We start from the raw sequence: 54559 nt of genomic DNA, 5'->3' as shown, positions 1-54559 counted from the left end.
GGTCTTCGTTGGGGTCTAGTCAACCAAAAGGCTGACCATCTGCAGGATCAGGATCAGCAAAAAGACGCCAAAGACAGACGCAAAGACCGCTGCCAACAGGACGATGCGTTGTTTCTTACCCACAGCTCCCTCGGGAAGGCATAGCTCCCCCACGATCACGAACGTCAGTCCTGCCTATCGCTCGGCTACCGTCCCAAGTCCTCAAGATCTGCCTGCGGCTTGGGCGGAGGAGTAATGACGAGTTGCTTCACGCGCGAAATGAACCGCTGGCCAAGGTGCTCGCTTAGGGGGACGGCTGCATCATTCATCCGACCCATGTCACGGCCAAATGACCACCTTGCTGCTGGGGCTTAACCATTTCAGCCGCAAGGCGTGCCATCGCCCCACTCCAGCTACTTTACCCGTGGCAAGGGTGATCGAAGTTCGGCTAGCCTTGGCGACGCGAAGCCGCTCATTGACCCACCATCAAACAGCGGTGAACTGCGCGGAGGAATTCGATGAGCTATCTGGACGAGCTGTTCTCAGTCGCCGGCAAGACGGCGCTGGTCACCGGCGCCGCCACCGGCATCGGCCGCATGGCGGCGACCGCTCTGGTCAGGGCCGGCGCCTCGGTGATGATTGCCTCGCGCAAGGGCGAGGATTGCGCCAAGGTAGCGGACGAGCTGAACGGGCTTGGGGCATCCGGCCGGGCCGAGGGTTTCGCCGGCGACGTCTCCAGCGAGGCCGGCATTGCAGCGCTTGTCGCCGAGGTCAGGGCGCGGACCGAACGGCTGCATATCCTGGTCAACAATGCCGGCATCTCCTGGGGCGCGCCGCTGGAAAGCTTTCCCTATCATGCCTGGGCCAAGGTGTTCGGCGTCAACGTCACTGCGGTCTTCTATGTGACGCGCGAATTGCTGCCTCTGCTCGAGGCTGCTGCCAGCGAGGCCGACCCGGCCCGGGTGATCAATCTCGGATCGGTGATGGGCACGCAGCCTTTGGCCGAAGACGCTTACTCCTACTCGGCCTCGAAGGCTGCGGTTCACCACCTGACACGCATCCTGGCGATCGAGTTGGCCGCCCGACGCATCACCGTCAACGCCTTTGCGCCCGGCCCTTTCCAGAGCCGGATGACGGCCTTCGCCACCGGCACCGAAGACCAGGCAAGACATGTCGGCAACCACGTTCCGATCGGCCGCATCGGCGCGCCGGATGACATTGCCGGCGCAACGCTCTATTTGTGCAGCCGTGCCGGCAGCTATGTCACCGGCGCCATCCTGCCGATCGATGGCGGGCAGTCGGTGCAACACGGGCTGACATTGTTCAAGGAATGAGACGCACGCCATCCGGCGAGTGAAATGCCGGGGGTGAAGATGGAGGACATCAGCGTGGAACCGATCAGTCTCGATGTGCTTCTGGCCAACGTCGGCAAGGAAGTCGGCGTGTCGCCATGGCGGGTGGTCACGCAGCGCATGATCGACCAGTTCGCCGATGCCACCGACGACCATCAGTTCATCCATTGCGATCCGGAGCGCGCCAGGCGCGAGACGCCGTTCGGCGGCACCATCGCGCACGGCTTCCTGTCGCTTTCGCTGTTGTCGGCAATGACCTTCGAAACCATGCCGCCGCTGGAAAACAGCAAGATGGGCGTCAATCACGGCTTCGATTCGCTGCGCTTCCTGGCGCCGGTGAAAACCGGCTCGCGCATCCGCACCCGCTTCGTGCTGGCCGATGTCAAGGTCAGGCCGTCGGGCTGGGTGCAGACTGCGCACGACGTGACGATCGAGATCGAGGGCTCGAAAAAACCGGCGCTGACCGCGCGCTGGCTGACGCTGACGCTGATCGAACGCCAGCCGGAAGCGGTTTGACTGGCATCCGGGCCTGGGAACCTAAATCTATTTGGCTTCGGCCGCGACGTACTTCATGTGGCGGCTCACCTGCAGCGCAATGTAGACGACCAATGAGCAACCGATTGGGAACACGATCTCGTTGAGGCCGGTTGCGATAGCCTGTGGCAGTGCCAGAGCAGCGTCGTTCGCCGCGGCCGTCTCAATCGTCAGCACCGTGATGCCGCCACCGAATACCGCGCCTATCAGGGCGCCTGCCAGCGCGAAATGAAGCGGTCGGGGTTCTTCCTTCGATGCCAGCGACGCCAGTATCCAGCCGAGCAGCCCGTATTCGATCGCCCGCAGGACGCCCAGCGTCGTGAGCGACAGGATGGCCGGCTTTGCCGCCGCGTCGAGCGCGCTGACCATGACCTTTTGCGTCCCCTTGGCGATGCCCATGGCCAGCGGTGCCGAGATCGCGGCGATCAGGCCGCCGAGCGAGGCTCGCACTTTGGCGAGCGCCGTGCCGAGGCTGACGCCGGCGCAGACGAAGAACGACCAGGTCACGCCTTGCGCCAGTTCGATCAGGATCAGCGTCGTCGCCGGGTAGGAACCTGCCGCAAATCTGACGGTCAGAATGAGAGCCTCCATGGCGAAGCCGAGCGCGATCGCCAGCCATGCGACCATGACGACGCGCCTGAGCGCCATCCTGGCGCGATGGGAAAGCGGGTTCACGTCCGGCACGCCGGACGAAAGCTCAGTCAGGGCCATGTTGGCCTCCCAGATCACAATTCTTGCAGAGCCGCGAATTAGCGTTTGTCTGTAACAGTCCGATGTTGCCGGCTTTATTGCCGGGTTACATCGTTTTGTGACGTCAAGCTTCTGCTTCGTGCCACCCTTGCCCGACGTCGTACAGCGTATATATGCTGCATCCAGCCATCAGTTATTAAAGGCAGTCGAACAATTGCAGCTAAGCGTCCAGGAGCGCCGCGAAAAACAAAAGGCCGAACTGCGTTCCGAACTTGTCGACGCCGCGCACAAGCTTGTCCAGGAAGAAGGCTATGACGGCCTCACCATCCGCAAGCTCGCCAAGCGCGTCGGCTATGCGCCGATGTCGGTCTATTCCTATTTCGCCGACAAGCAGGACATCCTGTTCGCGTTGGCCGAAAACGCCTTCGAGACCCTGGCCAGGCACATCGAAAATCATACGGCCGACGACCCGATCGAGGCGCTCAAGGCGGTGCTGGTCGAATATGCCGCCTTCGGGCTCGAGAATCCCAACGAATACCGCACCGTCTTCATGACCGAAAAAGTCAGGCCGCCGGCCGGCAAGACGTTCGCCGAAATGCAGAGCGGCAACCCGGCGATGAAAGTGCTGATCGAGAGGGTCGAGGCCTGCGTTGCCGCCGGCAGGCTCAAGGGCGATCCGCGCGCCATCGCCACCATGCTGTGGGCGGTCGGCCACGGCGCCATCTCGCTGCTGATCACCTTCCCGTTCTACCCGTTCGGCGACCAGACGACGTTCATCACACGGATCGGCAACATCATGCTCGAAGCGATCGCCGCGCACGAGATTGCGCCCCTCGGCCCGCCGGTCAACTGCTGAGGAGCGGCGCTCCTCCCGATCTGTAAAATCTTTCTCCGAACGATCCGCGCTCCGGTGCCGAGCGTCCGGCAATTCCTGCGCCTAATTTCTCCGTACGTGTACGATTTTTGCTTGAACTCCCTCAGCCTTGGGCGTATCTGTACGCAATACCGTACATGTACGAATTCACTAGCTGGAACCGGAGACCGATCATGAAGAAGGCAATTCTCACGCTCGCCGCCCTGCTGGCGCTCTCTGGCGCCGCAATTGCCGGCAGCAATCAGACAGGCAAGCAAGAAGCGGCCTGCATCGACACCAAGACCGATGTGAAGCTCGATTGCGCGCCGACCGGATCGCTTGAAAATGCCGATACCGAGACCCACAAGGCCGGCAGCAAGGGCCCGAGGCTCGGCATCGGCATCGACCCGTGGATCGTGCCCAGCAGCTTCTGAGCCGACCGGCGATAATATGCGGCGATGAACCGAAAGGGCGGCAGCAATTTCCGGCCGCCTATCTTGCCGGCCTCAGCCCTGCTTTATCGCGCCGTGCAGATCACTTCTTACGCTTCTGTCCCGCCACCCTCTTCGCCTTGCCGGGTCTTGCCGGCGCGCCGGGAATGGCCGTTCCGGTGATCGACACCGGATCGCTGGCCGGAAACGTATCCTCGAGGCCTTCCTCGAGTTCCTCTTCGACATCCGCCTCAGTGCGCTGCTCGTGTTCGAAAGAGCGCACGGCCGGCGTCTTGGCCGGCAACTTCGGCGCGGAGTTCGACGGCATTTGCATTCTCCCTCGGCTCGCTGTCGCAGAACTGCTGGGCGCGGCGAACATTGCTATGCTGCCGCGTCGCGCGCTGCCTCCGACAGAAAAGTAAAGACATAGTCGGAGAAGGAACGCCAGCATTCGACGCGGAACGCGTCGGCCGCCGTGCGCAACAGCACGATTTCGACCTTGCCGAGAATGGTGCGCGATGCCGCCCCGATCGGAAAGGCGTCGAGCGACAAATCCTGCGGGCAGCCGGCATTGATCGTCGTCGCGGCAGCCGGTCCGGTGACCGATACGGCGACGTTGCGGTGCGAGATGCCGACCGCCGAATGCAGCGCGGAAATCTTGGCGCAATCGGCGAGTGGATCTTTGCCGCTTTCATCGATGACCAGCCATTCGTCCGGCCCGAGCCACAAGGCGGTCCGTCCAGCCTTTGCCGCCGAGGTTTTCGGCCTTAGCGGCAGGGCGATGCCAAGTGCTTTCGAAAGTGCCGCGATCGAGGCGTCCGGCGCGCGCAGCGATATGCGTTCGGCCGGCGGCAGCACGACAAGTGTGACGCCGGTGGCGGAAAGCGACTGGCCGGCGACAGCCGGACGGCGTTCGACCGACGGCCCGGCGACGGCGGTTTTCACAGCGGCCTTAGCCATTGAGGCGCTCCCCCTTCTCGTCGAAGAACACCATACCGGTGACCTCCACCTCAATCACCCCGTTCGGCATCGGTACATAGAGCGTCTCGCCCATGCGATCGCGGCCGCCGGCGACCAGCCCCAGTGCGATCGAGCGGCCGCAATTTTGCGACCAATAGCTCGACGTGACATGGCCGATCATCTTCATCGGGATTGCCTGCTTCGGGTCCGCGACGATCTGCGCTCCCTCCTCCAGCACCACCTTGGGATCCCTGGTCTTCAGGCCGACAAGCTGCTTGCGGCCCTTGGCGACCAGATCCGGCCGCGCCATGCCGCGAATGCCGACGAAGTCGGCCTTCTTCTTGCCGACCGCCCAGTCGAGCCCGGCGTCGTTCGGCGTCACTGTGCCGTCGGTATCCTGGCCGACGATGATGTAGCCCTTTTCGGCGCGCAGCACATGCATCGACTCGGTGCCGTAGGCACAGGCGCCATGCTTCTGGCCCTCGGCCCATAGCGCTTCCCAGACCGCCTCGCCGTAATCGGCCGGCACATTGACCTCGAAGCCGCGCTCGCCGCTGAACGACATGCGAAACAGCCTGGTCGGTACGCCGCAGATCCGGCCTTCGCGCACCGACATATGCGGCAGCGCCTCATCCGACATGTCGATGCCCTCGACCAGCGGTGCGATGATGTCGCGAGACTTCGGCCCCTGCACGGCAATGACCGCCCACTGCTCGGTGATCGAGGTCAGCCAGACGTTGAGATGCGGGAACTCGGTCTGGAGATAGTCCTCCATATGGTTCATGACGCGCGGCGCGCCGCCGGTCGTCGTCGTCACATGGAAACGGTCGGGTGCAAGCCTGCCAACGACACCGTCGTCATATATGAGACCGTCCTCGCGCAGCATGATGCCGTAGCGGCAGCGGCCGGGCTCGAGCTTCTCCCATGGATTGGTGTAGAGCAGTTCCATGAATTTGGCCGCATCCGGCCCGACCACCTCGATCTTGCCCAGCGTCGAGGCGTCGAACAGGCCGGCCGTCTTGCGCACCGTGACGCATTCGCGGTCGACGGCCGCATGTATGTCCTCGCCCGGCTTCGGGAAATACCAGGCGCGCTTCCACTGGCCGACATCCTCGAACATCGCGCCTTGACGCTCTGCCCAGGGATGGATCGCCGTCTTGCGGGTCGGGTCGAACAGGGGACCCCGCGCATGCCCGACGATCGAGCCGAACGTCACCGGCGTATAGGGCGCACGGAACGTCGTCAGCCCGACCTGCGGGATCGGCTTGCCCAACGTCTCGGCGGCAATCGCCAGGCCGTGCATGTTGGAGGTCTTGCCCTGGTCGGTCGCCATGCCGTTGGTGGTGAAGCGCTTGACGTGCTCGATCGAGCGCATGCCCTCATGCACCGCCTGGCGGATGTCCTTGGCGGTGACGTCGTTCTGGAAGTCGACGAACGCCTTTACCGTCGTTTCTGCCCCGGCGCCGGGCGCCGCACCCAGCATGCCGCGCGACCAGCTCTCGCTGGCATCGACTTTCGGCTTGGTTCCCTTGGCTGGCTTGCTGCCGGCGTCCTTGGCGCCCGCTGCATAAGCCTCGTCGATCGTCGCCGACAGCCCGTCGGTGCCGTTGCAGGCGCCGACCGATACGCAGTCCTGCGCATAAATTCCGGGCACGAAGCGCTTGGTCTCGTCGTTGAAGGCGACCTTGCCGCGCGATTGCGAGAACAGATGCACCGATGGCGTCCAGCCGGCCGACATCAGAATCGCGTCAACCGGGATGGTGCGTTCGCCGCCGCCATTCTTCGGCTGCACAGTCATTGACGACACCCGCAGCTTGCCGCCGGCGCGGATCACCGCGCGACCGAAATTAACCTCGATGCCAAGCGCCCTCGCCTCGTCGATCGCCGGCCCGGTCGGATTGTCGCGCAGATCGACGATCGCCGCCACGTTGATGCCGGCCTTCTTCAGGTCGATCGCCGCCGCATAGGCGGAATCGTTCGCCGTATAGACGCCGATATTCCTGCCGACCGCGACGCCGTAATGGTTGAGATAGGTGCGCGCCGCCGACGCCAGCATGACGCCGGGACGGTCGTTGTCGGCAAACACCATGTGGCGCTCGATGGCGCCGGTCGCCAACACCACGCGTTTGGCGCGAACCTGCCACAGCCGCTCGCGCGGCAGGTCGCGGCCGGGGCTCTGCAGATGGTCGCTGACGCGCTCAACCAGTCCGACGAAATTCTGCGCGTAATAGCCGAAGGCCGTGGTGCGCGGCAGTACGCGGACATTGTCCATCGCGCTCAACTTGGCGAGAGCGGATTGCGCCCAGGAAAAGCCGTCCTGGCCTTCGATCTTCGCCCCGCTCTCGAAGCGAAGGCTGCCGCCGAATTCCGCCTGCTCGTCGGCAAGGATGACGCGCACGCCGGTTTCGGCGGCAGCCAATGCCGCGGCAATACCCGCCGCACCACCGCCAAGCACCAGCACCTCGCAATGGGCGAAGCGCGCCGAATAATGGTCGGGATCCGGCTGGTCGGGGGCGACGCCGAGACCGGCCGCGGCCCGGATCTTAGGCTCGTAGAGGTTCTTCCACGCAGCCTTCGGCCACATGAAGGTCTTGTAGTAGAAGCCGGCCGAAAGCATCGGCGAGGCGATGCTGCTGACCGCACCGATGTCGAAGGCGAGCGACGGCCAGCGGTTCTGCGACTGTGCCGTCAGCCCGTCATAGAGTTCCTGTACCGTGGCGCGGACGTTCGGCGTCTTGCGTGCCGCGTCGCGCTTGATCTCGACCAGCGCGTTCGGCTCTTCGGCGCCGGCCGACAGGAAGCCGCGCGGCCGGTGGTATTTGAACGAGCGGCCGACGAGATGGACGCCATTGGCAAGCAGCGCCGAGGCCAGCGTGTCGCCCTCGATGCCGGTATAGGGGCGGCCGTCGAAGCTGAAGCCAGCTATCTTTGCCTGCTTGAGCCGCCCGGCGCCGGCAATGCGGAACGTCGCGCTCATTTGGCGGCTCCCGGCAGCTTCGCCGGCTTTGGCTCGCCGGCCTTGTAGGTCATCAGGAACCTGTCGCTGACGGTGTCGCGCACGGCGTTGAAGAACCGCGCGCAGCCATGCATGTGCCGCCACCGCTCATAGATGATCCCCTTGGGATTGGAGCGGATGAAGAAGAACTTTTCGAAGTCGTCGTCGCTCTCGCCGGCGATGTTTGGGGAACGCGCAATATGCGCCTCACCGGCGTTGCGGAATTCGAGCTCGGGACGCTCTTCCTCGCAATAGGGGCAGCGGATGAGAAGCATGGTTGGTCCTACAGTTCGCCGTGGCCGACGCGAGCGCCGGCAGGTTGGTCGCAAAGCCTCTGACCCATCGTGACGAAAGGCGCGACGAGCCGGATGCGCTCCTCGATGCTTGCCGCAGGGCGAAACAGAGCGCGATTGGCCATGTTGCCGATGGTCAGTTGGATTGGATCGGTGGTGACGATGACGCCGCGCGGCTGGAAAGGCTCGTCCGGATCCAGATCGGAAGGACGGGCCTCGAAGAAGAGGACGATCTTTCGCCCGCCGCTCCAGACGCAGGTCAGCATGCCGTCATCGATGGAAAACGGCCAGTCGGCCTCGTTCCCGGCGCGACTGATCGGCTGCGTGCGCACCTCGTCCGGTGACGGAAAATGAAACAGGCCTTGCTCGCCGGCGAGCATCAGCGGCATGGCGACGGCCATCTCGGTCATCATCAGTGCGCCACCGCCGCCGCCGCCGCCTCGTCGATGAGGCGGCCGGTGCGGAAGCGCTCGATGGTGAAGGGTGCGTTGATCGGGTGCGGATCGTCCCTGGCGATCGTATGGGCAAAGACGTGGCCCGAACCCGGCGTCGCCTTGAAGCCGCCCGTGCCCCAGCCGCAATTGACGTAGAGGCCGGGCACCGGCGTCTTGGCCAGGATCGGCGAACGGTCCGGCGTCACGTCGACAATGCCGCCCCATGAGCGCAGCATCTTCATGCGGGTGAAGATTGGGAACATCTCGCAGATCGCGTCGAGCGTGTGCTGCAGGATGTGCAGCCCGCCGGTCTGCGAATAGGAGACATATTGGTCGGTGCCGGCGCCGATGACCAGCTCGCCCTTGTCGGATTGCGAGATATAGGCATGCACCGTGTTCGACATCACCACGCAAGGCACCACCGGCTTGACCGGCTCCGACACCAGCGCCTGCAGCGGATAGCTTTCCAGCGGCATGCGCACGCCGGCCATGTTCATGATCACCGAGGAGTGGCCGGCGGCGACCACGCCGACCTTCCTGGCGCCAATGAAGCCGCGCGTCGTCTCGACACCGGCAACCGCGCCGTTCGGCGCGCGTTTGATGCCCGTGACCTCGCAATTCTGGATGATGTGGACGCCGCGCGCCGAGGCGCCGCGCGCATAGCCCCAGGCGACCGCATCGTGGCGCGCCGTGCCGCCACGGCGCTGCAGGGCAGCCCCCATCACGGGATAGCGCGCATCGCGCGAAATGTTGAGTGGCGGACAGAATTCCTTAGCCTGCTCCGGCGTCAGCCATTCATTGTCGATGCCGTTCAGACGGTTAGCATGGACGTGGCGCTTCAGGACCTGAATGTCGTGGATGTTATGGGCGAGCATCATGACGCCGCGCGGCGAATACATGACGTTGTAGTTGAGTTCCTGGCTGAGCCCGTCCCACAGCTTCAGCGCATGGTCGTAGATGCCGGCGCTCTCGTCATAGAGATAGTTCGAGCGGATGATGGTGGTATTGCGGCCGGCATTGCCGCCGCCGAGCCAGCCTTTTTCCAATACCGCGACGTTGGTGATGCCATGCACGGTGGCGAGGTAATAGGCTGTGGCCAGGCCGTGGCCGCCGGCGCCGACGATGACGACGTCATACTCCTTCTTCGGCTCCGGCGAGGACCACTGTTCCTCCCAGCCCTTGTGGCCGCGCATGGCCTCGCGGGCGATAGCGAATACCGAGTATTTCTTCAACGTTGCAGGCCTCGCAAATGGCGGCCGGGCAGATCAGCCAACCCCGGCGCGCGAGCTGTATCACTAGCGAAACCGCACTGCCAGCCTTGCACTGTTTGCGACGGCGCTTGCCGTTTTGCGCCGTGACGAAAAAGAGGTATGCGACGTGACGGGCGATCAAACCAAATCCGAAGCACCTCGCGGGTATCGGGTGGCCCGCGCCGCCTCGATCTGCGACCAAGCATCCCGATTGCCGGCAAGGGCTGGCGCGAAGAAAAGGATGCAGAAAATGTTCGCACTTACCGACAAAGTCGCCATCGTCACCGGCGCCAGCTCCGGCATCGGCCGCGCCACGGCCAAGGTGTTTGCGGAGGAAGGCGCCAAGGTGGTCGTCGCAGCCCGCCGCCAGGCGGAGCTCGATGCGCTGGTTGCCGAAATCGAAGACGCCGACGGCACCGCCGTCGCTCTTGCCGGCGATGTCCGCGACGAAGCCTACGCAAAAGCCCTCGTCGACCTGGCGGTCGGGAAATTCGGCGGGCTCGACATCGCCTTCAACAATGCCGGCTCGGTCGGTAGGATGGGGCCGGTTTCGGAGCTGTCGCTGGAGGGCTGGCGCGAGACGCTCGATACCAATCTGACCAGCGCCTTTCTCGGCGCGAAATACCAGGTGCCGGCGATGATCGATCGCGGCGGCGGCTCGCTGATCTTCACCTCCACCTTCGTCGGCCACACCGTCGGCATGCCGGGCATGACCAGCTATGCCGCAAGCAAGGCCGGACTGATCGGGTTGACGCAGGTGCTGGCCGCCGAATATGGCGCCAAGGGCATTCGAGTCAACGCGCTGCTGCCGGGCGGCACCGACACGCCTTCGGCGACGTTCAAGACACCTGAATCGCGAGCCTTCGTCGAAAACCTGCATGCCTTGAAGCGCGTCGCCGAGCCTGAGGAGATCGCCCGCTCGGCGCTCTACCTGGCGTCCGACGCATCGAGCTTCACCACCGGCGCGGCGCTGTTCGCCGACGGCGGCGTCTCGATCACCCGGACGTGAGGGTTCGGAGGGCGCAACGCATGCCCGCCAGCCGAAATGTCGCGAACCGGCCCTTGATTTTTTCGGCGATTTGACGATTCCGTCTTCTCCTCGAAGACGGGTTGGAAACATGTTGCTGATCAGGACCTATATCGCTGCAAGCGCAATCGAAGGCGTCGGCGTGTTCGCCGCCGAGCCGGTCCGGAAAGGCGCGCAGATCTGGCGTCTCGATCCGGACTTCGACCGGCTGATCCCGATGGAAAAATACGAGACGGCGCCGCCGCACCTCAAGGAATTGCTCGACAGATATGCCTATCCCAGCCAGGACCGGCCGGGCTTCATGGTCTATGAGGTCGACAATGGCCGCTTCATGAACCATGCCGACAAGCCGAACACCGATTTTTCGCAATATGGCGGGGCCACGGCGATCCGCGATATCGCCGCCGGCGAGGAGATAACCTGCGACTACGGCGAGTTCTTCGAGGGTTTCGAGCAGCTCCACCTGGCCACGGCCCTGGCCACGGCATAGCGGCGTCTATCTGGCCCAAGGCGAATTTTGTTCTTGCTTTGTGCCGGCAGCTATGCTACTAAACTGCGTATGGTGCTGATTCACACCAGAGACCCGCCGCCGAGGCGGGTTTTTCGTTTCGTGATCGGCACCGCCTCTCAATCGGCTGTGGACAGCGCCCCTTGATTCTGCTATCAGCCGCCCCAATTCGTGGTGTAACGCGCCGCGGAGGCTTGTGGCTATGGCCGCTTGCCTGTTGATTTCAAACCGAAAGACAGGATTGCACGTGCAGGTACTCGTCCGCGACAACAATGTTGATCAGGCGCTTCGCGCGCTCAAGAAAAAGATGCAGCGCGAAGGCATCTTCCGCGAAATGAAGATGCGCGGACATTACGAGAAGCCTTCCGAGAAGCGCGCCCGTGAAAAGGCGGAAGCCGTGCGCCGCGCCCGCAAGCTGGCCCGCAAGCGCGCCCAGCGCGAAGGCCTGCTGCCGATGACGCCACGTCCGGTCGCAGCCGGTGCTGCCGGTGCCGGTGCTCCGCGTCCGCCGCGGTTCTGACGTCAATTTTTCGTCCTTTTCCAAGGATATCCAAGGTGGCGCGATGCGGAATCGCCGCCACCTTTTTGTTGTGATTTCGATCCGGTCCGAGAGGACCGGTTGGGAGAGATGCCGGTTCGGAGGGGGAACGGACCAGACGGCGCAGTAAGGACAGGGCAGACATGGACGCAATCACCGTAAAGCGCAGAACCGCGTGGCGCGGCCTCGCCCTGACGGCAGCCCTGCTCTCCGGGTTGGCGCTTGCCGGCTGCCAGAGCGTTCCGACCGGCGAGTTCAACAACATCGACAAGGCGCAAGCCTCGACCGAGAACATCTCCTCGCTGTCGGCGGTGATCCAGCGCAACCCCCAGGATCCGGAAGCCTACAATGTGCGCGGCTCGGCCTATGGCCGCGGCGGCCAGTACCAGGCGGCGCTGAAGGACTTCAACACCGCCATCCAGCTCAATCCGAATTTCTACCAGGCCTATTCCAACCGGGCGCTCATCCAGCGCTTCCTCGGTGATCAGGCAAGCGCGCTTGCCGACTACAACCGCTCGATCCAGATCAATTCCAATTATGACGCCGCCTATATCGGCCGCGGCAATCTCTACCGCAAGGCAGGCCGGGTCCAGGAGGCGTTCAACGATTTCCAGAAAGCGATCCAGCTCGACACGACCGACGCGCGCGCCTATCACAATCGCGGCCTGATCTACCAGAGCCAGGGCCAGCACGCCTTTGCCATCGAGGATTTCTCGACCGCCATTTCGCTGGCGCCGGATGCTTCCGAGCCTTACAACGGACGCGGCCTCTCCTACCTTGCCATGAACGACGAGGACAATGCCTTCGCCGACTTCAACATGGCCATCAAGCTCGACGGCAAGAACGCCGAGGCCTGGTCCAACCAGGCGCTGATCTACGAGCGGCGCGGCGACAAGGTCAGGGCCGCGAAATCCTACCGCGAGGCAGTGCACCTCAATCCGACCTACCAACCCGCCAAGGACGGTCTGGCCCGCACCAGCGCCGCCTGACCGGGCCGGTTTTATCGGGCCTCCGTTCCGCACTCCGACAACCCTGCGTTTAGTCTGCCTTGCTGGCGCCAAGTTTTCGGCGGAACGCTCGGCGTGCTCAGCCGTTGTTCAAAGCCATTTGGAAAGGACCCTCCCATGATCAAGCAACTTGCCTGTGCCGCCGCACTCGCCACAACCGTCGTTGCCGCTCCCGCCAGCGCCGGCAAGCTCCAGCTCGGCGTGCTCGACTGCACCATCGACGGCGGCACGGCCTATCTGGTCACCTCCAACAAGGGTGTTTCCTGTGTCTTTCGTCCGCATCGTGGCGGCCCACCCGAAGTCTATACCGGGGTAATTTCCAAGCTCGGCGTCGACGTCGGCCGGACGCATCAGGGCCAACTGGCATGGGCGGTTCTGGCAGCAACCCGCAACCACGATGAAGGCGATCTTGCCGGCAGCTACTATGGCGTGAATGCCGAGGCGAGCGTGGTCACCGGTGGCGGCGCCAATCTTCTGGTCGGCGGCCTTGGCAGCGCCTTCTCGCTGCAGCCGCTCAGTGTCCAGGCGCAGACCGGCGTCAATCTGGCGGTCGCCGTCACTTCGCTGGACTTGATCCATTCCTTCAAATAGCGGCGTAGCATGGCTCCCCGAGCAGCCGGGCAGCGTAGGTGTCGGCCTGCGAATAGCTGCCGAAAGCTCATGGATTCCGGCAGGCCCGCTCCGCAGAGGATGGGCCGCCCTGATGTTCAAAGTTGCAGCGCTCGAAGATCACGGCATGGATCCTAGGATCCATGCCGTTACCGTGACCGAAGATTGCGGCGATCCAATATTGCTTACATCTTCGGCCTGACCAGGATCTCGACATCTCGTGACTGTCTCGCGCCGCATGATCTTTGGCATCCGCCGCGCTAACGGCGATCAAAAAACCGCTTGAGCTCAACCGCGGTTGAGGTTTTACAAACCGCACGCGAACAAGGCGCGCGTCGCGCCTGAAGTGGCAAAGATGCTCTGGCTCGGCAGGAATTCGGGGGTGGACTTGACCAAAACAAGCACAAACAGGGTCGATTGGCGCGCGCTGTGGGCGAGCGGCGATCTGGCGCGCTTCTGCTTCATCAGCCTCGGCATCCTGTTGCACGCCACCAACGAAACGATGGTGGCAACGGTCATGCCGGCCATGGTCGGCGAGCTCGCCGGCGTGCAGCTGGTCGGCTGGTCGCTGGCGATCTACGAGCTCGGCGCCATCGTTGCCGGTGCGGCCGCCGGACGGCTGGTGAGCTATGTCGCGCTGCGCACCAACATGACGGCCGCCGCCCTGCTCTATGCCGCCGGCGCGCTGGTCTGCGCCACCGCGCCTTCGATGCCGCTGTTCCTCTCCGGCCGCCTGATCGAAGGGCTTGGCGGTGGCGCGCTGGTGTCGCTGGCCTTCGTCTCGGTCGAGCGGCTGTTTGCCCGCGCGATCTGGTCGCAGCTTTTCGGCGTTATGTCGGCGATCTGGGGCGTCGCCGCCTTCAGCGGGCCGGTGCTCGGCGCGGTCGTGACCGAATTGCTGTCCTGGCGCTGGGCCTTCGGCGTCTTCACCCTCGGCGGCACGGCCATGGCGCTGGCAAGCTTCCTCGTGCTCGATACACCTAAAGCAACAAGGCCGCAGGCGACCGGCGGGTCGGCGCCGCCCTTCCCGTTTGCGGCACTTGGCTGTCTTGCCGTCAGCGTCGTGCTGATCGCCACCGCCGGCGTCGACATCGCCCTGCTGCGCTCGTCGCTGCTGCTCACCCTCGGCATGATCGGCCTGGCGCTGTTCGTCTATATCGACGCGCTGAAGCCGCGCTCGCGGCTGTTCCCGTCGCGGCTGTTTTCATGGCGCTCGCCGGTCGGCGCGGGCATGACCATGGTCGCGGCGTTTTCGGTGGCGACCTGCTCGTTTGCGGTCTACGGGCCACTGCTCCTGACCAGCCTGCACGACATTCCGATCCTCACCACCGGCTACATCATCGCCGCCGAATCGATCGCCTGGTCGATCCTGTCGATCCTCGTCGCCAATGCCCCGCCGGAGCGCGAGCGGCTGATCATCGTCGGCGGGGCGCTGATGATCGCCACGGGCGTCGCGGGTTTCGCCTATACGGTGCCGGCGGGCTCGATCCCGTTGATCCTGCTTTGTGCCTTGCTGCAAGGCGGCGGTTTCGGCATCGCCTGGCCGTTTGTCACGCGTGTCATCGTGGCATCGGCCAAGGAAGGCGAGCAGACGATCGCCTCGGCCGCCGTGCCGACCATGCAGCGCATCGGCTATGCCGTGGGTGCGGCACTGACCGGCATCGTCGCCAACGCCAGCGGCTTTTCCGAAGGCCTGAACCGCGAGGCCGCGGCAAATGTCGCCGCCTGGCTGTTCCTCGCCTTCATCCCGCTCGGCATCCTGGGATGCCTTGCCGCCTTGCGGATTTCGGGCGCGAGCGACGACGCGCGGCTGGCGAAGCTGCCAATCTCCCCCACGAGAGGTGAGATCGGCTAAACACCCGAGGGGAGATCGCTAAACCACGACCGTCTTCAGCCGGCCGGCGATCAGTGCCGCGAGCCGCGTCGCCACCTCTTCCTTGCTCATCTCCGGCCATTCCTCGACGCCGGCCTTCGAGACGATCCGCACCTTGTTGCGGTCGCCGCCCATCACGCCCGGGGAACCATCTTCATGCGAGACATCATTGGCGACGATAAGATCGGCACCCTTTTTCGCAAGCTTGGCCTCGGCATTCCTGACCAGGTCCTGCGTCTCCGCGGCGAAACCGACCACCAGCATCGGCCGCTTTTTGTGATGCCCGACGCCGGCAAGAATATCGGGATTTTCCACCATCTGCAGCGCCGGCGGCCCCTCGCCCGCCACCTTCTTGATCTTTTCCCCGGCCGAACTTTGAGTGCGCCAGTCGGCGACAGCCGCGACGAACACTGCCGCGTCGGCCGGCAGCAGCTGTTCGACCGCATCCTTCATCTCGACGGCCGTTTCGACATGCATCGTGGCGACGCCGGCCGGATCCGCAATGCCGACCGGACCGGAGACGAGACGCACGTCGGCGCCGAGCCTGGCCAGCGCCGCCGCGATGGCATGGCCCTGCTTGCCCGACGAACGGTTGGCGATGTAGCGCACCGGGTCGATCGGTTCATGCGTCGGCCCGGAAGTGACAATGATCTTCCTGCCCGCCAGCGGCTTTGGCCGACTGTCGAGCAGCGCCTCGATCGCGGCGACGATCTCCAGCGGCTCGGCCATGCGGCCCTCGCCCGCCTCGTTGCTTTCGGCCATCTCGCCCTTCGCCGGGCCGACGAATGCGACGCCGTCCTTACCCAGCATCGAGCGGTTGCGCCGGACCGCCGAGTGCGTCCACATTTTCGGGTTCATAGCCGGAGCCATCAAAACCTGCTTGTCGGTGGCGATGAGCACCGTCGAGGCAAGGTCGTTGGCGTGGCCGTTGGCGAGCTTTGCCATCAGGTCGGCGGTGGCCGGCGCCACGACCACAAGGTCGGCCTCGCGCGACAGCCTGATGTGGCCGATGTCGTGCTCGTCCTGCCGGTCGAACAGCTCGGTGAAGACATGATCGGCGGACAGTGCTCCGGCCGACAGCATGGTGACGAATTCCTGCGCCGCGGCGGTCATCACCACGCGCACCGAAGCACCGCGCTCGCGCAGCCGGCGGATCAGGTCGAGCGCCTTGTAGGCGGCGATACCGCCGCCGATGATCAGCAGGATGCACTTGCCGGAGAGGGTCATGCCCGAGGCCAGTTCTTGTCCAATGTCATGCCGGCTTCAGCGCCGATTCGATGTCGGTATGGATGAAATCGTCACCCTTGAAAAGTAGCGGCAGGTTTCGGGTCTTGGCCAGGGCATAGGCGAAACAGTCGCCCATGTTGAGGTCAGCACGATGGCGGGATCCGCGACCGTACCGAGAGTAGGCAAGTCGTGCGACCTCGAGCTGCGCCAGATCAAAAGGAACGACCGTCAGTTCGAGGCGGTCGATGAGCACCTGAAGTTCGGCGGGGTTGATGCCACCGCTGGACCGGTTCGCCACACAATGTGCCTCCAGAAGTGTTGCAGTGCTTATCAGTACAGCAGATGAGGTGCCGAAAACATCGACGAATGCAGCCGCATCCGGCTCTGCGGCGATGATTGCGATTAACGCAGACGTATCAACTGCAACGGTCACAGAAGTCCCTCATCCCACATGTGATCAGTAAGCGCCTTGAGGTTAATGGGGTGTTCTGATTTCCGTCCGAGCGCCAAGATCTCGTCACGTGACGCTTTCAGCCGCCACTCCCCGTTCTGGAGCTTGCTCTCGGGGATCGTCACTTTGCGCAAGGCATCCCGCGCTTCCTGCTCCATCGAAACGCCGCGCGCGGCAGCGCGTTCGCGCAGCACCTGCTTCACTTCGTCATCAAGATTACGGATTGTGATAGTGCTCATAGCGTAGCTCCTCGCCGTTAACATAAGCGACAAGCAGCGTGCTTGCAATGACAGCACTGCTGTCATTGCAATCAGAGCAGCTTCCAGGCGATGTACACCAGCGTCAATGCGATTACCCACAGCGCGAGCCGGCCGGAGCGGGTGTAGCGCGCCTCGGCCTTGCCGATCGCGTGCGCGGTCCTTTCGTCGAAGCGCAGGCCGTGTTCGGCCATCAGGTCGATCTCGCGCGACAGCCGCTCGGTGCGGGCGGCGAGGTCCGGCGCCTGGCGGGCCAGCGCCAGCAGCGCGTTGGCGCCGTCGCGCGCATCGGCCAGCAAAGCGCGCGGGCCGAGATTGCGGGCAATCCAGCCGCTGACCACAGGTTCCGACGTCTTCCACATGTTGAAGGCCGGGTCGAGGGTGCGGGCGACGCCCTCGACAACGACCATGGTCTTCTGCAGCAGCACCAGCTCGGATCGCGTCGCCATGTCGAAGAGCTCGGTCACCTCGAACAGCAGCGTCAGCAGCTTGGCCATCGAGATGGTCTCGGCCGGCTGGCCGTGGATCGGTTCGCCGATCGCCCGGATCGCCTGGGCGAAAGCTGCGACATTGTGCTGGCGCGGCACGTAGCCAGCCTCGAAATGCACCTCGGCGACGCGCTGGTAATCGCGCGTGATGAAGCCGTAGAGGATTTCGGCGAGGAAGCGGCGCTCCTTCCTGCCGAGCCGGCCGGCAATGCCGAGATCGACGGCGACGATGGTGCCATCGGCCTCGACGAAGAGGTTGCCCGGATGCATGTCGGCATGGAAGAAACCGTCACGCAGCGTATGGCGCAGGAACGACTGGACCAGGTTGGCGGCAATCGCCTTCAGGTCGTGGCCGGCGGCGGCGAGGCCGGCAATATCGTTCAACTTGATGCCGTCGACCCATTCCATGGTCAGCACGTCGCGGCCGGTGCGCTCCCAGTCGACCGACGGCACGCGAAAGCCGGGATCGTCCTTGGTGTTCTCGCCGAGTTCCGAAAAAGCCGCCGCCTCCAGCCTCAAATCCATTTCGATCTTGGTGGTCTGGGCCAGCGTCTCCGTCACCTCGACCGGCCGCAGCCGGCGCGACGACGGGATATATTTTTCCTGCAGCCGGGCGGCGAGGAAATAGCTCTCGAGATCGCGAAAGAAGCGGCGGCGCACGCCCGGCCGGATGACCTTCACCGCCACCCGGGTAACGACGCCGTCCTGCAGGGTTTCGGCGGTATGGACCTGGGCGATCGAGGCGGCGGCGACGGCCTCGCCAAAACTGGCATAGAGCTCGCCGACCTTGCGTCCGAGCGAGGCCTCTATTGCCGCTATGGCTTCGGCTTTCGGAAATGTCTGCATCTTGTCCTGCAGCATGGCGAGATCGAGCGCTATGTCGTTGCCGACGACGTCCGGCCGCGTCGCCAGGAACTGGCCGAGCTTGACGTAGGATGGGCCGAGCCGCACGACCGCCTTGGCCAGCCGGTCGCCGCGCTCGTAGGCAAGCGCGCGGCGACGGGTGAACAGCCGGGCCATGCGCCAGCCGAATTTCGGCAGGCCGAAGAGTTCGTCGCCGGGCAACGCCGCGATGACACCCTCGCGGACCAGCACCCAGCCGGCCCGCACGAGCCTGAAACCAGCGCCTATGCTGCTCATGGCTGGCTTTGCCTTGCCGGTTTCCTGAACTGGCGAAAGGCACGTCGGGCTATGAAAATGCGGGCCAGCCTCAAAGCTTCCAGCCCGAATGAAGCGCGGCGATGCCGCCGGAATAGTTGCGGAATGAGGCGCGCTCGAAGCCCGCGCGCGAGATCATCGCCGCGAAATTCTGCTGATTGGGAAATTTGCGGATCGATTCGACCAGATAGGAGTAGGGCTCGCCGTCGCCGGTCACCGCCTTGCCGATCCGCGGGATGGCGTTGAACGACCATGCCTCATAGACCTTGTCGAGCAGCGGCATCTCGACCTCGGAAAATTCAAGGCAGAGAAAGCGCCCGCCAGGCTTCAGCACGCGATAGGCTTCGGCAAGCGCCACATCGATACGCGGCACGTTGCGGATGCCGAAAGCAATGGTGTAGGCATCGAAAGTAGCGTCGGCAAAAGGCAGTTCCTCGGCATTGGCCTCGACGAAATCGGTATTTGCCGACAGGCCCTTTTTCTCGGCTCGGTCGCGGCCGACGGCGAGCATCGAGCCGTTGATGTCGAGAACCGTTGCATGGGCATGCCTGCCGCTCGCCCCGACGATGCGGAAGGCGACGTCGCCGGTGCCGCCGGCAACGTCGAGAACGCGCCAGCCCGGCCGCTTCGGTGGATTGAGCCAGGCGACCATGGCGTCCTTCCACAACCGATGCAACCCGGCCGACATCAGGTCGTTCATCAGGTCGTAGCGGTTCGCCACCTTGTGGAAAACATCATTGACCAGGGGCTGCTTGTCGCCTGGCCCTACCCGCTTGAAACCATAGGAGGTTTCCATGCCGCCCGCAGCCGTGGTTCTTTCAACCGACATCGTTTTGATCCGCCATAAAATCGGCGGGACCATAGCCGATCGATGGTGCGGGCGCTATTGTTTAAGGCGCGGTGTTCGGCCGCGCTTCGAAGCAGGTTCCGGAAAAGCGTCGCACGGTTTTCCGACAAGAACCTGCGTCATAAGAAAAAGCCTGACGGGATAATTGAATGCCTTTGAAAGCAGAACTGCACTGCCACATCGAAGGGGCAGCGGCGCCTGAACTCGTCCTCCGCCAGGCCGAGAAATACGGCAGGGATGCCTCGCCCTACATCCGGGACGGCTCCTTCGCCTGGCACGATTTCACCTCCTTCCTCGCCGCCTACGACTTCTCCTCCGACCTGTTCCGCACCGAAGAAGATTATGCGCGGCTGGCCGATCACTACCTGACCAGCCTCGCCCGCGACGGCGCCATCTATTCCGAGGTTTTCACCTCGCCGGACCATGCCAGCAAGGCCGGGCTGTCGCCGAAGGCCTATACCGACGCGCTCGGCGAAGGCATGGCCCGCGCCAAGGCGAAGACCGGCATCGAAGGCCGCATGATCGTCACCGGCGTGCGCAATTTCGGTGTCGAATCGATCGAGCGGGCTGCGCGTTTCGCCGCCCGCAGCGGGCATCCGCTGGTCACCGGCTTCGGCGTCGCCGGCGACGAGCGGATTGGCGATCTGGAAGATTATGTCAGGGCCTTCGAGATCGCCCGCGAGGCCGGCCTCGGCATTACCGTGCATGCCGGCGAATTGATGGGCTGGGAGAGCGTCGAGGCGGCACTCGACCATATCCGCCCGTCTCGCATCGGCCACGGCGTGCGCGCCATCGAGAACCCCGATCTCGTGCGGCGCATCGCCGACGAAGGCGTCGTGCTCGAATGCTGCCCTGGCTCCAACATCGCGCTCAAGGTCTTCGACAGTTTCGCCGACCACCCATTTCCCGCATTAAGGGCAGCGGGCTGCAAGGTGACGCTCAACTCCGACGACCCACCCTATTTCTGGACCTCGCTGAAGCGCGAATACGACATCGCCGCCGAGCATTTTGCGATGGACGACAAGGCGCTCACCGCCGTCACCAGGACGGCCATCGAGGCAGCTTTCGTCGACAGGAAGACCAGGGCGGCGCTGCTGGGCAGGCTCGGCGCCAAGGGCAGGTGAATGCTGAATTGCGAACCTGGCGCTTCGGTCGGTCAACCGCGAGTTCTTCCGCGCAACCAAGGACTCGCAAACCAGTTCACTATTCACTATTCACCATTCACCATTCACCATTCACTATTCACCTGCGCAGTTCGGAGAACACCATGAAGGGCGTCACCGTCGTCGACCATCCGCTTGTCCAGCACAAGCTGACCATCATGCGCAAGAAGGAAACCTCGACGGCCGGCTTCCGGCGGCTGTTGCGCGAGATCTCGCTGCTGCTCGGCTACGAGGTCACCCGCAACCTGGAACTGACCACGACGACGATCGAGACGCCGATCGAGACGATGGAGGCGCCGACGCTGGAGGGCAAGAAACTGGTCTTCGCCTCGGTGCTGCGCGCCGGCAACGGCTTGCTCGAAGGCCTGCTCGATCTGGTGCCGGCGGCGCGTGTCGCCCATATCGGCCTCTATCGCGACCATGAGACGCTGGAAGCGGTCGAATATTTCTTCAAGGCGCCGGGCGACCTCGCCGACAGGCTGGTGATCGTCGTCGACCCGATGCTGGCGACCGCTAATTCGGCGATCGCGGCGATCGACAAGCTGAAAGGCCGCGGTGCCACCAACATCCGCTTCCTCTGCCTGTTGGCGGCACCAGAGGGCCTCGAGCGTTTTACCAAGGCGCATCCCGATGTTCCGGTCTTCACCGCTTCCATCGACCGCCAACTCAACGAGAAGGGCTACATCATGCCCGGCCTCGGCGATGCCGGCGACCGCATGTACGGCACCAAATAGGTCCGTTTACCGATTGTTTACGCAAACGGCTGGTTTCCGCATTCGTTAAAGCGGCAAACACCATGTCGGACTAAGGATCGGCAACCACAAAGGCCGGTCCATGCTGCGCAAGCTTCTCATCCTTGGCGTGTTTGCCGGAACGTCGGCATCGCTGCCGATCATCTATCAGTCGAATCCACAGACGATCGAGCGGCTATTGAAATCCGCCATCGGAGCCAAGCCGGCCGACACCCAAACCGACCTGAACCTCGCCGCCGTTCCGGACAGGCCGGCGACGCCGCAGCCGCTCGGCCGCAAGGTCGTCGTCACCGCGGACGCGCGCGGCCATTTCATGTCGGTCTTCAAGCTGAACGGCCGCCAGATCGACGGCATGATCGACACCGGTGCGACGCTCGTCGCCATCAACAACTCGACCGCGCGCAGGATCGGCATCTCGCTCAATTCGACGGACTTCAGCCATCAGGTCAACACCGCCAACGGTGCGATCAAGGCCGCCGTGGTGACGATCGACCGCCTGCAGATCGGCAAGATCATCGTCGAGGGCGTCGAGGCCGTCGTGCTCGACGACAGGGCGCTGCACACCAACCTGATCGGCATGAGCTTTCTGCAGCGGCTCGAAAAATACCAGGTCGAAGACGGCACGCTGCTGCTGGTTCAGTGACTATCAGCGCGGCAGGATCCGCCGGATGACGGTTTTCTCCGCGGCCGGTTTGGAAGTCCCGATCGTATAGGCCGAAAGCACGGCGGCCGCGGCCGCCTCGGCATCCCCGGCATTGCGGGCATGGACCAGCGCCAGCGCCTCGCCGGTCCGCACTTCAGCGCCGACCGGCAGCAGCCTGGTGATGCCGACGGCGTGATCGATCCTGTCGTCCGGCCGCGTCCGCCCGCCGCCAAGCCCGACCACCGCAAGCCCGATCTCGCGGGTTGCGATGCCGGTGACAAAGCCGTTCGCGCTCGCCTTGACGACGAATTCCGTTGCCGCTTTCGGCAGATATTTTTCCGGATTCTCGATGAAATCGGCGGGACCGCCAAGTGCCGCCACCATGCGCGCGAAGATGGCAGCGGCGCGACCGCCGGCCAGCGTCTCGACGGCGCGGCGTAGGCCGTCCTGGTTGGACGACACCAAGCCTGCCGATTGCAGCATCTCGGCGGCCAGCGCCAGCGTCACATCCTCCAGCCGCCGGTCGCGAAAGCGGCCGGTGAGAAAATCGACGGCATTGCGCACCTCGACCGCATTGCCGGCGGCGGATGCCAGCGGCTCGTTCATGCCGGTTACCAGCGCCGAGGCTTTCAGGCCGGCGCCATTGGCGACGTCGACCACGCTGTTGGCCAGCGTGGTTGCGTCGCGCGATTTCTCCATGAACGCGCCGTTGCCGACCTTGACGTCGAGCACCAGCGAATGGAGGCCGGCCGCCAGTTTCTTCGACAGAATCGAGGCGGTGATCAGCGGCACCGATTCCACCGTTCCCGTCACATCGCGGATGGCGTAGAGCCTGGCGTCGCCGGGTGCGAGATCGGCGGTCTGGCCGATGATGGCGCAGCCGGTTTCGAGCACGGTTTTGCGCAAGCGCGCAACATCCGGCTGGCTGATATAGCCGGGGATGGCATCCATCTTGTCCAGCGTGCCGCCGGTATGGCCGAGGCCCCTGCCGGAAATCATCGGCACATAGGCGCCGCAGGCAGCGACGATCGGTGCCAGCATCAAGGAGACATTGTCGCCGACGCCGCCCGTCGAATGCTTGTCGGTGACCGGGCCGGGCAGATCCGACCAGTCGAGCACATCGCCGGAATCGCGCATCGCCATAGTCAGCGCCACCACCTCGTCGCGGCTCATGCCGTTGAAGAACACCGCCATGGCGAAGGCGCCGACCTGCGCGTCGGTAACGGTGCGGGCGGTCAGGCCCTCGATGAAAGCCGATATCTCCTCAGCCGAGAGTTTTTGACCGTCGCGCTTGCGGCGGATGATTTCCTGGGGAAGCATCAGGCGTCTACCCTGTGCTCCGGAAGCCCGTCCTGAAAAACACGCTGCAGAATGGTCGCCAGCCGCGCGCCGCCGACCGGCGCCATGTCCTTGGTCTCCTGGTGCGACAGCTCGGCTCCGGTCATGCCGGCGGCAAGGTTGGTGACGACCGAACAGGCTGCGACGCGCAGCCCGAGGAAGCGGGCGAGAATGACCTCCGGCACCGTCGACATGCCGACCGCGTTGGCGCCCATGATGCGAGCCATGCGGATCTCGGCCGGCGTCTCGAAGCATGGGCCGGAGAACCACATGTAGACGCCCTTGTGCAGCCTGGTACCGGTGGCCTTCGCGGCTTGCTCGATGGCGGAGCGGAGACCGGCGTCGTATGCTTCGGTCAGGCCGACGAAGCGGCGGTCGCTCGGCTCGCCGATCAGCGGGTTGGAGCCTGAGAAATTGATGTGGTCGGTGATCAGCATCACCGAGCCCGGGCCCATCCCGGGATCGACCGAACCGGCGGCGTTGGTGAGGATCAGCCTGGAGATGCCGAGGCCGGCGAGCACCTCGAGTGCCGGCCGCATCGCCGCCGCGTTGCCGTGCTCGTAATAGTGTGCGCGACCGGACAGCATCAGCACCGGCGTGCCGGCAAAGAGCCCCGCCACCACCTCGCCGGCATGGCCGCTGACGCCGCTTCTGGGGAAGCCCTGCAAGTCGGCATAGGAAATGCGCACCGCATCCTCGACCTTGTCGACAAGCCCGCCAAGCCCCGATCCCAGCACCAGCGCAGTGGTCGGCGCCAGCCCGTCCAGCCTTTCGACGAGGTGATCGAGTGCTTCCTTCATTTCAACACATCGCCCTGGAAGCCGTATGGCAGCAACTCGCCCATGGTCACGGTCTCGACCACGCCGCTATCATCGCAGAGATAGAACTTCGTTTCCGGCCGGCAGAATTCAGCCAGCCGCTGCCGGCAGCCGCCGCAGGGCGAGCATTTTGCCACGCGTTCGGCGATCACGGCGATTTCCGTAATCTTGCCGCCGCCACCCATGATGTAGTGGCCGAGCGCGGTGGTTTCGGCGCACCAGCCCTCCGGATAGGACGCGATCTCGACATTGGCGCCGGTGAAGACACGGCCGTCCTCGGTGCGCAACGCCGCGCCGACCGGAAATTTCGAATAGGGCGCATAGGCCTTGGCCATGGCGGCTTTCGCCGCTTCGAACAGATCACGAGCCATGATAAATCAGCGTTCCTTGACATAAGGCACGCCGCCGGCACGCGGCGGGATTGCCTTGCCGATGAAGCCTGCAAGCAGGATGACGGTCAGCACATAGGGCAGCGCCTGCATGAATTGCACCGGCACCTTGCCGATCAGCGGCAGCGGCGTGCCTTGCAGGCGGATCGACGCCGCGTCGAGGAAGCCGAACAGCAGGCAGGCGAACATGGCGTTGACCGGTTTCCATTTGGCGAAGATCAGCGCGGCCAGCGCGATGTAGCCCTTGCCGGCGGTCATGTCCTTCACGAAGCCGCCATTCTGCACCATCGACAGATAGGCGCCGGCAATGCCGGTGAGCACGCCGGTGCAGATCAGCGCCCGGTAGCGCAGCCAGGCGACGGATATTCCGGCGGTATCGACCGCGGCCGGGTTCTCGCCGACGGCGCGCAGGCGCAAGCCGAAGCGGGTGCGAAACAGCACCCACCAGGTGAACGGCACGGCCAGGAAGGCGAGATAGACCAGCACGGAGTGGCCGGAGATGAGTTCCGAATAGATCGGCCCGAGGATCGGAACGCTCCTGAGCGCATCCGCGCCCGGCCAGATGATTGCCTCGAAGCGCTCGCCGGCGGCCAGCGCTGGCGTGCGCCCGCCTTGCTGGAACCAGGCCTGGCCGAGCATGATCGTCGATCCGGCCGCAATGAAATTGATCGCGACGCCGGAGACGATCTGGTTGCCGCGATGGGTGATCGAGGCAAAGCCGTGGATCAGCGCGAAGGCAACCGAGATGAGGATGGCCATGCCGAGCCCGAGATAGGCCGAGTGGAAGACCGAGGCGGCGGCGGCACCGGCGAAGGCGCCGACAAGCATCTTGCCCTCGAGCCCGATGTCGAAGACGCCGGCGCGCTCCGAATAGAGGCCGGCGAGGCAGGCGAGCAGCAAGGGAACCGACAGGCGGATGGTCGAGTCCAGGACCTGCACGATGGCATTGAAGAAATCCATCTCAGGCACCCTTCCCCTTGACCGCTTCCATACCAACCGATCTCGGGCTGAGCGAGGCGAACAGCGCCTGGACGTAGGGCCGGAACATATGCTCGAGCGCGCCGGCGAACAGGATGACGAGGCCCTGGATGATGACGATCATGTCGCGGCTGATCGCCGGCATCTCGAAGGCGAGCTCGGCGCCGCCCTGGTAGAGCATGCCGAACAGTATTGCGGCAAGCACGATGCCGACCGGGTGCAGGCGGCCCATCAACGCCACTGCGATGCCGACGAAACCGGCGCCCGAAACGAATTCGAGCGCGACATTATGCTGGTCGCCCATCGTCGGATTGAGCGCCATCATGCCGGCCAGTGCGCCCGAGATCATCATCGCGATGATGATGATGCGGATCTCCGAAATGCCGGCATAGCGCGCCGCTTTCGGGCTATGGCCATAGGTGCGCATCTCGTAGCCCAGCTTGGTGCGCCAGATCAGCACCCACACGAGAAAGGCCATGGCCAGCGCCAGCAGCGAGCTGACGTTGAACGGCGCCGAACGGATTTTGGCGCCGAACAATTCGATGATCCAGTTGAGCTTCGGCAATTGTGCGCCTTCGAGGAAGGTGCGCGTCTGCGGCGCCATCGAGCCGGGCGGCTTCAGCATGCCCACCAGCGCATAGACCATGACGCTGGCGGCGATGAAATTGAACATGATGGTGGTGATGACGATGTGCGAGCCGCGCTTGGCCTGCAGATAGGCCGGGATCAGCGCCCACAGCGCGCCCATCGCCGCTGCGGCGACAATGGCAATCGGGAAGGTCAGCCACCAGGGCAGCACGCTGTCGAAGGCCAGGCAAACGATGCCGATGCCGAGACCGGCGATATAGCCCTGGCCCTCGCCACCGATGTTGAACAGGCCGCAATGCGCCGCAACCGCCACCGAAAGCCCGCTGAAGATGAAGGTGGTGGCATAGAAAAGCGTGAACGCGATGCCTTGGCCGCGACCGAAGGCGCCCTCGACCAGGACGACGGCTGCGCGCAGCGGGTTCTCGCCAACCAATATGACGACGAAGCCGGCAACGACGAAGGCGACGAACAGATTGATCAGCGGGATCAGCACGTAATCGGCCCAGGCCGGCAGCTTGGCATAGGGAGTGCTCACTCGGCCGCCTCCCGGTGCTCGACGCCGGCCATCAGCAGACCGAGTTCGCCCTCGGTCGCGTCGGGGCCGCGCTCGCCGACGATGCGGCCGGCAAACATCACCAGAATGCGGTCGGAAAGCGAACGGATCTCGTCGAGCTCGACCGAAACCACCAGCACCGCTTTGCCCTGGTCGCGCATCGCGATGAGGCGCTTGTGGATGAATTCGATGGCGCCGACATCGACGCCGCGCGTCGGCTGGCCGACGATCAACACGCCGGGATCCTGCTCCATTTCCCGCGCGAGCACGATCTTCTGCTGGTTGCCGCCGGAGAAATTGGCGGTCTTGAGGCGGCAGTCGGCCGGGCGGATGTCGTATTTGACGATCTTGTCCCTGGCATCGTTACGGATGGCGTCGATGTCGAGGAACGGCCCCTTCAGATAGCGCTCGTCGTCCTGGTAGCCGAGGATCGAATTCTCGTTCTCCTCGAAGGCCAACACCAAGCCGACATGGTGGCGGTCCTCCGGCACATGGGCAAGGCCGCGCTCGCGCAGCTCGCCAGGGTCGGCGGCGCCGGTCAGGTCGATCGGCTTTCCGTCCAGCATAACCGAGCCCGACACGGCATGCCTGATGCCGGAAATCGCCTCGAGCAGTTCGGATTGCCCGTTGCCGGCGACGCCGGCAATGCCGACGATCTCGCCGGCGTGGACGTCGAAGGAGACGTCGTCGACCATGGTGACGCCGCGGGAATCCTTCACCGTCAGATTCTTGACCGCGAGCTTGACGCCGCCGGCCTTCGCCTCGCCCTTTTCGACGCGCAGCAGCACGCGCCGGCCGACCATCAGCTCGGCCAACTCCTCGACCGTGGTCTTCCTGGTTTCGCGTGTCGCCACCATCGTGCCCTGGCGCATCACCGAGACCGTGTCGGTGATCGCCATGATCTCGCGCAGCTTGTGGGTAATCAGCACGATCGTCTTGCCCTGCTCCTTCAGCTGCCTGAGGATGCGGAACAGATGGTCGGCCTCGGCCGGCGTCAGCACGCCCGTCGGCTCGTCGAGAATCAGGATCTCGGCGCCGCGATAGAGCGCCTTGAGGATTTCGACGCGTTGCTGCAGGCCGACCGGCAATTCCTCGATGATCGCGTCGGGATCGACTTCGAGCCCGTATTCGCGCTCGAGCCGCTCCAGCTCGGAACGCGCCTTGGCGATGCTCTTCTTCAGCAGCGCATCGCTTTCGGCGCCGAGAATGACGTTTTCCAGGACCGAGAAATTGTCGACCAGCATGAAATGCTGATGCACCATGCCGATGCCGAGCGCGATCGCATCGTTCGGCGTCTTGATCGATGCCGGCTGGCCGCCGACACGGATTTCGCCGGCATCGGCCTGGTAGAAACCATAGAGGATCGACATCAGCGTCGACTTGCCGGCGCCGTTTTCGCCGACGATGCCATGGATGGTGCCGCGCATGATCTCCAGATTGATGTCACGGTTGGCGCGCACGGCGCCAAAGCTCTTGTCGATGCCGATCAGCTCGATTGCGGCTTGCGCCATGCAGCCTGTTCCCACTGTTATTTTTTTACCGCTTGGTCAAACGCCTAGCATGACGCCCAGTCTGTGCCAATTGGGTCTGCGCCAATTGGCCGGAGCAGCGTTCACTCTCGACAAATCCCGCCATGCTTGTCAATTTCCAACGTGGCCGCAGCCTGCACAATCGCCTGATCGAGGATTTCAAATGACCATGCCCGAGGACCGGCTGACGACGTTGGAAATCCGCGCCGCCGAGCAGGAGAAGACCATTGAGGAACTGTCCGGCCAGATCGCCGAACAGTGGAAGGTGATCGAGCGCATGCAGCGCAAGCTCGACGCGCTGGCCGAGCGCTTCCTGGCGCTGGAGGAACAGGCCGCACCCGACGTGCCGGTAACCAAGCCGCCGCACTGGTGAGCGGCTGACAATGCAAAACCGCCGGGCTTTCACCCGGCGGCTCGTCAGTTCAGCAGTGCCAGTCGATCAATAAGGGCAATCGATCAATACGGGCAGGCATTGTCCGACATGTAGTCGTGCACCTTGATGGTGCCGGCAATGATGTCGGCCTTGGCTTTTTCGACCGCCGCCTTCATCGCATCGTCGACAAGTGCCTTGTTGTTGTCGTCCATGGCGTAGTCGACGCCGCCTTCCTTGAGGCCGAGATCGTTGATGCCGGCCGTGAACTTGCCGTCCTTGGCATCCATGAAGGTGTTGTAGACGGCAACGTCGACGCGCTTGACCATGGAGGTCAGCACCTTGCCGGGCTGCAGGCCGTTCTGGTTGGAATCGACGCCGATGCCGAGCTTGCCGGCGTCGGCCGCTGCCTGCAGCACACCGACACCGGTGCCGCCTGCCGCTGCGTAGACCACGTCGGCGCCCTGGTCGATCTGCGTCTTGGCGATCTCGCCGCCCTTGGCCGGATCGTTCCAGGCTGCCGGCGTATCGCCGGTCATGTTCTGGATAACGTCGGTGGCGCCGGCCGCCTTGGCGCCGCCGACATAGCCGCAGCCAAACCTGCGGATCAGCGGAATGTCCATGCCGCCGACGAAGCCGACCTTCTTGGTCTTGGAAGCCATCGCCGCCATCACGCCGACGAGGTACGAGCCTTCCTGCTCCTTATAGACCAGGGAGCGGACATTGGGCTTGTCCACGACCATGTCGATGATGGCGAATTTGGTGTCGGGGAACTCGGTGGCAATCTTGTCAAGCGCATCCGACCAGGAGAAGCCCGCCATGACGATCGGATTGCGGCCGTCCTCGGCGAAACGGCGCAGCGCCTGCTCGCGCTGGGTGGCGTTGCTGACCTCGAATTCCACATAGGGGATGCCGGTCTCGGTCTTGAACTTTTCGGCGCCGTGGAAGGACGCCTCGTTGAACGACTTGTCGAACTTGCCGCCGAGATCATAGAGAAGCGCGGGTTGAATGTCGGCGGCGAAGGCCGGAAGAACCATTGCAGCTGCGGCCATAAGGCCGAGAACGATACGTTTCATGTGATCCACACCCCTGTCGGTTATTTGTCCATTATGCACCGCATGCCGGCCCGGTTCTCCGGCAGGCACGCGGCGTCAGGCAGGAGTGTCGTCCTCCCGCTTCGGGCCAATCTGGCACGGCCCGAAACAAAATTCACGTGGAATTTTGACCCTTTGGAAAAGCGTGGCGCCGCATCGCGGCGTCACAGCATATTCCTTGCGTCAGGGTCATAAAATCAGGCGGATACGGCGGCCGGAATGGCGCAGGAGACGCCGGTTCCCTGCAGGCCGCAATAGCCGTAGGGGTTCTTCGCCAGATATTGCTGGTGGTCTTCCTCGGCGAAATAGAATTCCGGCGCCGGCGCGATCTCGGTGGTGATCTTGCCGCGTCCGGCACCGCGCAGCGAAGCCTCGTAGGCGTCGCGCGAGGCGATCGCAGCCTGGTGTTGCGCGTCGTTGAACGTATAGATCGCCGAGCGGTAAGTGGTGCCGACATCATTGCCCTGGCGCATGCCTTGCGTCGGGTCGTGGCTTTCCCAGAACAGCTTCAAGAGCTCGGCATAAGACACGATCTTGGGGTCGTAGACGACGAGCACGACTTCGGCATGGCCGGTGAGCCCGGTGCAGGTTTCCTGGTAGGTCGGGTTGGGCGTGACGCCGCCGGCATAGCCGGCCGCCGTGACCCAGACGCCCTCGACCTGCCAGAACAGGCGCTCGGCGCCCCAGAAACAGCCCAGGCCGAACATCGCCGTCTCCAGCCCTTCGGGATAGGGACCCTTGAGCGGCCTGTTCGAGACAAAGTGCTTCGATGCCGTCGGGATCGGCCGGTCGCGGCCGGGCAGCGCCTCGGAGGGCTTCGGCAGGTTGAGCTTCTTGTTCAGCATGTCGCTGAGAAACATAGTGCGGTTTCCTTTTCTTCTTGGTTGAGCCTCCCCGCTACGGGAACACCGGGTCAGGCTGGAATTTCAGGTCGCGGCGAACCGCCCGCTGGGGCGCTGCCGCCTGTAGCCGATGGCGTAAAGAATGAACGCCAGCACCGCGAACACGGCGAAGCCGGGCTGGCTGAGCACCCAGGCGATGGTGCCATCCCACAGCAGCGGATTGACCTTGTCGCGGACGAAGCTTTCGAAGGCGCTGCGCGTATCCGGCGAGACCGCGAGCCAGCTGGTATTAAGCGGGGTCATCACCAGCGCCGAAGCCGCCACCGACCGGGTCGCATCGAGCACGGCCATGATGACCGAAACCGACAGCGCGACCATTGCAGCGAGACGAAAGATGAAGCGGAACATCCAGACCCTTCCTCCCCAGGAGATTATCAGAATGTCGTATCGGACTGTTAGATAGGATCTACTTGCTTCGCCTGCAATCGCGACACGCGAAGTTGAACCCGCGACCGCCGGTTCGCCGGAACCGGCGGCGCGCCGGACGGCGAGCACACCTCCGCCGCCCCTTTCGATAGGCTCCCAACGGGTGCTCCGGTAACATGGGGTGAGCATCCGTATCCGGCAAAGCGAATAGACTGTCGTTATGTCTTGGCATTCGGCACCGGATCGACTAGATGAGCCCCGCGCCTGTTGCTTTGACGGCTCAGGTGCGGGGAAAGGGTATCCGCTGGTTGACGGCGCCCACGGCCGGAATTCCGGTCCGGAATCCCCAAGGGAGATGCATCTCCCCAACCCGCGCGGCGAAACCGACCGCAGCGAAAATGCTAAAGACGGAGAGGTGGCCGAGTGGTTGAAGGCGCACGCCTGGAAAGTGTGTTTACGGGAGACCGTAACGCGGGTTCGAATCCCGCTCTCTCCGCCAGCTAATCCCGAGAAACCCTTTATTTCCGGGCGTTTGGTAAGGTTCGGTTAGTAGCCTACTAACCAGCCTACTAATCACTAGGGTCAAAACTCCGCCAATGGCCGAGATGGGTGGAAGACCGACGTTCGTTGACAGAAAGACATCACCGTCGCAGCGTCGTCTACAAACGGGGAGATGTCTCAATGTCAGTGGAAATCCGGGCTGCCTCGGAGGCAGACTTTGACGCGCTCGTTCGGCTCAATCAGGTGGTTCAGAGTCTCCATGCTGAATTGCATCCAGACGTTTTCAAACAGGCAGCCGATCCGTCTGCGGTGAGGACATTCTTCGCAGCGAGGCTGGCTGATCCGAAGAGCTCGATCGCGATTGCTGAGATTGATCGTGCTCCAGTCGGCTACGTCTGGTTTGAAATTCAGTCGCTGCCAGAAACGCCGTTCACTTTCCCTCGGCCCCTGATCTATGTGCACCACATCTCGGTTATGCCGGAAGCTCGTCGTCGTGGAGTTGCCGCAGCTTTGATGTGCCATGTTGAACAGCGAGCTGCTTGCGAAGGTTTCGACGAAATTGCTATGGGCATCTGGGCAGCCAATCTCGACGCGCGGCATTTCTTTGGGTCGCAAGGATGCGTTCCGTACAACATTGCACTTTGCAAGAAGCTTGTGAGAGTCAGCTAAGGGTCAGCAAGCGGACGTTTGAATTACGGTGACAGTGCACTTTGAATTACGGCGACAGAATTACGGTGACAGTGCACTATTTGTCATGTTTGCTCGGCTGTCGCTGTGCGTAAATTGAACGCATGGCTCGACTTGCATTACCGCGCCGCCGATGTCGTGCAACCGATGGGCAGCGAAGCACTTCTCGACCGTGATTGCCGAGCAAACCGGAAAGAGCAGTGAAATTGGGAAACGCGACAGGCGGGAAAAAGAAAATGGTGCACTGTCACCGTAATTCGTAATTTGCAGAGGGCGCGAAGGATCGCTACTGAGCGGCTCCATCTGCGCCGCACCCCTTACCCCAGATCAGCCCACAAGCCGAACGACCCGCGCTCCACCAGAGCGCGGGCTTCGACAGGTTCGTTAGTGTCGCTACGCGTCTAGCGCGGAACCGCTTGTATTCCCGAGACCGAACGCTCTGTTTCGCCGGAGAAAACCACGAAGGCAAAGATCAGCACGGCGACAGCGACAATCATTGAGCCGGTGGCGACGATCGGCTCGAGCGCCGGATTTCCCTGCAGCATCAGGTAAAGCGCCGGCAACATCACGACCAGGCCGAGATTGTACACGCCATAGTGGATCATCGCCGTCCTGCGGGCAGCCTTCGCCGGGTTCAGCGCATAGTAGCCGCCGAATATTGCACTAGTGACCCATCCCAGCAGGTTGATGTGCGCGTGAGCCGGAAACGCGCCGTGATCGCCTGAAATTGCCATCTGCAGGCCAACTGCAATTCCCAGAATAAGAAAGACGATGGCTGTCTTGAAAAAGAGCTCCGAAACCTTAGGCATGTCATTCTCCCAAACCCGTTTTGCCGCCGCATCATGCTTTGTTTCCGGCGACCTTGCCAAGGGGGACGTCGGGCCTGCCGAACCATTTGTTGGCGGCCTGACGGCCCGTTGGCGGCCGGCCGCCGGGCCTGGCCGGTTGCGAGTCCAGCCGGTAAAAAATATGCGCTCACGCTAATTTGATTGCAATATCACCCGCCAGGCTTCCACGTCGTTCTCACAAGGGAAGTGTCCTGCACGATGGTGGTGCCATACGCGCCAAAGGTCAGCCCGTCAGTGTTGCAGCAAGGCCTCGCCAAACTTCTCCCACAGCTGTGTGCAATCTGTTGCTCTGAGGCTGGGGGTTCCGAGTGGGCCATATCGGATGACGGCGGCGTGAACATCATAGCCAACGATAGGTGCATTGGCGACAAAGTGGATAGCCTCGCCCAATCGGCGAGAGCCAATTGGCGCATCGGTTTTGTTGGTGATGTCGAAGACACCACAAATATCCACTTCCTGATTTCTGGCTGCCAACGCAGCTTCCATTACCTGTTCGTGCATCATCGAAATCTCTCCTAACGGTCTAAGTCTAAGAACCGCGGCTTTTGCCGGTCCGGCAGCTGACAACCGCCAAGTCGAAGTGCCTTTTGCAGCATCTCGATTGGCTCTTGCTGCGAGCCACTCCGCCCGCTCCCGCGGCAAGCCGATAAGGCAACTGCCCGCGAAATCCGCAGGCACGTCCACGGTCGCATCAAACACGGCCCACGTGCCAGTCGGCTCCTGAACGGGCAAAAACCTCATAACAGCGCCTGCTAATATACCATACCGACTGTGAGGACGGAGCTTTGTTCCTGCATCGATCAAACGAATGAGAGATGTTGTCGAAATGTCAGGCGACGCTCGCCGAAAACAATCGTCGGCGACATCGCCAGGATCGAAGGCTGAGCAGCGATCCGGCCGCATTCGGGACAAGCACAAGATGCGGGAGACAAGCGCGGTCAGAATGTTCAGCCAGAATCGCGTTTTCGTTGCGGATGGATGGTCTCGCCGCGCTTCAGCATCTCCACGAACGCCGCGATCTTCTTCTTGCGTCCGGCTTCGGTCTTCATGTTGTGGGTGCGGAAGGCGAGCGCGAAGCGGTTTTGCTCGCTGAGCTTCGCCAGCATCTCTTTCGCCTTGGGCTCGGCGTCTATTGCCGCCTGGAGGTCGTCGGGGATCTTCATTTCCTTGCCGCTCCTATAGGCGCGCGCCCAGCGGCCGTCGGCCTTGGCTGCCTCGGCCTGCCTCAGCCCATGCTCGGTCATCCGGCCCTCCTCGATCAGCCGGGCGACATTGTCGACGTTGATCTGGCTCCAGGTGCTCTTCTTGCCGCGCGGGGTATAACGCTGCAAATAGCTTTTGCCGTCCAGGGCCTTGCGCACCGCATCGATCCAGCCCCAGCATAACGCCACGTCGATGGCTTGCTTCGGCGTGATCGACGGCAGCCCCGAATCGCGCTTATGGATCTTGATCCAGACTTCGTCCTCGCTGTCGTGATGCTCGCCAAGCCAGGCATGGAAGCTTTCGGCATCCCTGAACTCGCGCACCTTGGCCGGGTCGACCTTGACGGGCGCCATCAGCCGGTCCGCCCGTGACACAGGCGTGTAACGACGCCGAACCGCTTGCCGGCCGCGCGCGCGCTCATCTCAGCTCCAAGTCCGCAATCCGCAGGCCGGATGATTCCCGCTGGCACGCGTTCAGCCTGCGCGATTGGGCGTGCCGAGGACATGGGATTTCGGCGGCAGCATGACGTCGTCGAATGTCTGCGTGAACATCGCCGCCGCAAAGAAAGCGACGGCGCGCAGGGTTTCGGTGCCGGTGTTGACGAGGTCGTGCCGGACCGGCGTCGGAAGTACCAGGACGCTGCCGGGCCTGACCGGGTGGATGCTGCCGCCCTCGATGTGCAGCTCGCCGGTGCCGGCGATGATGTATTGCGTCTCCTCGGTGGCGTCGGTGTGCCAGCCGAGCCGCTTGCCGGGCTCGATCTCGTAGACAATGACTGAGGACTGGGTGGTGCCGTGCCCGCCGTAAACCGCGAAAGCGCCGGCCCATTTGACCGACGGATCGTCCTCTGCCCAAACCAGCGAACGTTCGAGCCTGTCGGATGCGACGACTGCTGTCATGGCTTCGTTCCTCTCAGCGAATGGCGAACACGAATCTAGATGATTTTTCTGGTCTGCGTCAGCAAAACTGGCTGCCAACCGTTTCCTCGCCCATTGCGCGTAACTATTTGTCGTGCCGCGATCTGACCATTCTACTCTGGGATCGGATCACTGAGCCGATTTCACCATGCAACCAAGCCTTTACCTTTCAGCCAGTTTGGAGTTGCCCCTGCGTTGCGTTCGTGGTCCGGTACAACCAGGGCGCTCAATGCGAATTCGGCAACGGTCGCCTCACCGACCGTCAAGGCAACACACCGTGAAGGCAACCCAGGAGATAGCAATGGGCATTTTCGACAGTATCAAAGGTGCGATTTTCGGAAACGCGGTTGCGGCCGAAGCGCCGCCGGCGCAACCGTCTCCCGCGCCTGCTTCGAGCACGGCCACCCAGCCGACGGCGCCTACCCGACCCGACCCGGCTGCAACCCCGGCTCCGGCAACGCCATCCGCGCCGTCCTCTGCTCCTGACATCGCTACCATTCTCGACAAGGCGGTGGCCGCGAAGGGGCAAAAGCTCAACTGGAAGAATTCGATTGTCGACCTGATGAAGGCTCTGAATATCGATAGCAGCCTCGGCGCCCGCAAGGAGCTTGCTCACGAGCTGAACTACACCGGCGACATGAATGACACCGTAACGATGAATCTGTGGCTGCATGATGCACTGATGAAAAAGCTGGTCGAGAATGGCGGCAAGCTTCCGAGCGATCTGGCCGCCTAGAGTCATAAGACAAGCAATTCCAGGAAAACGTGTGAACGGTTTTCCATCCGGAATTGCGTCAAACAAAAAAGACAGACCGGTTCGGCGTTCCGTGAAACGACGAACCGCCCTGGTCCCGCCCGCACCGTGGTTCTTGCTGCGCTGACTTCAGCCGCAACCGAGCAGACCCGACTGCCAAGCAATCAAACTGCCAAGTAAATAAAGTAAATAAATTGAAACCCTTCCCGGCCGCCGGGATTGGGTCTGTGGCGAAGTCGCATGGCACAAAAGTGCTGCCGCCTCGCGCCTGGATTGCCTCACGCAAAACCGACGATTTCGGTCGCTGCCCCGCGCGTTGGTAGGACCACCATTTCGCTGGCGAAACCCGACGTTCGGCGTATCATTCTCGCGGGAGAGGGTTCATGGTGGGAGGAAGCCAATGAACGTGGTGCAGAGGGTGACTGTCGCCGACTTGACGGCCCAAGAGCTTGTTTCATCTGCGCTTTCAAGATTCGGCGCCGGCGACACCATATCCACGAGGGCGATGCTGGACATCGTTCGCCGGACGGCCCCGGCCTGCGGTGACAGTGACGACGATCTGGTCGAGATTATCGTCATGACGGCCGTTGGTAGGACCATGGGGGTCGTGTTCGACCATCGCTACCCTTAGCAATCCGCAACGAATACCTGGCTGCGCCCAGGAGCAGTGGCGGGCGGTTGGCAGCGCGCGGCGGAAATTTACTGGTGCGGCCAAGGAAGCGAGCCTTTTTGTGCGCGAAGGCCAGCCTGGCGCCGTGCCCTTGCTTTGAGCAAAAACCGCCGCTCATGTCGGGTCATGCCCGAGGGTAGGCAACTGGGCGACACGCTCGAAGGAACTCGCTGAAATCTTGCCCGTTATGCTCTCGTTGAGATGAGGAGAGCTGCCATGGCCGACGACAAAACCAGGACCGACAGTCGCGACCGCTCACGAGTGGCGGGCGGCGAAGACTATGAGGTACGTCATTTCGCCGAGGAAGCGGGCATTACCCCTGATCAGGCACGCACGCTGATCAAGCGCCACGGCACCGACCGCAAGGTGCTGAACGAAATCGCCGAGAGCATAAGAGCGTCGTAATGGCTAACAAGAAAACCGCAATGGCCGACCGCAAGACGCGCGATCCGGACGAAAAGAAGGCTCTGCACCTGGCCGAAACCACCGACGTTTCGCCGAAGCAGGCGAAGGATCTGATGCGCAAGCACGGCAAGGACAGCGCGAAAGTCGAGAAGGAAGCCAAGAACTTCAAGGCCGAGGGCTGAACGGCCGGAGGTCTGCCCGTCACCCGCAACTTAATAGTCGCTGCTCAACGTGCCCAGCCGGTTAGACGCGCGGCACAGGGTTGTGGCCGCAATCCCGTAGCTTATCGGTTTTCTAACAAATTCGGCCTATCCCTTCCGCTATCGCGGCTCAGGGATGCCATATGCGCGGGATGTCTGGTGAGGCGAGGCCGTCGATAGACGACATACGGCATGTGAGGCTGGTGTTTGGCCTGCTGGCGGCGGTCGTGATGGCGGCGGCGCTCCTCGCCTTTGCCACCTCCCTCCTGCAGGATCCCGATAGCTGGTGGCACATCAAGGTCGGCATGGATATGCTGGCAAGCCGCACATTCCCCACCGTCGACATTTACTCCTACACTTTTGCCGGCCAGCCATGGATCGCTAAGGAATGGCTTAGCCAGGTTCTCCTTGCAATTGCCTTCGAAGCCGGCGGCTGGAACGGCGTGGTACTGCTGGCGACCGCAGCAATCGCGCTGACGGTTTTCTTGACGTCGTGGTATCTCAGCGAGTGGTTGAAGCCGACGCTAGCGATAGCACTGACGCTGGTGCTCGCGCTCTTGATCGGGCCAATCTATGTCGCCCGACCCCACATCTTTACCTCGCCCATTATCGTCGTCTGGACCGCCGGTCTTTTCCAAGCCGCACGCAACGAGAAAGCGCCGCCTTTATGGCTGCTGGCGCTGCTTTGCCTGTGGGCCAATCTCCATGCCACCTTCACCTTCGGTTTCGTCATCGCCGCCTTCGCCGGCCTCGATCTCGTCATGCGCACGCGCCTCTCGAACGCCCGGCTGCTGGCCAAGTGGATCGCTTTCGGGCTGCTTTGCCCGCTGGTCAGCCTGCTCAATCCTTACGGCGTCAAGGCCATACTCGCCACATTCACCGTGGCCTATGGCAATGAGGCGGTGCCTTACATTGCGGAGTGGCAGCCATTCGACGCCTCGCGGCATACCCTCCAGGAGGTGGCCCTGCTGGTGGTGTTTTTCGGGCTGCTCGTGTCGAGATTGCGCATTGGCTGGGCCAAGGCGCTGTTCCTTGTCTTCACCTTGCACGTCTATCTCACCCACATACGGTTCATGTACCTGTTCTTTCTTCTTGTCCCGGTCGTCCTTGCCGTCGAGGTTGCGCAACAATATCCAGCGCTTTCAGCCCCTACATGGGCCGCGGAAAAGCGCGACGGACTTGAACAATTTTTCGCGCGGCAATTTTCCAGAATTTGCGCTGGACTTGCCGTTTTGCTGGTTTTGGCGGCCGCGGTCTTCCTGGCCTATCCGGTCGTGCCGAGCCAGAAGACTTCGGCGAGGGATGCGCTGGCCTTCGCCCAAGCCCATAATCTGTCAGGCAATCTGCTGAATTCCTACAATTTCGGCGGCACGCTGATTTTCCATGGCATCAAGACGTTTATCGACGGCCGGGCGGATCAGCTCTTCCTGAACGGCTTTACGGAAACGGATGAGCAGACTGGGCACAGCCGGGGCAAGCCGATCCTGAAAGCCCAGCTCGAGAAATATGCGATAGGCTGGGCATTGTTGACCGCCGACGACAGCCGCATTCCGTTCTTCGACGAACTGGGCTGGAAGCGGGCCTATGCGGACGATTACGCTCTGATCTATACCCGCGCAGACTGATCCCCGGCAGCTTCGCGCGCCGGTGCGCACCTCCCCCTGAAGCTGTGGCCAGCGCCGAGGCGGCGAAATCCTTATGGGATTTTGATTTCTTTGCTCCGCGTCCCGTCTCGAACCTTTATGGCACTTTGATCCATATTCGGCAGAGCGATGTATCCGGCCGCCGATGTGAAGCGGTGAGCGGGCTTGGACAGTTTTGTCCAAGTTGAAAAGAACAAACTCAATATAGGAAATTGCACGATGGACATCATTGTTGTCGGGATAGGAATCTCGTTCTTTGCTCTATGCTTCGGTTACATCAAAGCCTGCGACGGGCTGTAAGTTTAGGGGATCGAAACATGCTCTTCGACTATATCCTCGGCGGCGCCGTGACCCTGTTCCTTCTCGCTTACCTGACATACGCCCTCGTTCGCCCGGAACGCTTCTGATCTCCGCTGGCAAGGAGCCAACCCCATGACAATCAACGGATGGCTGCAGATCCTCGTCTATTGCGGGATCGTCGTTTTGCTGGCCAAGCCGCTCGGCGGCTACATGCATCGCGTTTTCAGCGGCGAGCGCACATTCCTGTCGCCAATTCTGGCCCCGCTCGAGCGCGGGCTCTACCGTATGTCCGGGACCAGCGAGCGCGAGGAGCAGCACTGGACCTCCTATGCGGCGGCCCTGCTGTTCTTTAACCTGGCCGGCTTCCTGGTGCTCTATTTCCTGCAGCGGCTGCAAGGCGGCCTGCCCTACAATCCGGGCGGCATGACCGCCGTCGAACCTGGGCTTGCCTTCAACACCGCCGCCAGCTTCATGACCAACACCAACTGGCAGAACTACGGCGGCGAAAGCACGATGTCCTATCTCGTGCAGATGGCCGGCTTGACCGTGCAGAACTTTCTGTCGGCCGCGACCGGCATCGCCATCGCGGTCGCACTGATCCGCGGTTTTGCTAGAGCCTCAGGCAAATCGATCGGCAATTTCTGGGTCGATATGACCCGCTGCACGCTCTATCTGCTTGTGCCGTTCTGCATCGTGTTGACGCTTGTCTATGTCTATCTCGGTATGCCGCAGACGGTTGGTGCTTACGTCAACGCGACGACGCTGGAAGGCGCGCAACAGACGATCGCGGTCGGGCCGGTCGCTTCGCAGGTTGCCATCAAGATGCTCGGCACCAATGGCGGCGGCTTCTTCAACGCCAATGCAGCGCATCCCTTCGAAAATCCCGACGCGATCTCGAACCTGATCCAGATGGTGACGATCTTCGCCTTCGGCGCGGCGCTAACCAATGTCTTCGGTCGCATGGTCGGCAACCAGCGCCAGGGCTGGGCAATTCTGTCGGCGATGGGCGTGCTGTTCATCGCCGGCGTTGCCGTCTGCTACTGGGCCGAGGCCGCCGGCAATCCGCTCGTCCATGCGCTGGGCATCGACGGCGGCAACATGGAGGGCAAGGAAAGCCGCTTCGGCATCGCTCTGTCGGCACTGTTTGCCGTCATCACCACCGCCGCGTCCTGCGGCGCGGTCAACGCCATGCATGACAGCTTCACCGCACTCGGCGGCATGATCCCCATCATCAACATGCAGCTCGGCGAGGTCATTGTCGGCGGCGTCGGGGCCGGCTTCTACGGTATCCTGATGTTCATCGTGATCGCCGTCTTCGTTGCCGGGCTGATGGTCGGACGCACGCCCGAATATCTCGGCAAGAAGATCGAGGCCAAGGAGGTCAAGATGGCAATGCTGGCCGTCCTCTGCCTGCCGCTGGCGATGCTGATCTTCACCGCCATCGCGGTGGTGCTGCCGACCGGCGTTGCTTCCATCGCCAACGCCGGCCCGCACGGCTTCTCCGAGGTCCTCTATGCCTACACCTCGGCCGCGGCGAACAATGGCTCCGCCTTTGGCGGTCTCAGCGGCAACACGCCCTGGTACAACATAACGCTCGGCATCGGCATGCTGATGGGCCGCTTCCTGGTCATTATTCCGGCGCTGGCGATTGCTGGATCGCTGGTGGCGAAGAAGACCGTCCCTGCCTCCGCCGGCACCTTCCCGACCGACGGTCCGCTGTTCGTCGGGCTGTTGGTCGGTGTCATCCTGATCGTTGGTGGCCTGACCTTCTTCCCGGCCCTGGCGGTCGGACCGATCGTCGAGCACCTGGCGATGATTCACCGTCAGACATTCTGAAACGGCCATGCCCTGGTTCAAGATCATATCTCGAAAGGCCCGGCATCGTCCCGAGCCGGAGGGGGAGAAAACACCTCCTCCTTTCCCGACCCTGTCCACATTCCTCGCTATTGCGGCAGCCTTGATCATTATCTGGCTGCTGGCTTACGGGCCGCCGCACCTTCGTTCGGCACACGATCGACCGGTCACCAACATCGACACTGGAGCCACCAAATGAGCCAGTCGAAATCCGTGAGCATCATGGATCCCCGCATTCTGTTGCCCGCCATCGGCGGATCCTTCAGAAAACTGAACCCGCGCACCTTGATGCGAAACCCGGTGATGTTCGTCGTCGCCGTCGTCTCGGCGCTCACCACCGTGCTGTTCGTCAAAGATCTCGTTACCAGCGGCGGCGATCTTGGCTTCACGCTGCAGATCATCATCTGGCTGTGGTTCACAGTGCTTTTCGCCAACTTCGCCGAAGCGGTGGCCGAAGGCCGCGGCAAGGCGCAGGCAGACTCGCTGCGTCGGGCGCGAACCGAGACGCAAGCCAAGCTGTTGAACGGCGGCGACCGCCGCAAGTTCAAGCTGGTGCCCGGCACCAGCCTGAAGGTCGGCGATATCGTGCTTGTCGAAGCCGGCGACATCATCCCCTCGGATGGCGAGGTGGTCGAAGGCGTGGCTTCGGTCAACGAGGCGGCCATCACTGGCGAATCCGCACCTGTCATCCGCGAATCCGGAGGCGATCGTTCGGCGGTGACCGGCGGCACGCAAGTCTTGTCCGACTGGATCCGGGTGCGCATCACCGCGGCTTCCGGCCATACGTTCCTCGACCGCATGATCTCGCTGGTCGAAGGCGCCGAGCGCCAGAAGACACCCAACGAGATCGCGCTCAACATCCTGCTCGTCGGCATGACGCTGATCTTCGTGCTGGCGACAGCGACGATCCCGAGTTTTGCGTCCTATTCGGGCGGCTATATCTCGGTGACAGTGCTGGTCGCCCTGTTCGTCACGCTGATCCCGACCACGATCGGCGCCCTGCTGTCGGCCATCGGCATCGCCGGCATGGACCGCCTGGTGCGCTTCAACGTGCTCGCCATGTCGGGCCGCGCCGTCGAGGCGGCCGGCGATGTCGACACGCTGCTGCTCGACAAGACCGGCACGATCACGCTGGGCAACCGCCAGGCAACGGCATTCCGTCCGGTCAGGGGCGTCACCGACCAGGAACTGGCCGACGCCGCCCAACTTGCCTCGCTTGCCGACGAAACGCCGGAAGGCCGCTCGATCGTCGTGCTGGCGAAGGAGAAATACGCCATCCGCGCCCGCGACATGGCAAGCCTGCACGCGAGTTTCGTGCCCTTCACCGCGCAAACCCGCATGAGCGGCGTCGACCTGGAAGGCTCCTCGGTCCGCAAGGGCGCAGTCGATGCGGTGCTTGCCCGCGTCAACCTCTCGACCATTGCCACAGGCAGTACGCGCCCCGGCAGCGACACCGTCCGCGACCTTCAAACCATCGCCGACGAGATCGCCAAATCCGGCGGCACCCCGCTGGCGGTCGAGCGCGATGGGCGCCTGCTCGGCGTCGTCCACCTGAAGGACATCGTCAAGGGCGGCATCGCAGAACGCTTTGCCGAATTGCGCCGCATGGGCATCCGCACGGTGATGATCACCGGCGACAATCCGATGACCGCGGCGGCGATCGCGGCGGAAGCCGGCGTCGACGACTTCCTTGCCCAGGCGACGCCCGAGGACAAGCTGAAGCTGATCCGCGACGAACAGGCCAAGGGCAAGCTGGTCGCGATGTGCGGTGATGGCACCAACGACGCGCCGGCGCTTGCGCAGGCCGATGTCGGCGTCGCCATGAACACCGGCACGGTCGCGGCGCGCGAGGCCGGCAACATGGTCGATCTCGACAGCGATCCGACCAAGCTGATCGAGATCGTCGAAATCGGCAAGGCGCTGCTGATGACGCGTGGTTCGCTCACCACCTTCTCCATCGCCAACGACGTCGCCAAGTATTTTGCCATCATCCCGGCAATATTCGCCGTCTTCTACATCGCCCCGGGCCAGACCGCCGGGCCGCTGCAAGCGCTCAACGTCATGCATCTGGCAACGCCGCAGAGCGCTATCCTCTCGGCCATCATCTTCAACGCGCTGATCATCATCGCGCTGATCCCGCTGTCGCTGAGAGGCGTCAAATACCGCGCTGTCGGCGCCGGTGCGCTGCTCAGCCGCAATCTCATAGTCTACGGCCTCGGCGGCGTCGTCGTGCCCTTCGTCGGCATCAAGGTGATCGACATGGTCATCACTGCTCTCGGTCTCGCATAAGGAACCACGTCGATGCTCAATCAAATCAGGCCTGCGATCGTCATGATCGTCTTCTTCACCGTTCTGACGGGGTTGGTCTATCCGATCGGCATGACCGGCATTGCCCAGGCGCTGCTTCCGCGCCAGGCCAATGGCAGCCTGATCGAGAAGGACGGCAAACTCGTCGGTTCCGAGCTGATCGGCCAGGCCTTCACCAGCGACCGCTACTTCCATGGCCGTCCGTCGGCTGCCGGCGACGGCTACAATGCCGCCGCCTCGGGCGGTTCGAATCTCGGCCCGACCAACCCGAAGCTGATCGACCGTATCAAGAGCGACGCCGAGAAGTTGAGAGCCGAAAACCCGAACCAGCCGGTACCGATGGATCTGGTCACCACGTCCGGCAGCGGCCTCGATCCGCATATCAGCCCCGATGCGGCCTATTTTCAGGTCGCCAGGGTGGCCAAGGCCAGGGGCGTCGATGAATCCAGGATCAAATCGCTTGTCGACAGCCATATCGAGGATCGCGAATTGGGATTCATCGGCGAGGCGGTGGTCAATGTGCTGGCCCTCAACCTTGCGCTGGACGATGCGATGAAACAATGAAGGGCGGCGCCGGGATCGACACCGAAGCCGGTGCCGTTCATGATTGATCCTTATGCCAGACGACAGCCGCACCGCCGAAACCAGGCCCTCTCCCGACGCGCTGCTCGCGCATGCCGAGCGGGAGGAGCGCGGTCGGCTGAGGATATTTCTCGGCGCCGCCCCCGGTGTCGGCAAGACCTACGAGATGCTGATGTCAGGCCGCGCCAGGCTGGCCGACGGAGTCGACGTGGTGATAGGCATCGTCGAGACGCACGGCCGCAAGGAAACCCAGACGCTGGTCGAAGGCTACGAGGTCATTCCTCGCCTTGAGATCGATTACAAGGGGCGGATCCTCGAGGAGATGGATCTCGACGCCATCCTCGCCCGGCGCCCGGCGCTGGTTCTGGTCGACGAACTCGCCCACACCAACGTCGCCGGCAGCCGCCACCCCAAGCGCTACCTCGACGTCCAGGAAATCCTGACGCACGGGATCGATGTCTACACGACACTGAACATCCAGCACGTCGAAAGCCTGAACGACGTCGTGGCCCAGATCACACGCGTCAGGGTGCGTGAAACCGTCCCCGACTCCATCATCGATCAAGCCGACGATGTCGAGATCATCGACCTCACCCCCGACGACCTGATCAAGCGGCTGGAGGAAGGCAAGGTCTACTTCCCCAACACCGCCCAGCGCGCCATCGAGAACTATTTCTCGCCGGGCAATCTGACGGCGCTCAGGGAGTTGGCGCTTCGCCGCACCGCCCAGCGGGTCGATGAGCAGTTGCTCAACCATATGCAGGCGCACGCGATCCCGGGACCGTGGGCGGCCGGAGAAAGGGTTCTCGTCTGCGTCGACGCGCGTCCTGGCGGAGCGGCTCGCATACGCTATGCGCGCAGGCTGGCCGACCGGCTCCGCGCCCCCTGGACGGCGCTTCATGTGGACACCCCTCGCTCAGCCGCCATGCCCGAGGAGGACAAGGATCGGCTGGCGACGCAGTTGCGCCTTGCCGAGCAGCTCGGTGCCGAGGTGACGACCATTCCGGGTCAGAATGTCGCGCAAGACATCGTTCGCCATGCGACGGCGAACAACTTCACCCATATCGTGATCGGCAGGCCGACCCGATCACGCTGGCGCGAATTGATCGAAGGCTCGCTCACCTATGATCTCATCCGCGACGCCGGCAACATCAGCGTCCATGTAATTTCGGGAACCGACCAGGGCACCGACGCACCCTCGAAAAATGTCAGCGCGGCAACCGAGCAGAAGCAGTTTCAGGTTAGGCCCTACCTGCTAGCTACAGCCTATGTCATGGGCTCGCTGGCCTTCAGCACTGTTCTCGACCAGTTTCTCGACGTTCGCAATCTGGCCATTGTCTTTCTGCTGGCGGTGCTCACATCGGCTGTAATGGGCGGGCTCTGGCCAGCGTTGTACGCCTGTGTCGTCAGCGCCCTTGCATTCAACTACTTTTTCCTAGAGCCGCGCTACACACTGACGATCAGGGATCCGGAGAGCATCGTTGCGCTTGCCGTCTTCCTTGTTGTCGCCGTTATCGCCAGCAATCTGACGGCGCGGGTGCAGCGTCAAGCGATCGCTGCCAGCTCACGGGCGCGCGCCACGGAAGACATCTATCAGTTTTCAAAGAAGCTCGCCGGCGCCGGTACCCTGGACGACGTGCTATGGGCCACTGCCTTCCAGATCGCCTTGATGCTGAAGCTGCGCGTAGTGCTGCTTTTGCCCGAGGACGGCACAATCGCGGTCAAAGCCGGCTACCCACCCGACGACACGCTGGCCGAGGCCGACATCGCAGCAGCCCGCTGGGCGTGGGAGCATAACCGCGCCGCCGGGCGCGGCGCCGACACGCTGCCCGGAGCAAAACGCCTCTATCTGCCCTTGCGGACCGGACGCACGGCGGTGGGCGTCGTCGGCCTCGACAACGACAAGCAAGGTCCGCTGCTGACACCCGAGCAGCAACGTCTGCTCGATGCGCTCGCCGACCAGGCGGCGGTCGCCATCGAGCGCATCCAGCTCGTCGCCGATGTTGACCGGGCCAAGCTTGCGGCCGAGGCAGACCGTCTGCGCTCGGCCTTGCTCACCTCCATTTCCCACGATTTGAAAACGCCGCTTGCCGCCATCATGGGCGCGGCCGGAACACTCAGGGACTTCGAGGCCGCACTGCCCGAGCAGGACCGGGCGGAACTGCTGTCGACCGTGCTTGATGAATCGGAAAGGCTGAACCGCTTCATCGCCAATCTGCTCGACATGACCAAGATAGAATCCGGCACGATGGAGCCGAATTATGCATTCCACTATGTCGGCGACATTGTCGGCTCAGCCCTGCATCGGGCCCGCAAAATCGTCGGCGAGCATAAGACCGAGACCGATATTCCATCGGATCTGCCGATGTTGCGGCTCGACCCCGTTCTGTTCGAGCAGGTGCTGTTCAATCTCCTCGACAATGCTGCAAAATACGCGCCGCCAGGTTCGACGATCCGCCTGCAGGCCTGGGCCGACAATGGCAGCGTCATCCTGCAGATCATGGATGAGGGACCAGGCATTCCGCCAGCGGACCTGGAGCGCGTTTTCGACACTTTCTACCGTGTGCGCAAGGGTGACCAGGTGCGTGCCGGCACCGGGCTCGGATTGTCGATTTGCCGCGGCTTCATCGAAGCGATGGGCGGGACGCTCTCGGCGGCGAACAGGACCGACCGCTCGGGCGCGGTTTTCACCATAAGAATGCCGGTGCCGGCAGAACTCCCCGATGTCGGTGAACCCGATGCTGACGATCGAAACATGGACCACCTGTCATGACGAATTTGGACGTCAGGATATTGGTGGTCGACGACGAGCCGCCGATCCGGAAACTGCTTCGCGTCGGGCTCGGCAGCCAAGGCTATGCGATCAGCGAGGCGCCGAACGCCAGCGCGGCGATTGAACTCATGGAGACGGAAAAGCCGGACCTGGTCCTCCTCGATCTCGGCCTGCCCGGCATGAGCGGGCATGAGCTGCTGCGCAAATGGCGGGATGATGGCCTGGACATTCCCGTGGTTATTCTTTCGAGCCGCACTGATGAGGCCGGCATCGTCTCGGCCCTCGAACTCGGCGCCGACGATTATGTCACCAAGCCGTTCGGTATGAACGAGCTTGTGGCACGCATCCGCGTGGCGCTGCGCCACAAGTTCCAGCAGCAGGGTGAGAAACCGGTGTTCCACACCGGCGACCTCTCCGTCGATCTGGTGAAGCGCATCGTCAAGGTCGAGGACAAGGAGATAAAGCTCTCGCCGAAGGAATACGACATCCTCCGCATCCTCGTACAGCACGCCGGCAAGGTTCTCACCCACCAATTCCTGCTGAAGCAGGTCTGGGGCGATTCCACCGACGTTCAATATCTCAGGGTCTATGTCCGGCAACTCAGGCAAAAGATCGAAAAGATGCCCGACCAGCCCCGTTATATCACCACCGAGACCGGCGTCGGATATCGGCTGCGCGAAGTCGAGTGAAATGGGAGAGCCAGCCTCGCGTACCGCAATGCCTCCCAAAGCCGGCAGGACGACGTAGCAATTCGCCGCGAATCAGCGGCGGCCATGGCATCGCCGGGCAAAACCCCTATATTAATCTGAGGTCGGTTTTGTGCGGGAATTAATGAATGTCACAGCTTCGTCTATTGACGTTTTTAGGGTCGGCAATGCTGGCAACGGTGATGCTGTCGGGCGTAAATCCTGCCGCATCGGCACAGATCGTCAGCCCCGCCGACCGCAACGCATTGATCCAGCAAAACCAGTTGCAGATGCTGGAGAACAGGCTGCAGCGGCAGCAATATCAGCAGCAGCAACAGCAATACCGTGCGCAGGACCGCCAAATCCCGGCGCCCCAACCGCAGGTGGTGCCGCAGATGAAGCCGACTTGTCAGTTGCTGCCGTCAGGGAGCGGCTTTGTCAGCACTTGCCGCTAACGTTTTCATTTATTTAGCCGACTTATTATGCTTGGATGCCGCCGCACCTGAGATAACATCGAAGGCGGTTTGGATTTAGCAATGCTGCCCTTCGTGCTTTGGGCACCGCTTCGACTGGATTTTTGAATGGCAGCCAGCAGAAAGAAGGTCGTCCGTAAGGCAAGGAAGGGCGCCCGGATTCGCCAGGTCGCGGCGATCCCCTTTCGGCTGAGCGAGCATGGCGATGTCGAGGTTATGCTCGTCACATCGCGAACGACGAGGCGCTTCATCGTGCCGAAAGGCTGGCCGATGAAGGGCAAGGGGGGTCGCAAGGCGGCCACCATCGAAGCACAGGAAGAAGCCGGCGTCCTCGGCAGGATATTGAAACAGCCGGCCGGCACCTATTGCTACTGGAAGCGGCTGGCGAACCGCTTCGTCCGCGTCGACGTCGTCGTCTATTTGCTGGAGGTAACCGAGGAACTTGCCGACTGGCAAGAAGCCAACAGGCGGCAGCGGGCATGGCTGGCACCGGCCGACGCGGCGCTGCTCATCGACGAGCCGGATCTTTCGACGTTGGTGAGGAACATCAGGAGTCCCGAGCTGGAGCATACCCCCAAAAAGCAGAATCCGGCTTTCGGAAAAGATCACGCTCAATAAACCATGGGGGTCTATCCCGACTCTATCGGGAATTGGCTCCAGCGCCCTCCGCTGTCGCTTGAACCGACATCTCACTGACTGCCTTCGTCTTCCTCGGGCAAAGGCCGCGCCGGCGTGCCGGTATAGGCCCACAGCCATTCGCGCGGCAGCGGCCCTTTGTTGCGGTCGCTTTCCTGCGACTGTTCCCATGCATGGGCCAGGATGCCGACCGAGCGCGACAGTACGAAAAGGCCTCGCGTCAGCGGCGGCGGGAAGCCGAGCTCTCCGTAGATGACGGCCGTGGCGCCGTCGATATTAAGCGGGATTTTTTTGCCCTTGCCCCGCGCAACTTCCGCCTCGACCATCTCGGCGATGTCGGCGAAGCGCCCGCTGACGACGCCGCGCGCGGCAAAGTCGCGGGTCAGTTCGATGAGGCGCGGCGCCCGCGGGTCGACCGGGTGGAAGCGGTGGCCCAGCCCCGGCACATAGCCGTCTTCCCCAGCAAGGACACGATCAACCCGCGCCGACACCGCGTCCGCGAGCGGCACGCCGGCGTCCAGTTCGGCGGCGATGTCTCCGTAGAAGGAGAGCGCCTGTTCGCCGGCGCCTCCATGCACGTCGCCAAGCACGTTGACGGCCGACGCCATGGCGCTGTTGATGCCGACACCGCACGTGATCGCCATGCGGGCGATGGCGATGGACGGCGCCTGCGGCCCATGGTCGACGGCGGCACCCAGCGCGATGCCAAGCAGCGCCGCCTGCTCCTCGCTCGGCAGTTCGCCGCGCAGCATCAGCCAGATCATTGCCGGAAAGCTGACGCGGCCGATCAGATCCTGGATCTCATAGCCGCGCAGCCGGATGACGCCGGGCCGCATCTCGATGATGCCGGTCTGCCACCATTCCTCGCCGCGCGCGCGGCCAGTCTTGTTTTCCGTGTCGCTCATGCCTTCTTTTCCGTGCCGCTCATACCTTCGCTCTTTTCTTGGCGCGTGGCGGCAAACCGGCAAAAACCTCGTCCATATGCTCGCCGAGCCCCGGCGGCGGCCTGCTCGGCAAAGGTGCCTCGCCATCGACCATGAAGCCGCCGCGCACCACGGTCAGCGGCCGGTCCATCCCGGACACAGCCTGGAAGCGCGCCGTCATGCCGCGCTGGATCACCTGTTGCTCTTGCAGTACCTGCGGGATTGTCAGCACCCGGCCTGCCGGCACGCCGGCGCGATTGAACGTCTCCTCCCAGGCGGCGGCAGAGCCGCTCGCCAAGGCATCCTCGATCAGCGCTTTCAATGCAATGCGGTTCTGCTTGCGCGTTTCGCGCTCGGCAAAGCGGACATCCGACGCCAGCTCCGGCCGATCGATCAACCGGCACAGTGTGACGAACTGCTCCTGCTTGTTGGCTGCGATGTTGAGCAAGCCGTCGCCGGTGCGAAACGCGCCAGACGGTGCGGCCGTCATGTTTTCATTGCCCATCGGCTGCGGCTCGACGTCCGCCGTCAGATAGTTCGACACCGGCCAGCCGAGCGCAGAAAGCGTGCATTCGAGCATAGAGACGTCGAGGAACGCACCCTCGCCTGTCGTCTTCTGCTTGACCAGCGCGGCGGTAATGGCGAACGCCCCGACCAGCCCGCCAAGCGTATCGGCGACGGGATAGCCGACACGCAGCGGCGCCGTTTCCGGTGTACCGGTGATGCTCATGATGCCGGAAAGACCCTGGATGATCTGGTCATAGGCTGGATTGTCGCGCATCGGCCCGGTCTGGCCGAAGCCCGATATCGCACAATAGACAAGGCTTGGCCGGACCTCCTTCAGCCTGGCATGGCCAAGCCCCAGCCGGTCCATGACGCCGGGGCGGAAATTCTCGACCAGCGCGTCGGCCGAAGCGACCAGATCGAGGAAGCGTTCGCGGTCGGCCTCCTGCTTGAGATCGAGCGCCACCGAGCGTTTGCCGGCATTCTGCGCCAGGAACGAAGCGCCCATGCCCACCCGGTTGAGCTCCGGCGAGGCGCCAAGCTGGCGCGCCAGATCACCGCCTTGCGGCGTCTCGACCTTGATGACGTCGGCCCCGAGCAATGCCAGCTGGTAGGCGCAATAGGGGCCGGCCAGCACATTGGTCAGGTCAAGGATGCGGATGCCGGAAAGCAGGTCTGTCATGACGTCACGAACAGCTCAGGCATCGCCCGGCACGTGCTCCGGTCCGCGCATGCGCCTGTGCTCGATGTAGGCCCAGATATGCGGTCCAACCAACCCGATGAAGGCCAGCGTCAGCAGCGTCAGCGACAGCGGATGCTTGTAGAACACCGTCCAATCGCCGTTCGAGATGGTCATCGCGCGGCGGAACTGCGTTTCGGCAAGCGGCCCGAGAATCATGCCGATGATGACTGGCGCGGTCGGGAAATCGAAACGCCGCATCAGGAAGCCGGCGGCACCGAGCAGATAGAGGATGATGAGGTCGATCGGCGATTGCGAAATGCCGTAGGTGCCGACCGTGGCGAACACCAGAATGCCGGCATAGAGCTGCGGCGCCGGAATCTTCAGTAATCGCACCCAGAGCCCGATCAGCGGCAGGTTGAGGACGACGAGGATGACATTGGCGATGAACAGGCTGGCGATCAGCCCCCACACCAGGTCGGCCTGCGTCGTCAGCAGCAGCGGCCCCGGATTGATGCCGTAGCTCTGAAATGCCGACAGCATGATCGCGGCCGTCGCCGAGGTCGGCAGGCCGAGCGTCAGCATCGGCACCAGCACGCCGGCGGCGGATGCATTATTGGCCGCTTCCGGCCCGGCAACGCCCTCGATGGCACCGACCGTGCCGAACTCCTCCTTGTGTCTGGAGAGTTTCTTCTCGATGGCATAGGAGAGGAAGGTCGGGATTTCGGCGCCGCCGGCCGGCATGGCGCCGATCGGGAAGCCGATCAGGGAGCCGCGCAGCCATGGCCTCCACGAGCGCGACCATTCAGCCGCGGTCATGTAGAGCGACCCTTTCAACGGCACGATGTCGTCCTTGCCGGCATAGCGGCGCGAGGCCATGTAAAGCGTCTCGCCAACGGCGAACAGGCCAACGGCGACGACGATGACGTCGACGCCGTCCAACAATTCGCTCATGCCGAAGGTGAAGCGCGGCTGCCCCGTCTGCAGATCGACGCCTATCATGCCGACGACGAAGCCGACGAACAGGCTGGTCAGGCCGCGCACCGACGACGAGCCGAGCACCGCCGAAACCGTGATGAAGGCCAGCACCATCAGCGAGAAATATTCGGCCGGACCGAAAGCCAGCGCGAATTTGACGACGATCGGCGCCAGGAAGGCAACGCCGATCGTGCCCAGCGTGCCGGCGACGAAGGAGCCGATCGCCGAGGTTGCCAAGGCCGCACCGCCACGGCCGGAGCGGGCCATCCGGTTGCCTTCCAGCGCGGTGACGATAGTGGCGCTTTCGCCAGGCGTGTTGAGCAGGATCGATGTCGTCGAGCCGCCATACATGGCGCCGTAATAGATGCCGGCAAACAGGATGAACGACGCCTCCGGCGCCACCTGGTAGGTGATCGGCAACAGCAACGCGATGGTCAATGCCGGTCCGAGGCCGGGCAGCACGCCGATCGCAGTCCCCAGCGTGGTGCCGACCAGGCACCATATGAGATTGATCGGCGAGAAGGCGACCGAAAATCCGTGCGCGAGATGGCCGAGCGTTTCCATGGCGTCAGCCCCTCAGCACGGCAACGACCGAATCGACGATCGCGTTCAGCTGGTTTTCGATGAAGCCGGCGCCGATATTGACGCCGAGTGCCCTGGCAAAGCCGAAATAGGCGGCCAGCGCCAGGATCAGACCGAGCAGCACGTCACGCAGCGGACGCCGGCTGCCGAAACCGTGGCAGATGAGAACGAACATGATGACAGATGCGGCGGTAAAGCCGAGCGGCTGGATCAGCACGAGGTTGGCGATCAGTCCGAGGACGACGATGCCCATCGCCTTCCAGTCGGTCGGCGTCTCCTTTTCGTCCTCCGGCTGCCATCCGCCCCGCAAGGCGGCAATGATGAGCAGCAGCGACAGGATCACCATCCCCGTCATGGTGATGTAGGGAAAGACGGTCGGACCGACCTTGGAATAGAGCGGCGACACCGGGATTGCCAGCGTCTGCCAGGCAACCGCACCCGCACAGGCGAGGAGCCCAACGCCGATCAGCAGTTCGGGCACTGCAAGGCGCGGCGGCGCCTGCTGGTCGCTGGTGCTCATCATCGTCCTCCCAATGTCGGTCCCTTGGGGCCGGTTCTCCTTGGACCGGTCTCACTCGGCCGATCTCGGCGTAGTTTCACCTCCGGCGCCGCGTATGTCCATGCGGCTGGCGAAAGCCGGCAAGGGTTGGCGCAGGCCGCCCCTTGCCGAGAGCATCACGCCAGGCCGAGGTCCTTGAGGATCGTCCCGATGCGGGCCGTGTCTTCGGCGACGAATTTCGCATAGTCGTCACCGGTGAGCAGGATCTGCGTCCAGTTGCGGTTCTTGCATTCGGTGGCCCAGGCGTCGCTCTTGGCCATCGTCTCGATCAGCTTGATCATTGCTGCCTTGTCGGCGTCCGAGACGCCGGGCGGCGCGAAGACGCCGCGCCAGTTGAACAGCTCGACGTCGATGCCGGCTTCCTTCATGGTCGGAGCATCGATGCCCTCCTGGCGTTTGTCGGCAGATATCGCCAGCAGCCGCAGCGCGCCCGCCTTGACCTGTTCGGCGAACTCGCCATAGCCCGAGATGCCGGCCGCGACCTGGTTGCCGAGCAGCGCCGACAGCGCCTCGCCGCCGCCGGCGAACGGCACATAGGACAGGTTGGTTGCAGGAACACCGACGGTCTTGGCGATGAGGCCGAACAAGATGTGGTCCGAGCCGCCGGCCGAACCGCCGGCGACTGGAACCTGCGTCGGGTCGGCCTTGAGGGCGGCAACGAAGTCGGCCGCAGTCTTGAACGGCGAGGCGGCCGGCACCACAAGCGCCTCGAACTCGCCGGTAAGGCGGGCGATCGGGGTGACCTCGGTAAGGTTGTTAGCCGCCTTGTTGGCGATAATGGCGCCGACCATGACCATGCCGGCCACCATCAGCGCATTGCCCTTGCCCTTCCACTGGTTGACGAACTGCGGCAGGCCGACAGTACCGCCGGCGCCGCCGACATTGGTGATCTGCGAGCCGGAGATCAGCTTTTCACTGCGCAGCACCTGGTCCATGGCGCGCGCCGTCTGGTCCCAGCCGCCGCCCGGCGCCGCCGGCACGAAAATCTGCAGCTGCGGTGCGTCCTGCGCGAAAGCGGGGATAAAATGCGATGCCGCGAGCCCGGCAGCACCTGCCGCCGCGGTGCTCATCAAGAATCTGCGTCTGTTCAGCATGGGATTCCTCCAAATCGCGACACCTCCTCCGGTGCCTGCCAGAAACGTAGCCTGAATTCAGACCCGCTCGATAAAATTCATGCAGAGTTTGCGTCATCCTGTCAAAGACAGAACACGCTGCATGCGCCACAATCGGCCCGTGCGATGTTCAGGCTGGCGAACTCGACGCCCGACGACGATGTGGCAGGCAGTGCCCAGACAGCATCCGTCAGGGCTGCCGCTGCAGCAGGATGGTCGGCTTGTCTTGATAGACGGTTCGCAGCACTTCGCCATAACCGCATTTTGCCGCGACGTTCAGCGAGCCGGTGTTTTCCGGATCGATGATGCAGACGGTCTTCGCGGCTGCAAATGCCTCATCGCCCCAGGCAAGCACCCGTGCGACGACTTCGCTGGCCAACCCCTGGCCATGCACGCCCGAAACCAGAGCCCATCCGGCCTCCGGAATGCCCTCGATCGACGGCGTCATGTCGCGTTTCAGATCGTGGAAGCCGGCCTCGCCGATGAAGCGGCTGGTCGCCTTTTCCTCGACCGCCCAGAAGCCGTAGCCCAGAAGCGAC

General features: G+C 63.1%; 61 protein-coding genes and 1 tRNA gene (1 of these 62 running past the window's edge). 30 read left to right on the top strand and 32 right to left on the bottom strand.

Annotation, left to right across the window (positions count from 1 at the left end; genetic code table 11):
- Nucleotides 1-15 precede the first annotated feature (15 nt).
- Nucleotides 16-159 carry a hypothetical protein gene (locus NKH43_RS05675; protein ID WP_352484631.1) on the bottom strand — a complete coding sequence of 48 codons (144 nt, stop codon included), beginning with the start codon at nt 157-159 and terminating at the stop codon, nt 16-18.
- A 338-nt stretch (nt 160-497) separates the two neighbouring features.
- Here NKH43_RS05675 and NKH43_RS05670 point away from each other — a divergent pair, with 338 nt between their 5' ends.
- Together NKH43_RS05670 and NKH43_RS05665 are read left to right on the top strand one after the other, a co-directional pair.
- A complete protein-coding gene (locus NKH43_RS05670; RefSeq protein WP_023719033.1) occupies nt 498-1313 on the top strand; it encodes an SDR family oxidoreductase in 816 nt (271 codons plus the stop codon).
- A gap of 39 nt (nt 1314-1352) precedes the next feature.
- Nucleotides 1353-1847, top strand: a complete 495-nt coding sequence (locus tag NKH43_RS05665; RefSeq protein ID WP_031194015.1) for a MaoC family dehydratase — start codon at nt 1353-1355, stop codon at nt 1845-1847.
- A 27-nt stretch (nt 1848-1874) separates the two neighbouring features.
- Here NKH43_RS05665 and NKH43_RS05660 read toward each other — a convergent pair whose 3' ends face one another.
- The gene (locus tag NKH43_RS05660) at nt 1875-2576 is read right to left on the bottom strand and encodes a hypothetical protein (RefSeq protein ID WP_156948069.1); all 702 of its coding nucleotides are present in this window, start codon (nt 2574-2576) and stop codon (nt 1875-1877) included.
- A 193-nt stretch (nt 2577-2769) separates the two neighbouring features.
- On the opposite strand from NKH43_RS05660, the gene NKH43_RS05655 reads away from it, so the two are divergent.
- Complete coding sequence (locus NKH43_RS05655; protein WP_352590534.1) at nt 2770-3411, top strand: TetR/AcrR family transcriptional regulator; 642 nt, start codon at nt 2770-2772, stop codon at nt 3409-3411.
- A 191-nt stretch (nt 3412-3602) separates the two neighbouring features.
- Complete coding sequence (locus NKH43_RS05650; RefSeq protein ID WP_352484636.1) at nt 3603-3842, top strand: DUF680 domain-containing protein; 240 nt, start codon at nt 3603-3605, stop codon at nt 3840-3842.
- Nucleotides 3843-3942: 100 nt separating this feature from the next.
- On the opposite strand, the gene NKH43_RS05645 is transcribed toward NKH43_RS05650, so the two are convergent.
- The 6 genes from NKH43_RS05645 to NKH43_RS05620 are packed head-to-tail and all read right to left on the bottom strand — an operon-like array spanning nt 3943 to nt 9753.
- A complete protein-coding gene (locus tag NKH43_RS05645) occupies nt 3943-4167 on the bottom strand; it encodes a hypothetical protein (protein ID WP_023719028.1) in 225 nt (74 codons plus the stop codon).
- A gap of 53 nt (nt 4168-4220) precedes the next feature.
- Nucleotides 4221-4799 carry a sarcosine oxidase subunit gamma gene (locus NKH43_RS05640; RefSeq protein WP_023719027.1) on the bottom strand — a complete coding sequence of 193 codons (579 nt, stop codon included), beginning with the start codon at nt 4797-4799 and terminating at the stop codon, nt 4221-4223.
- Nucleotides 4792-7776, bottom strand: a complete 2985-nt coding sequence (locus NKH43_RS05635; RefSeq protein ID WP_352856942.1) for a sarcosine oxidase subunit alpha — start codon at nt 7774-7776, stop codon at nt 4792-4794. Before NKH43_RS05635 ends, NKH43_RS05640 begins: the two co-directional genes overlap by 8 nt.
- Entirely contained in the window at nt 7773-8069 is a 297-nt protein-coding gene (locus NKH43_RS05630) for a sarcosine oxidase subunit delta (protein WP_023719025.1), read from the bottom strand. The genes NKH43_RS05635 and NKH43_RS05630 overlap by 4 nt, the downstream gene beginning before the upstream one ends.
- Before the next feature lie 8 nt (nt 8070-8077).
- A complete protein-coding gene (locus tag NKH43_RS05625) occupies nt 8078-8500 on the bottom strand; it encodes a hypothetical protein (protein ID WP_352484640.1) in 423 nt (140 codons plus the stop codon).
- A complete protein-coding gene (locus tag NKH43_RS05620) occupies nt 8500-9753 on the bottom strand; it encodes a sarcosine oxidase subunit beta (RefSeq protein ID WP_352856940.1) in 1254 nt (417 codons plus the stop codon). Before NKH43_RS05620 ends, NKH43_RS05625 begins: the two co-directional genes overlap by 1 nt.
- 268 nt (nt 9754-10021) lie before the next feature.
- Here NKH43_RS05620 and NKH43_RS05615 point away from each other — a divergent pair, with 268 nt between their 5' ends.
- From NKH43_RS05615 to NKH43_RS05590, 6 genes are all read left to right on the top strand, one after another.
- On the top strand, nt 10022-10780 hold the full coding sequence (locus NKH43_RS05615; protein WP_352484642.1) for an SDR family oxidoreductase: 759 nt from the start codon (nt 10022-10024) through the stop codon (nt 10778-10780).
- A gap of 109 nt (nt 10781-10889) precedes the next feature.
- On the top strand, nt 10890-11288 hold the full coding sequence (locus NKH43_RS05610; RefSeq protein ID WP_023719021.1) for an SET domain-containing protein: 399 nt from the start codon (nt 10890-10892) through the stop codon (nt 11286-11288).
- A 265-nt stretch (nt 11289-11553) separates the two neighbouring features.
- Nucleotides 11554-11826 carry a 30S ribosomal protein S21 gene (gene rpsU, locus NKH43_RS05605; RefSeq protein ID WP_023675331.1) on the top strand — a complete coding sequence of 91 codons (273 nt, stop codon included), beginning with the start codon at nt 11554-11556 and terminating at the stop codon, nt 11824-11826.
- A gap of 161 nt (nt 11827-11987) precedes the next feature.
- A complete protein-coding gene (locus tag NKH43_RS05600) occupies nt 11988-12833 on the top strand; it encodes a tetratricopeptide repeat protein (RefSeq protein WP_352484643.1) in 846 nt (281 codons plus the stop codon).
- Between the two features lie 135 nt (nt 12834-12968).
- The gene (locus NKH43_RS05595) at nt 12969-13442 is read left to right on the top strand and encodes a DUF992 domain-containing protein (RefSeq protein ID WP_023719019.1); all 474 of its coding nucleotides are present in this window, start codon (nt 12969-12971) and stop codon (nt 13440-13442) included.
- 373 nt (nt 13443-13815) lie between these two features.
- Entirely contained in the window at nt 13816-15315 is a 1500-nt protein-coding gene (locus NKH43_RS05590) for an MFS transporter (protein WP_502906455.1), read from the top strand.
- An 18-nt stretch (nt 15316-15333) separates the two neighbouring features.
- Here NKH43_RS05590 and coaBC read toward each other — a convergent pair whose 3' ends face one another.
- The 5 genes from coaBC to ubiE all read right to left on the bottom strand — a co-directional run bounded on the left by coaBC (nt 15334) and on the right by ubiE (nt 19743).
- Nucleotides 15334-16560, bottom strand: coding sequence for a bifunctional phosphopantothenoylcysteine decarboxylase/phosphopantothenate--cysteine ligase CoaBC (gene coaBC / locus NKH43_RS05585; RefSeq protein WP_352856935.1), 1227 nt, complete (start codon nt 16558-16560; stop codon nt 15334-15336).
- Nucleotides 16561-16585: 25 nt separating this feature from the next.
- Nucleotides 16586-16993: a type II toxin-antitoxin system VapC family toxin gene (locus NKH43_RS05580; RefSeq protein WP_023719016.1), complete on the bottom strand. Its 408-nt coding sequence runs from the start codon at nt 16991-16993 to the stop codon at nt 16586-16588.
- The gene (locus NKH43_RS05575; RefSeq protein WP_023719015.1) at nt 16990-17250 is read right to left on the bottom strand and encodes a FitA-like ribbon-helix-helix domain-containing protein; all 261 of its coding nucleotides are present in this window, start codon (nt 17248-17250) and stop codon (nt 16990-16992) included. Before NKH43_RS05575 ends, NKH43_RS05580 begins: the two co-directional genes overlap by 4 nt.
- A gap of 71 nt (nt 17251-17321) precedes the next feature.
- Nucleotides 17322-18896 (bottom strand): 2-polyprenylphenol 6-hydroxylase, encoded by a 1575-nt coding sequence (gene ubiB, locus NKH43_RS05570; RefSeq protein WP_023719014.1) that lies wholly within the window; start codon nt 18894-18896, stop codon nt 17322-17324.
- 70 nt (nt 18897-18966) lie between these two features.
- Entirely contained in the window at nt 18967-19743 is a 777-nt protein-coding gene (gene ubiE / locus NKH43_RS05565) for a bifunctional demethylmenaquinone methyltransferase/2-methoxy-6-polyprenyl-1,4-benzoquinol methylase UbiE (RefSeq protein ID WP_023719013.1), read from the bottom strand.
- 167 nt (nt 19744-19910) lie between these two features.
- On the opposite strand from ubiE, the gene NKH43_RS05560 reads away from it, so the two are divergent.
- The 3 genes from NKH43_RS05560 (at nt 19911) to NKH43_RS05550 (ending at nt 22319) form a co-directional block, all read left to right on the top strand.
- Nucleotides 19911-20885: an adenosine deaminase gene (locus NKH43_RS05560; protein ID WP_352856933.1), complete on the top strand. Its 975-nt coding sequence runs from the start codon at nt 19911-19913 to the stop codon at nt 20883-20885.
- Between the two features lie 143 nt (nt 20886-21028).
- Nucleotides 21029-21658, top strand: coding sequence for a uracil phosphoribosyltransferase (upp, locus tag NKH43_RS05555; RefSeq protein WP_352856931.1), 630 nt, complete (start codon nt 21029-21031; stop codon nt 21656-21658).
- Nucleotides 21659-21758: 100 nt separating this feature from the next.
- On the top strand, nt 21759-22319 hold the full coding sequence (locus tag NKH43_RS05550; protein WP_352856929.1) for a TIGR02281 family clan AA aspartic protease: 561 nt from the start codon (nt 21759-21761) through the stop codon (nt 22317-22319).
- Between the two features lie 3 nt (nt 22320-22322).
- Here NKH43_RS05550 and deoA read toward each other — a convergent pair whose 3' ends face one another.
- Genes deoA through NKH43_RS05520 form a run of 6 tightly spaced genes read right to left on the bottom strand, consistent with a single transcriptional unit; the run spans nt 22323 to nt 28494 of the window.
- Entirely contained in the window at nt 22323-23639 is a 1317-nt protein-coding gene (gene deoA, locus NKH43_RS05545; protein ID WP_352856927.1) for a thymidine phosphorylase, read from the bottom strand.
- Entirely contained in the window at nt 23639-24457 is an 819-nt protein-coding gene (locus NKH43_RS05540) for a purine-nucleoside phosphorylase (RefSeq protein ID WP_023719009.1), read from the bottom strand. Before NKH43_RS05540 ends, deoA begins: the two co-directional genes overlap by 1 nt.
- Nucleotides 24454-24846 (bottom strand): cytidine deaminase, encoded by a 393-nt coding sequence (gene cdd, locus NKH43_RS05535; protein ID WP_023719008.1) that lies wholly within the window; start codon nt 24844-24846, stop codon nt 24454-24456. Before cdd ends, NKH43_RS05540 begins: the two co-directional genes overlap by 4 nt.
- 6 nt (nt 24847-24852) lie before the next feature.
- Nucleotides 24853-25824, bottom strand: a complete 972-nt coding sequence (locus NKH43_RS05530; protein WP_352516902.1) for an ABC transporter permease — start codon at nt 25822-25824, stop codon at nt 24853-24855.
- A gap of 1 nt (nt 25825) precedes the next feature.
- The gene (locus NKH43_RS05525) at nt 25826-26965 is read right to left on the bottom strand and encodes an ABC transporter permease (RefSeq protein WP_352465913.1); all 1140 of its coding nucleotides are present in this window, start codon (nt 26963-26965) and stop codon (nt 25826-25828) included.
- A complete protein-coding gene (locus tag NKH43_RS05520) occupies nt 26962-28494 on the bottom strand; it encodes an ABC transporter ATP-binding protein (RefSeq protein ID WP_352713676.1) in 1533 nt (510 codons plus the stop codon). The genes NKH43_RS05525 and NKH43_RS05520 overlap by 4 nt, the downstream gene beginning before the upstream one ends.
- A 181-nt stretch (nt 28495-28675) precedes the next feature.
- Here NKH43_RS05520 and NKH43_RS05515 point away from each other — a divergent pair, with 181 nt between their 5' ends.
- Nucleotides 28676-28885 (top strand): SlyX family protein, encoded by a 210-nt coding sequence (locus tag NKH43_RS05515; protein ID WP_031211352.1) that lies wholly within the window; start codon nt 28676-28678, stop codon nt 28883-28885.
- Nucleotides 28886-28968: 83 nt separating this feature from the next.
- On the opposite strand, the gene NKH43_RS05510 is transcribed toward NKH43_RS05515, so the two are convergent.
- The 3 genes from NKH43_RS05510 to NKH43_RS05500 all read right to left on the bottom strand — a co-directional run bounded on the left by NKH43_RS05510 (nt 28969) and on the right by NKH43_RS05500 (nt 31226).
- Complete coding sequence (locus NKH43_RS05510) at nt 28969-29958, bottom strand: BMP family lipoprotein (RefSeq protein WP_352856924.1); 990 nt, start codon at nt 29956-29958, stop codon at nt 28969-28971.
- A 215-nt stretch (nt 29959-30173) separates the two neighbouring features.
- Complete coding sequence (gene msrA, locus NKH43_RS05505) at nt 30174-30836, bottom strand: peptide-methionine (S)-S-oxide reductase MsrA (RefSeq protein WP_352856922.1); 663 nt, start codon at nt 30834-30836, stop codon at nt 30174-30176.
- 66 nt (nt 30837-30902) lie between these two features.
- On the bottom strand, nt 30903-31226 hold the full coding sequence (locus NKH43_RS05500; RefSeq protein WP_352856920.1) for a hypothetical protein: 324 nt from the start codon (nt 31224-31226) through the stop codon (nt 30903-30905).
- 427 nt (nt 31227-31653) lie between these two features.
- Here NKH43_RS05500 and NKH43_RS05495 point away from each other — a divergent pair.
- Together NKH43_RS05495 and NKH43_RS05490 are read left to right on the top strand one after the other, a co-directional pair.
- Nucleotides 31654-31743 (top strand) — tRNA-Ser (locus NKH43_RS05495).
- 182 nt (nt 31744-31925) lie between these two features.
- On the top strand, nt 31926-32414 hold the full coding sequence (locus tag NKH43_RS05490) for a GNAT family N-acetyltransferase (RefSeq protein ID WP_352495472.1): 489 nt from the start codon (nt 31926-31928) through the stop codon (nt 32412-32414).
- Between the two features lie 419 nt (nt 32415-32833).
- Here the strand turns inward: NKH43_RS05490 and NKH43_RS05485 are convergent, their stop codons facing one another.
- The 4 genes from NKH43_RS05485 to NKH43_RS05470 form a co-directional block, all read right to left on the bottom strand.
- Nucleotides 32834-33241 carry a hypothetical protein gene (locus tag NKH43_RS05485; protein ID WP_352856918.1) on the bottom strand — a complete coding sequence of 136 codons (408 nt, stop codon included), beginning with the start codon at nt 33239-33241 and terminating at the stop codon, nt 32834-32836.
- Nucleotides 33242-33511: 270 nt separating this feature from the next.
- Nucleotides 33512-33784, bottom strand: coding sequence for a hypothetical protein (locus tag NKH43_RS05480; RefSeq protein ID WP_031194005.1), 273 nt, complete (start codon nt 33782-33784; stop codon nt 33512-33514).
- A 443-nt stretch (nt 33785-34227) separates the two neighbouring features.
- Nucleotides 34228-34836 (bottom strand): YdeI/OmpD-associated family protein, encoded by a 609-nt coding sequence (locus NKH43_RS05475; protein ID WP_023718999.1) that lies wholly within the window; start codon nt 34834-34836, stop codon nt 34228-34230.
- Nucleotides 34837-34956: 120 nt separating this feature from the next.
- Nucleotides 34957-35382 (bottom strand): cupin domain-containing protein, encoded by a 426-nt coding sequence (locus NKH43_RS05470; RefSeq protein WP_031194003.1) that lies wholly within the window; start codon nt 35380-35382, stop codon nt 34957-34959.
- Between the two features lie 319 nt (nt 35383-35701).
- Between NKH43_RS05470 and NKH43_RS05465 the strand changes: the two genes are divergently transcribed.
- The 14 genes from NKH43_RS05465 to NKH43_RS05400 all read left to right on the top strand — a co-directional run bounded on the left by NKH43_RS05465 (nt 35702) and on the right by NKH43_RS05400 (nt 48665).
- The gene (locus NKH43_RS05465) at nt 35702-36136 is read left to right on the top strand and encodes a DUF3597 domain-containing protein (RefSeq protein ID WP_352856916.1); all 435 of its coding nucleotides are present in this window, start codon (nt 35702-35704) and stop codon (nt 36134-36136) included.
- 418 nt (nt 36137-36554) lie between these two features.
- Nucleotides 36555-36785 carry a hypothetical protein gene (locus NKH43_RS05460; RefSeq protein WP_023718996.1) on the top strand — a complete coding sequence of 77 codons (231 nt, stop codon included), beginning with the start codon at nt 36555-36557 and terminating at the stop codon, nt 36783-36785.
- Between the two features lie 255 nt (nt 36786-37040).
- Nucleotides 37041-37229, top strand: coding sequence for a DUF3606 domain-containing protein (locus NKH43_RS05455; RefSeq protein WP_023718995.1), 189 nt, complete (start codon nt 37041-37043; stop codon nt 37227-37229).
- Complete coding sequence (locus NKH43_RS05450) at nt 37229-37411, top strand: hypothetical protein (RefSeq protein ID WP_352856914.1); 183 nt, start codon at nt 37229-37231, stop codon at nt 37409-37411. Before NKH43_RS05455 ends, NKH43_RS05450 begins: the two co-directional genes overlap by 1 nt.
- 161 nt (nt 37412-37572) lie before the next feature.
- Nucleotides 37573-39054, top strand: coding sequence for a hypothetical protein (locus tag NKH43_RS05445; protein ID WP_352856912.1), 1482 nt, complete (start codon nt 37573-37575; stop codon nt 39052-39054).
- 335 nt (nt 39055-39389) lie between these two features.
- Nucleotides 39390-39479, top strand: coding sequence for a K(+)-transporting ATPase subunit F (locus tag NKH43_RS05440; RefSeq protein ID WP_023675300.1), 90 nt, complete (start codon nt 39390-39392; stop codon nt 39477-39479).
- A 25-nt stretch (nt 39480-39504) separates the two neighbouring features.
- Nucleotides 39505-41208 carry a potassium-transporting ATPase subunit KdpA gene (gene kdpA, locus NKH43_RS05435; RefSeq protein ID WP_352856910.1) on the top strand — a complete coding sequence of 568 codons (1704 nt, stop codon included), beginning with the start codon at nt 39505-39507 and terminating at the stop codon, nt 41206-41208.
- 7 nt (nt 41209-41215) lie between these two features.
- A complete protein-coding gene (locus NKH43_RS05430) occupies nt 41216-41425 on the top strand; it encodes a hypothetical protein (RefSeq protein WP_031194001.1) in 210 nt (69 codons plus the stop codon).
- The gene (gene kdpB, locus NKH43_RS05425; RefSeq protein WP_352856908.1) at nt 41422-43515 is read left to right on the top strand and encodes a potassium-transporting ATPase subunit KdpB; all 2094 of its coding nucleotides are present in this window, start codon (nt 41422-41424) and stop codon (nt 43513-43515) included. Before NKH43_RS05430 ends, kdpB begins: the two co-directional genes overlap by 4 nt.
- Before the next feature lie 12 nt (nt 43516-43527).
- Nucleotides 43528-44097, top strand: coding sequence for a potassium-transporting ATPase subunit KdpC (kdpC, locus tag NKH43_RS05420; protein ID WP_352856906.1), 570 nt, complete (start codon nt 43528-43530; stop codon nt 44095-44097).
- A gap of 52 nt (nt 44098-44149) precedes the next feature.
- Nucleotides 44150-46888 (top strand): DUF4118 domain-containing protein, encoded by a 2739-nt coding sequence (locus tag NKH43_RS05415; RefSeq protein WP_352856904.1) that lies wholly within the window; start codon nt 44150-44152, stop codon nt 46886-46888.
- Nucleotides 46885-47577: a response regulator transcription factor gene (locus NKH43_RS05410; RefSeq protein ID WP_023718987.1), complete on the top strand. Its 693-nt coding sequence runs from the start codon at nt 46885-46887 to the stop codon at nt 47575-47577. The genes NKH43_RS05415 and NKH43_RS05410 overlap by 4 nt, the downstream gene beginning before the upstream one ends.
- Nucleotides 47578-47762: 185 nt before the next feature.
- Entirely contained in the window at nt 47763-48029 is a 267-nt protein-coding gene (locus tag NKH43_RS05405) for a hypothetical protein (RefSeq protein ID WP_352856902.1), read from the top strand.
- 126 nt (nt 48030-48155) lie between these two features.
- Nucleotides 48156-48665: an NUDIX hydrolase gene (locus NKH43_RS05400; protein WP_352483576.1), complete on the top strand. Its 510-nt coding sequence runs from the start codon at nt 48156-48158 to the stop codon at nt 48663-48665.
- Between the two features lie 71 nt (nt 48666-48736).
- Here NKH43_RS05400 and NKH43_RS05395 read toward each other — a convergent pair whose 3' ends face one another.
- The 6 genes from NKH43_RS05395 to NKH43_RS05370 all read right to left on the bottom strand — a co-directional run.
- Entirely contained in the window at nt 48737-49588 is an 852-nt protein-coding gene (locus tag NKH43_RS05395; RefSeq protein ID WP_352483577.1) for a citryl-CoA lyase, read from the bottom strand.
- Nucleotides 49589-49607: 19 nt separating this feature from the next.
- Complete coding sequence (locus NKH43_RS05390; RefSeq protein ID WP_352483578.1) at nt 49608-50792, bottom strand: CaiB/BaiF CoA transferase family protein; 1185 nt, start codon at nt 50790-50792, stop codon at nt 49608-49610.
- A 15-nt stretch (nt 50793-50807) separates the two neighbouring features.
- Nucleotides 50808-52331, bottom strand: coding sequence for a tripartite tricarboxylate transporter permease (locus tag NKH43_RS05385; RefSeq protein WP_352483579.1), 1524 nt, complete (start codon nt 52329-52331; stop codon nt 50808-50810).
- Between the two features lie 4 nt (nt 52332-52335).
- On the bottom strand, nt 52336-52869 hold the full coding sequence (locus NKH43_RS05380; RefSeq protein WP_023718981.1) for a tripartite tricarboxylate transporter TctB family protein: 534 nt from the start codon (nt 52867-52869) through the stop codon (nt 52336-52338).
- 155 nt (nt 52870-53024) lie between these two features.
- Complete coding sequence (locus tag NKH43_RS05375; protein WP_352453995.1) at nt 53025-54002, bottom strand: Bug family tripartite tricarboxylate transporter substrate binding protein; 978 nt, start codon at nt 54000-54002, stop codon at nt 53025-53027.
- A 208-nt stretch (nt 54003-54210) separates the two neighbouring features.
- On the bottom strand, nt 54211-54559 hold the 3' portion of the coding sequence (locus tag NKH43_RS05370) for a GNAT family N-acetyltransferase (protein ID WP_352483639.1). Its footprint extends 191 nt past the window's final position; the window shows 349 of its 540 coding nt (coding positions 192-540); its start codon lies beyond the right edge, outside the window — the gene reads right to left on this strand; it ends in the stop codon at nt 54211-54213.

Source organism: Mesorhizobium sp. M1163 (genome assembly GCF_040318415.1).
Classification (GTDB): domain Bacteria; phylum Pseudomonadota; class Alphaproteobacteria; order Rhizobiales; family Rhizobiaceae; genus Mesorhizobium.
This window is presented reverse-complemented; position numbering and strand designations above follow the sequence as displayed.

Excerpts from the sequence above, each read along its gene's own strand:
- NKH43_RS05670 (WP_023719033.1), top strand. The coding sequence starts at position 498 with ATGAGCTATCTGGACGAGCTGTTCTCAGTCGCCGGCAAGACGGCGCTG.
- NKH43_RS05665 (WP_031194015.1), top strand. The coding sequence starts at position 1,353 with ATGGAGGACATCAGCGTGGAACCGATCAGTCTCGATGTGCTTCTGGCC.
- NKH43_RS05660 (WP_156948069.1), bottom strand. The coding sequence starts at position 2,576 with ATGGCCCTGACTGAGCTTTCGTCCGGCGTGCCGGACGTGAACCCGCTT.
- NKH43_RS05650 (WP_352484636.1), top strand. The coding sequence starts at position 3,603 with ATGAAGAAGGCAATTCTCACGCTCGCCGCCCTGCTGGCGCTCTCTGGC.
- NKH43_RS05645 (WP_023719028.1), bottom strand. The coding sequence starts at position 4,167 with ATGCCGTCGAACTCCGCGCCGAAGTTGCCGGCCAAGACGCCGGCCGTG.
- NKH43_RS05640 (WP_023719027.1), bottom strand. The coding sequence starts at position 4,799 with ATGGCTAAGGCCGCTGTGAAAACCGCCGTCGCCGGGCCGTCGGTCGAA.
- NKH43_RS05635 (WP_352856942.1), bottom strand. The coding sequence starts at position 7,776 with ATGAGCGCGACGTTCCGCATTGCCGGCGCCGGGCGGCTCAAGCAGGCA.
- NKH43_RS05630 (WP_023719025.1), bottom strand. The coding sequence starts at position 8,069 with ATGCTTCTCATCCGCTGCCCCTATTGCGAGGAAGAGCGTCCCGAGCTC.
- NKH43_RS05625 (WP_352484640.1), bottom strand. The coding sequence starts at position 8,500 with ATGATGACCGAGATGGCCGTCGCCATGCCGCTGATGCTCGCCGGCGAG.
- NKH43_RS05615 (WP_352484642.1), top strand. The coding sequence starts at position 10,022 with ATGTTCGCACTTACCGACAAAGTCGCCATCGTCACCGGCGCCAGCTCC.
- NKH43_RS05610 (WP_023719021.1), top strand. The coding sequence starts at position 10,890 with ATGTTGCTGATCAGGACCTATATCGCTGCAAGCGCAATCGAAGGCGTC.
- NKH43_RS05600 (WP_352484643.1), top strand. The coding sequence starts at position 11,988 with ATGGACGCAATCACCGTAAAGCGCAGAACCGCGTGGCGCGGCCTCGCC.
- NKH43_RS05595 (WP_023719019.1), top strand. The coding sequence starts at position 12,969 with ATGATCAAGCAACTTGCCTGTGCCGCCGCACTCGCCACAACCGTCGTT.
- NKH43_RS05590 (WP_502906455.1), top strand. The coding sequence starts at position 13,816 with ATGCTCTGGCTCGGCAGGAATTCGGGGGTGGACTTGACCAAAACAAGC.
- coaBC (WP_352856935.1), bottom strand. The coding sequence starts at position 16,560 with ATGACCCTCTCCGGCAAGTGCATCCTGCTGATCATCGGCGGCGGTATC.
- NKH43_RS05575 (WP_023719015.1), bottom strand. The coding sequence starts at position 17,250 with ATGAGCACTATCACAATCCGTAATCTTGATGACGAAGTGAAGCAGGTG.
- ubiB (WP_023719014.1), bottom strand. The coding sequence starts at position 18,896 with ATGAGCAGCATAGGCGCTGGTTTCAGGCTCGTGCGGGCCGGCTGGGTG.
- ubiE (WP_023719013.1), bottom strand. The coding sequence starts at position 19,743 with ATGTCGGTTGAAAGAACCACGGCTGCGGGCGGCATGGAAACCTCCTAT.
- NKH43_RS05560 (WP_352856933.1), top strand. The coding sequence starts at position 19,911 with ATGCCTTTGAAAGCAGAACTGCACTGCCACATCGAAGGGGCAGCGGCG.
- upp (WP_352856931.1), top strand. The coding sequence starts at position 21,029 with ATGAAGGGCGTCACCGTCGTCGACCATCCGCTTGTCCAGCACAAGCTG.
- NKH43_RS05550 (WP_352856929.1), top strand. The coding sequence starts at position 21,759 with ATGCTGCGCAAGCTTCTCATCCTTGGCGTGTTTGCCGGAACGTCGGCA.
- deoA (WP_352856927.1), bottom strand. The coding sequence starts at position 23,639 with ATGCTTCCCCAGGAAATCATCCGCCGCAAGCGCGACGGTCAAAAACTC.
- NKH43_RS05540 (WP_023719009.1), bottom strand. The coding sequence starts at position 24,457 with ATGAAGGAAGCACTCGATCACCTCGTCGAAAGGCTGGACGGGCTGGCG.
- cdd (WP_023719008.1), bottom strand. The coding sequence starts at position 24,846 with ATGGCTCGTGATCTGTTCGAAGCGGCGAAAGCCGCCATGGCCAAGGCC.
- NKH43_RS05530 (WP_352516902.1), bottom strand. The coding sequence starts at position 25,824 with ATGGATTTCTTCAATGCCATCGTGCAGGTCCTGGACTCGACCATCCGC.
- NKH43_RS05520 (WP_352713676.1), bottom strand. The coding sequence starts at position 28,494 with ATGGCGCAAGCCGCAATCGAGCTGATCGGCATCGACAAGAGCTTTGGC.
- NKH43_RS05515 (WP_031211352.1), top strand. The coding sequence starts at position 28,676 with ATGACCATGCCCGAGGACCGGCTGACGACGTTGGAAATCCGCGCCGCC.
- NKH43_RS05510 (WP_352856924.1), bottom strand. The coding sequence starts at position 29,958 with ATGAAACGTATCGTTCTCGGCCTTATGGCCGCAGCTGCAATGGTTCTT.
- msrA (WP_352856922.1), bottom strand. The coding sequence starts at position 30,836 with ATGTTTCTCAGCGACATGCTGAACAAGAAGCTCAACCTGCCGAAGCCC.
- NKH43_RS05500 (WP_352856920.1), bottom strand. The coding sequence starts at position 31,226 with ATGTTCCGCTTCATCTTTCGTCTCGCTGCAATGGTCGCGCTGTCGGTT.
- NKH43_RS05490 (WP_352495472.1), top strand. The coding sequence starts at position 31,926 with ATGTCAGTGGAAATCCGGGCTGCCTCGGAGGCAGACTTTGACGCGCTC.
- NKH43_RS05485 (WP_352856918.1), bottom strand. The coding sequence starts at position 33,241 with ATGCCTAAGGTTTCGGAGCTCTTTTTCAAGACAGCCATCGTCTTTCTT.
- NKH43_RS05480 (WP_031194005.1), bottom strand. The coding sequence starts at position 33,784 with ATGATGCACGAACAGGTAATGGAAGCTGCGTTGGCAGCCAGAAATCAG.
- NKH43_RS05475 (WP_023718999.1), bottom strand. The coding sequence starts at position 34,836 with ATGGCGCCCGTCAAGGTCGACCCGGCCAAGGTGCGCGAGTTCAGGGAT.
- NKH43_RS05470 (WP_031194003.1), bottom strand. The coding sequence starts at position 35,382 with ATGACAGCAGTCGTCGCATCCGACAGGCTCGAACGTTCGCTGGTTTGG.
- NKH43_RS05465 (WP_352856916.1), top strand. The coding sequence starts at position 35,702 with ATGGGCATTTTCGACAGTATCAAAGGTGCGATTTTCGGAAACGCGGTT.
- NKH43_RS05460 (WP_023718996.1), top strand. The coding sequence starts at position 36,555 with ATGAACGTGGTGCAGAGGGTGACTGTCGCCGACTTGACGGCCCAAGAG.
- NKH43_RS05455 (WP_023718995.1), top strand. The coding sequence starts at position 37,041 with ATGGCCGACGACAAAACCAGGACCGACAGTCGCGACCGCTCACGAGTG.
- NKH43_RS05450 (WP_352856914.1), top strand. The coding sequence starts at position 37,229 with ATGGCTAACAAGAAAACCGCAATGGCCGACCGCAAGACGCGCGATCCG.
- NKH43_RS05445 (WP_352856912.1), top strand. The coding sequence starts at position 37,573 with ATGCGCGGGATGTCTGGTGAGGCGAGGCCGTCGATAGACGACATACGG.
- NKH43_RS05440 (WP_023675300.1), top strand. The coding sequence starts at position 39,390 with ATGCTCTTCGACTATATCCTCGGCGGCGCCGTGACCCTGTTCCTTCTC.
- kdpA (WP_352856910.1), top strand. The coding sequence starts at position 39,505 with ATGACAATCAACGGATGGCTGCAGATCCTCGTCTATTGCGGGATCGTC.
- NKH43_RS05430 (WP_031194001.1), top strand. The coding sequence starts at position 41,216 with ATGCCCTGGTTCAAGATCATATCTCGAAAGGCCCGGCATCGTCCCGAG.
- kdpB (WP_352856908.1), top strand. The coding sequence starts at position 41,422 with ATGAGCCAGTCGAAATCCGTGAGCATCATGGATCCCCGCATTCTGTTG.
- kdpC (WP_352856906.1), top strand. The coding sequence starts at position 43,528 with ATGCTCAATCAAATCAGGCCTGCGATCGTCATGATCGTCTTCTTCACC.
- NKH43_RS05415 (WP_352856904.1), top strand. The coding sequence starts at position 44,150 with ATGCCAGACGACAGCCGCACCGCCGAAACCAGGCCCTCTCCCGACGCG.
- NKH43_RS05410 (WP_023718987.1), top strand. The coding sequence starts at position 46,885 with ATGACGAATTTGGACGTCAGGATATTGGTGGTCGACGACGAGCCGCCG.
- NKH43_RS05405 (WP_352856902.1), top strand. The coding sequence starts at position 47,763 with ATGCTGGCAACGGTGATGCTGTCGGGCGTAAATCCTGCCGCATCGGCA.
- NKH43_RS05400 (WP_352483576.1), top strand. The coding sequence starts at position 48,156 with ATGGCAGCCAGCAGAAAGAAGGTCGTCCGTAAGGCAAGGAAGGGCGCC.
- NKH43_RS05395 (WP_352483577.1), bottom strand. The coding sequence starts at position 49,588 with ATGAGCGACACGGAAAACAAGACTGGCCGCGCGCGCGGCGAGGAATGG.
- NKH43_RS05390 (WP_352483578.1), bottom strand. The coding sequence starts at position 50,792 with ATGACAGACCTGCTTTCCGGCATCCGCATCCTTGACCTGACCAATGTG.
- NKH43_RS05385 (WP_352483579.1), bottom strand. The coding sequence starts at position 52,331 with ATGGAAACGCTCGGCCATCTCGCGCACGGATTTTCGGTCGCCTTCTCG.
- NKH43_RS05380 (WP_023718981.1), bottom strand. The coding sequence starts at position 52,869 with ATGAGCACCAGCGACCAGCAGGCGCCGCCGCGCCTTGCAGTGCCCGAA.
- NKH43_RS05375 (WP_352453995.1), bottom strand. The coding sequence starts at position 54,002 with ATGCTGAACAGACGCAGATTCTTGATGAGCACCGCGGCGGCAGGTGCT.